48 protein-coding genes (2 of these 48 cut by a window edge) are annotated in these 57,671 nt (G+C 46.0%); 22 read left to right on the top strand and 26 right to left on the bottom strand.

The annotated features are described in order from the left end of the window. Positions 1-463: the 3' portion of a FecR family protein gene (locus AC1DP6_RS16750; RefSeq protein ID WP_477055855.1), read on the top strand. The gene continues 335 nt to the left of window position 1, outside the view; 463 of the gene's 798 nt are visible here — the last part of the coding sequence; its start codon lies off the left edge, out of view; the stop codon is at positions 461-463. A 92-nt stretch (positions 464-555) separates the two neighbouring features. Here AC1DP6_RS16750 and AC1DP6_RS16745 read toward each other — a convergent pair whose 3' ends face one another. Together AC1DP6_RS16745 and AC1DP6_RS16740 are read right to left on the bottom strand one after the other, a co-directional pair. Next, the gene (locus AC1DP6_RS16745; RefSeq protein ID WP_477055854.1) at positions 556-966 is read right to left on the bottom strand and encodes a hypothetical protein; all 411 of its coding nucleotides are present in this window, start codon (positions 964-966) and stop codon (positions 556-558) included. 99 nt (positions 967-1,065) lie between these two features. Continuing rightward, positions 1,066-2,277, bottom strand: coding sequence for an NAD(P)/FAD-dependent oxidoreductase (locus AC1DP6_RS16740; protein WP_477055853.1), 1,212 nt, complete (start codon positions 2,275-2,277; stop codon positions 1,066-1,068). A 65-nt stretch (positions 2,278-2,342) separates the two neighbouring features. Between AC1DP6_RS16740 and AC1DP6_RS16735 the strand changes: the two genes are divergently transcribed. Beyond that, a complete protein-coding gene (locus AC1DP6_RS16735) occupies positions 2,343-3,191 on the top strand; it encodes a dienelactone hydrolase family protein (protein WP_477055852.1) in 849 nt (282 codons plus the stop codon). A 109-nt stretch (positions 3,192-3,300) separates the two neighbouring features. On the opposite strand, the gene AC1DP6_RS16730 is transcribed toward AC1DP6_RS16735, so the two are convergent. The 15 genes from AC1DP6_RS16730 to AC1DP6_RS16660 form a co-directional block, all read right to left on the bottom strand. Further along, entirely contained in the window at positions 3,301-4,329 is a 1,029-nt protein-coding gene (locus AC1DP6_RS16730) for a sugar phosphate isomerase/epimerase family protein (RefSeq protein ID WP_477025952.1), read from the bottom strand. 84 nt (positions 4,330-4,413) lie between these two features. Next, positions 4,414-5,304: an SPL family radical SAM protein gene (locus AC1DP6_RS16725; RefSeq protein ID WP_477055851.1), complete on the bottom strand. Its 891-nt coding sequence runs from the start codon at positions 5,302-5,304 to the stop codon at positions 4,414-4,416. A 31-nt stretch (positions 5,305-5,335) separates the two neighbouring features. Beyond that, complete coding sequence (locus AC1DP6_RS16720) at positions 5,336-6,547, bottom strand: thioredoxin family protein (RefSeq protein WP_477055850.1); 1,212 nt, start codon at positions 6,545-6,547, stop codon at positions 5,336-5,338. 11 nt (positions 6,548-6,558) lie between these two features. After that, entirely contained in the window at positions 6,559-7,917 is a 1,359-nt protein-coding gene (locus AC1DP6_RS16715; protein ID WP_477055849.1) for a RagB/SusD family nutrient uptake outer membrane protein, read from the bottom strand. Positions 7,918-7,928: 11 nt separating this feature from the next. Further along, on the bottom strand, positions 7,929-11,264 hold the full coding sequence (locus AC1DP6_RS16710; RefSeq protein WP_477055848.1) for a TonB-dependent receptor: 3,336 nt from the start codon (positions 11,262-11,264) through the stop codon (positions 7,929-7,931). 39 nt (positions 11,265-11,303) lie between these two features. Beyond that, on the bottom strand, positions 11,304-12,284 hold the full coding sequence (locus AC1DP6_RS16705) for a FecR family protein (protein WP_477055847.1): 981 nt from the start codon (positions 12,282-12,284) through the stop codon (positions 11,304-11,306). A 135-nt stretch (positions 12,285-12,419) separates the two neighbouring features. Beyond that, a complete protein-coding gene (locus AC1DP6_RS16700) occupies positions 12,420-13,754 on the bottom strand; it encodes a RagB/SusD family nutrient uptake outer membrane protein (RefSeq protein ID WP_477055846.1) in 1,335 nt (444 codons plus the stop codon). Between the two features lie 14 nt (positions 13,755-13,768). Next, entirely contained in the window at positions 13,769-17,140 is a 3,372-nt protein-coding gene (locus tag AC1DP6_RS16695; protein ID WP_477055845.1) for a SusC/RagA family TonB-linked outer membrane protein, read from the bottom strand. A gap of 14 nt (positions 17,141-17,154) precedes the next feature. Further along, positions 17,155-19,782: a zinc-dependent metalloprotease gene (locus AC1DP6_RS16690; RefSeq protein WP_477055844.1), complete on the bottom strand. Its 2,628-nt coding sequence runs from the start codon at positions 19,780-19,782 to the stop codon at positions 17,155-17,157. Positions 19,783-20,261: 479 nt separating this feature from the next. Next, positions 20,262-20,852, bottom strand: coding sequence for an RNA polymerase sigma factor (locus tag AC1DP6_RS16685; protein WP_441577514.1), 591 nt, complete (start codon positions 20,850-20,852; stop codon positions 20,262-20,264). Between the two features lie 73 nt (positions 20,853-20,925). Next, positions 20,926-21,795: an alpha/beta fold hydrolase gene (locus tag AC1DP6_RS16680; RefSeq protein WP_477025961.1), complete on the bottom strand. Its 870-nt coding sequence runs from the start codon at positions 21,793-21,795 to the stop codon at positions 20,926-20,928. A gap of 38 nt (positions 21,796-21,833) precedes the next feature. Then, positions 21,834-22,424 carry a TetR/AcrR family transcriptional regulator gene (locus AC1DP6_RS16675; protein WP_477025962.1) on the bottom strand — a complete coding sequence of 197 codons (591 nt, stop codon included), beginning with the start codon at positions 22,422-22,424 and terminating at the stop codon, positions 21,834-21,836. Positions 22,425-22,475: 51 nt separating this feature from the next. Continuing rightward, positions 22,476-23,180 (bottom strand): LytR/AlgR family response regulator transcription factor, encoded by a 705-nt coding sequence (locus AC1DP6_RS16670; protein ID WP_477025963.1) that lies wholly within the window; start codon positions 23,178-23,180, stop codon positions 22,476-22,478. 32 nt (positions 23,181-23,212) lie between these two features. After that, on the bottom strand, positions 23,213-24,400 hold the full coding sequence (locus AC1DP6_RS16665; protein ID WP_477055843.1) for a DUF4407 domain-containing protein: 1,188 nt from the start codon (positions 24,398-24,400) through the stop codon (positions 23,213-23,215). Positions 24,401-24,404: 4 nt separating this feature from the next. Next, on the bottom strand, positions 24,405-25,916 hold the full coding sequence (locus tag AC1DP6_RS16660; RefSeq protein WP_477055842.1) for a sensor histidine kinase: 1,512 nt from the start codon (positions 25,914-25,916) through the stop codon (positions 24,405-24,407). A 138-nt stretch (positions 25,917-26,054) separates the two neighbouring features. Here AC1DP6_RS16660 and AC1DP6_RS16655 point away from each other — a divergent pair, with 138 nt between their 5' ends. Genes AC1DP6_RS16655 through AC1DP6_RS16645 form a run of 3 tightly spaced genes read left to right on the top strand, consistent with a single transcriptional unit; the run spans position 26,055 to position 28,904 of the window. Then, positions 26,055-26,465 carry a Dabb family protein gene (locus AC1DP6_RS16655; protein ID WP_477055841.1) on the top strand — a complete coding sequence of 137 codons (411 nt, stop codon included), beginning with the start codon at positions 26,055-26,057 and terminating at the stop codon, positions 26,463-26,465. A gap of 9 nt (positions 26,466-26,474) precedes the next feature. Continuing rightward, entirely contained in the window at positions 26,475-26,963 is a 489-nt protein-coding gene (locus tag AC1DP6_RS16650; RefSeq protein WP_477055840.1) for a DinB family protein, read from the top strand. Between the two features lie 9 nt (positions 26,964-26,972). After that, complete coding sequence (locus tag AC1DP6_RS16645) at positions 26,973-28,904, top strand: gamma-glutamyltransferase family protein (RefSeq protein WP_477055839.1); 1,932 nt, start codon at positions 26,973-26,975, stop codon at positions 28,902-28,904. A 113-nt stretch (positions 28,905-29,017) separates the two neighbouring features. Here AC1DP6_RS16645 and AC1DP6_RS16640 read toward each other — a convergent pair whose 3' ends face one another. Next, on the bottom strand, positions 29,018-29,725 hold the full coding sequence (locus tag AC1DP6_RS16640; protein ID WP_477055838.1) for a hypothetical protein: 708 nt from the start codon (positions 29,723-29,725) through the stop codon (positions 29,018-29,020). Between the two features lie 136 nt (positions 29,726-29,861). Here AC1DP6_RS16640 and AC1DP6_RS16635 point away from each other — a divergent pair, with 136 nt between their 5' ends. Further along, positions 29,862-30,935, top strand: a complete 1,074-nt coding sequence (locus tag AC1DP6_RS16635) for a saccharopine dehydrogenase family protein (RefSeq protein ID WP_477055837.1) — start codon at positions 29,862-29,864, stop codon at positions 30,933-30,935. A gap of 46 nt (positions 30,936-30,981) precedes the next feature. Here the strand turns inward: AC1DP6_RS16635 and AC1DP6_RS16630 are convergent, their stop codons facing one another. After that, positions 30,982-31,629, bottom strand: coding sequence for a hypothetical protein (locus tag AC1DP6_RS16630; RefSeq protein ID WP_477055836.1), 648 nt, complete (start codon positions 31,627-31,629; stop codon positions 30,982-30,984). Positions 31,630-31,720: 91 nt separating this feature from the next. Further along, positions 31,721-32,107: a winged helix-turn-helix transcriptional regulator gene (locus AC1DP6_RS16625; protein ID WP_477025972.1), complete on the bottom strand. Its 387-nt coding sequence runs from the start codon at positions 32,105-32,107 to the stop codon at positions 31,721-31,723. 138 nt (positions 32,108-32,245) lie between these two features. Between AC1DP6_RS16625 and AC1DP6_RS16620 the strand changes: the two genes are divergently transcribed. Further along, positions 32,246-32,572 carry an antibiotic biosynthesis monooxygenase family protein gene (locus AC1DP6_RS16620; protein ID WP_477055835.1) on the top strand — a complete coding sequence of 109 codons (327 nt, stop codon included), beginning with the start codon at positions 32,246-32,248 and terminating at the stop codon, positions 32,570-32,572. A 38-nt stretch (positions 32,573-32,610) separates the two neighbouring features. On the opposite strand, the gene AC1DP6_RS16615 is transcribed toward AC1DP6_RS16620, so the two are convergent. From AC1DP6_RS16615 to AC1DP6_RS16605, 3 genes are all read right to left on the bottom strand, one after another. Further along, positions 32,611-33,126: a hypothetical protein gene (locus AC1DP6_RS16615; protein WP_477055834.1), complete on the bottom strand. Its 516-nt coding sequence runs from the start codon at positions 33,124-33,126 to the stop codon at positions 32,611-32,613. Positions 33,127-33,136: 10 nt separating this feature from the next. Continuing rightward, a complete protein-coding gene (locus tag AC1DP6_RS16610) occupies positions 33,137-33,628 on the bottom strand; it encodes a DUF4240 domain-containing protein (RefSeq protein WP_477025975.1) in 492 nt (163 codons plus the stop codon). A 184-nt stretch (positions 33,629-33,812) separates the two neighbouring features. Then, positions 33,813-34,445 carry a hypothetical protein gene (locus tag AC1DP6_RS16605; RefSeq protein WP_477055833.1) on the bottom strand — a complete coding sequence of 211 codons (633 nt, stop codon included), beginning with the start codon at positions 34,443-34,445 and terminating at the stop codon, positions 33,813-33,815. 142 nt (positions 34,446-34,587) lie between these two features. Here AC1DP6_RS16605 and AC1DP6_RS16600 point away from each other — a divergent pair, with 142 nt between their 5' ends. From AC1DP6_RS16600 to AC1DP6_RS16580, 5 genes are all read left to right on the top strand, one after another. Next, positions 34,588-35,187 carry an RNA polymerase sigma factor gene (locus tag AC1DP6_RS16600; protein ID WP_477055832.1) on the top strand — a complete coding sequence of 200 codons (600 nt, stop codon included), beginning with the start codon at positions 34,588-34,590 and terminating at the stop codon, positions 35,185-35,187. Between the two features lie 91 nt (positions 35,188-35,278). Then, positions 35,279-36,454, top strand: coding sequence for a FecR family protein (locus tag AC1DP6_RS16595; RefSeq protein WP_477055831.1), 1,176 nt, complete (start codon positions 35,279-35,281; stop codon positions 36,452-36,454). Positions 36,455-36,707: 253 nt separating this feature from the next. Beyond that, positions 36,708-39,983 (top strand): SusC/RagA family TonB-linked outer membrane protein, encoded by a 3,276-nt coding sequence (locus tag AC1DP6_RS16590; RefSeq protein WP_477055830.1) that lies wholly within the window; start codon positions 36,708-36,710, stop codon positions 39,981-39,983. 27 nt (positions 39,984-40,010) lie between these two features. Next, entirely contained in the window at positions 40,011-41,654 is a 1,644-nt protein-coding gene (locus tag AC1DP6_RS16585) for a SusD/RagB family nutrient-binding outer membrane lipoprotein (RefSeq protein WP_477055829.1), read from the top strand. 166 nt (positions 41,655-41,820) lie between these two features. Further along, on the top strand, positions 41,821-42,783 hold the full coding sequence (locus AC1DP6_RS16580; RefSeq protein WP_477055828.1) for an endo-beta-N-acetylglucosaminidase H: 963 nt from the start codon (positions 41,821-41,823) through the stop codon (positions 42,781-42,783). 276 nt (positions 42,784-43,059) lie between these two features. On the opposite strand, the gene zwf is transcribed toward AC1DP6_RS16580, so the two are convergent. Next, positions 43,060-44,565 carry a glucose-6-phosphate dehydrogenase gene (gene zwf / locus AC1DP6_RS16575; RefSeq protein ID WP_477055827.1) on the bottom strand — a complete coding sequence of 502 codons (1,506 nt, stop codon included), beginning with the start codon at positions 44,563-44,565 and terminating at the stop codon, positions 43,060-43,062. Positions 44,566-44,721: 156 nt separating this feature from the next. Beyond that, a complete protein-coding gene (locus AC1DP6_RS16570; RefSeq protein ID WP_477055826.1) occupies positions 44,722-46,497 on the bottom strand; it encodes a glycoside hydrolase family 9 protein in 1,776 nt (591 codons plus the stop codon). Between the two features lie 159 nt (positions 46,498-46,656). Between AC1DP6_RS16570 and AC1DP6_RS16565 the strand changes: the two genes are divergently transcribed. From AC1DP6_RS16565 to AC1DP6_RS16545, 5 genes are all read left to right on the top strand, one after another. Continuing rightward, positions 46,657-47,259 carry a Crp/Fnr family transcriptional regulator gene (locus AC1DP6_RS16565; RefSeq protein WP_477055825.1) on the top strand — a complete coding sequence of 201 codons (603 nt, stop codon included), beginning with the start codon at positions 46,657-46,659 and terminating at the stop codon, positions 47,257-47,259. Positions 47,260-47,343: 84 nt separating this feature from the next. Next, positions 47,344-48,123 (top strand): sterol desaturase family protein, encoded by a 780-nt coding sequence (locus AC1DP6_RS16560; protein ID WP_477055824.1) that lies wholly within the window; start codon positions 47,344-47,346, stop codon positions 48,121-48,123. A gap of 233 nt (positions 48,124-48,356) precedes the next feature. Then, complete coding sequence (locus AC1DP6_RS16555; RefSeq protein ID WP_477055823.1) at positions 48,357-50,360, top strand: TonB-dependent receptor plug domain-containing protein; 2,004 nt, start codon at positions 48,357-48,359, stop codon at positions 50,358-50,360. Between the two features lie 4 nt (positions 50,361-50,364). Beyond that, the gene (locus AC1DP6_RS16550) at positions 50,365-51,438 is read left to right on the top strand and encodes a cytochrome-c peroxidase (RefSeq protein ID WP_477055822.1); all 1,074 of its coding nucleotides are present in this window, start codon (positions 50,365-50,367) and stop codon (positions 51,436-51,438) included. A 5-nt stretch (positions 51,439-51,443) separates the two neighbouring features. Beyond that, a complete protein-coding gene (locus AC1DP6_RS16545; protein ID WP_477055821.1) occupies positions 51,444-51,926 on the top strand; it encodes a molybdopterin-dependent oxidoreductase in 483 nt (160 codons plus the stop codon). A gap of 19 nt (positions 51,927-51,945) precedes the next feature. On the opposite strand, the gene AC1DP6_RS16540 is transcribed toward AC1DP6_RS16545, so the two are convergent. Beyond that, on the bottom strand, positions 51,946-52,281 hold the full coding sequence (locus AC1DP6_RS16540; RefSeq protein WP_477055820.1) for a winged helix-turn-helix domain-containing protein: 336 nt from the start codon (positions 52,279-52,281) through the stop codon (positions 51,946-51,948). Between the two features lie 125 nt (positions 52,282-52,406). On the opposite strand from AC1DP6_RS16540, the gene eat reads away from it, so the two are divergent. The 5 genes in view from eat to AC1DP6_RS16515 are tightly spaced (at most 10 nt apart) and all read left to right on the top strand, a layout consistent with a single transcriptional unit that may run on beyond the window. Then, positions 52,407-53,723, top strand: a complete 1,317-nt coding sequence (eat, locus tag AC1DP6_RS16535; RefSeq protein WP_477055819.1) for an ethanolamine permease — start codon at positions 52,407-52,409, stop codon at positions 53,721-53,723. Further along, complete coding sequence (locus AC1DP6_RS16530) at positions 53,720-55,078, top strand: glutamine synthetase family protein (protein WP_477055818.1); 1,359 nt, start codon at positions 53,720-53,722, stop codon at positions 55,076-55,078. The genes eat and AC1DP6_RS16530 overlap by 4 nt, the downstream gene beginning before the upstream one ends. A gap of 10 nt (positions 55,079-55,088) precedes the next feature. Next, positions 55,089-56,225 (top strand): iron-containing alcohol dehydrogenase, encoded by a 1,137-nt coding sequence (locus AC1DP6_RS16525; RefSeq protein ID WP_477055817.1) that lies wholly within the window; start codon positions 55,089-55,091, stop codon positions 56,223-56,225. Positions 56,226-56,227: 2 nt separating this feature from the next. Then, positions 56,228-56,938: a gamma-glutamyl-gamma-aminobutyrate hydrolase family protein gene (locus tag AC1DP6_RS16520; protein ID WP_477055816.1), complete on the top strand. Its 711-nt coding sequence runs from the start codon at positions 56,228-56,230 to the stop codon at positions 56,936-56,938. Continuing rightward, positions 56,935-57,671, top strand: partial view of an aldehyde dehydrogenase family protein gene (locus AC1DP6_RS16515; protein WP_477055815.1) — the 5' portion only. 628 nt of this gene lie beyond the right edge of the window; only the first 737 of its 1,365 coding nucleotides appear in the window; it begins with the start codon at positions 56,935-56,937; its stop codon lies off the right edge, out of view. The genes AC1DP6_RS16520 and AC1DP6_RS16515 overlap by 4 nt, the downstream gene beginning before the upstream one ends.

Here is a 57,671-nt window from a genome sequence, read left to right as displayed (position 1 = left end):
CAGTGATAAGTTGAGAGCAACCGTCTTAGGTACTTCTTTCAAAATGCGTTCTTTTGCCAGTCAACATGGCGCCACCGTATACCTGCTTACCGGGAAAATCCGGGTAGGAAAATCCTATCATTCCACTACCGATAACCAACCGGAAATACTGGAACGCGGACAAATGATCCTGGCCAATAATGAAATAGACCTGATGGAAAAAGAAACCTATCATCCGGAAGAACTGGAAACCTGGTTGTCAGATACGCTTCACGTTCAAAATGCCAATCCAATGACACTGAGCCGGGTATTGGAAGAATGGTTTGGTGTAGAAATAGAAATGAAGGGAGATGCCTCCAAATCGCCTGTGATCACAGACGCCCGCTTTTTTAATGCCACCCTGGAAGATGTATTGCGTAACCTGGGCGAACAACAACATTTCAAATATAAAATCACCAACAATAAAGCAGTGATTACATTTTAGTATATCCGTTAACGTTAGTTATACATTTTCACTGAAAAGACAAGCGGAACTCTCAGAAGCATTGGGAGTCCGCTTGTCTTTTCAGTTTTTGTCTAGTTGTTCTGAAAGATGATAACCCTGTTAAATTCTTCTATCTTCCGTATAATAAAAAGGCTATCGTTAAAATAGTCCATGTCATAATCCTCCTCCCCCCAGATCTCAAAACGACTGGTACTTTGCGCCAACCCCACTTTATCAAAGGCGGCCTCATTCCAGTCCAATGCCTGCTCTTCTGCCAGTTCCCTGGCTTCTACATTTACATGCGCATCGTTTGAAAACACGATATGAAAAGTGTAGTCGTCCTCAAAACGTACCGTGATTTCGTTCTCATTCATGCTGACTGTTGGCTGATTCTCGATCACCGGCTCTGAATAGAAGTCGGTTAAAGCGTTTTTCAGCGTGTCGATATTTGCGTTAGAGTCTGGCAGTATAAATGCCAGATAGGAATAAAAAGAATTTGCCATTCTATTTTAAATTTACAGACGGTCAATATGCAGATTGTAATATACAGCTGATTTTATAAACCTGCACGGATTTAATTATTATTAGTATATACGTTACCGTTAGTTTCTTATTTTTCTGTTGAAAGAAAAAATATCCGCATCGGGATTTTTCTTTCCCTGTATAAGATCTGTAATAATGTTGGCGGCGATCTGGCTGAAAGTGATGCCGTTGCCACCAAAGCCCAGTGCAAAGTAGGTATGCGGCATTGGTGCAAAAGTACCGATAAATGGCAACCCATCTTCCGTAGACCCGAAAGTACCGGACCACTTGAACTCCGGCCGAAAACGGAGTTCCGGAAATTTTTTATGCAGGTCTTTTTCCAGGGCCACCGCTTTGCGGTGAATCAGTTTATCCCGCCTGGTAGGGTTATAGAAAGGTTCGTCTCTCCCTCCTATCAGCACCCGGTGGTCGCTGGTAACGCGCATGTACAGATATGGAGATTTTGTTTCCCAGATCAGGCAGTCCTGGTACCATTGCTCCACGGCATGATTAGGTTCACTAACCACGGCATAGGTAGCATTCAGCGTCAGCAGGGGGAGCTTTATATATTGCAATACTTCGTAGCCGGTGGCAATCACCAGGTAACGGGCAGTAATCTGTTTCCCATATGCGGTTTTCAGTACCACACTCCGTGGACGGAATTCCATATCCACCACCGCAGTGCGGTCATATACCGCCCCACCGTGGTGGATATTATGCTGATGCAGCGCATGTGACAACAGGTAGGCATCGGTTTGTGCAGCCGTATGTGAGTAGATGGCCGCCGGTGCAGTAAAGCCCATCTTATCTGCTACCATGCCTTCGTCCCACCAGTCCATTTTCAGCCCCAGGGCTTTACGGGCCTGGTATTCTTTCGTTAGCCCCGCCACGTCTTTGCGATAAGAGGCCAGGTAAAGACTATGCTTCTTCTCAAAATGAGGAAACCGCAGGGTTTTACAAATACTTTCCAGTTCCCCGATAGATGCCGCACATAGTTCATATGCCCTGCTGGCGGCGGCCATGCCGACCTTTTCCTGCAGCCTATATAAAGGCGTATCAATTTCATACTGCAACAGGGAAGTGCTCGCGGCGGTGCTACCCAACCCGATTGTGCGGGCATCCACCACTACGGTAGATATACCTGCGCGTGTTAAAGCATAGGCGGCCAAAGCGCCGGAAATACCACCGCCTATTACTGCCACGTCTGTACGAATATCGGCTTCCAGCCATGGGTAATTGAATGGAAGGCCATTACGGATGAGTGAATAAGGGTAACCTGACTGAAGATCCATATCACTGATTTTACAAAACCTACACCAAAGAAATTCGTAACTTCTACTCACCAAAAATAACTGTTATGAAAAAACTGTCCTTCGTAACCGCATTACTATTTATGGCCGCGAGTGCTTTTGCACAAACAGCTCCCTGTTGTCATACAGACGCGGTAACGGAATTTRCCACCCTCGCCAACCGGGAAGATTTCCGCATGGCACATAAAGATCCGTTACCCTATACGTACCAGGGCACTACCGGTACCAATATCACGTTCAACACTACCGACGGCACACCTGCACATGGCTTCCTGTTTAAAGCCAAAACAGCTACCGATCAATACCTGCTGGTATACCAGGAGTGGTACGGATTGAACGACTACATCAAAAAGCAATCTGAAAAATTATATAATGACCTGGGAGGGAAAGTAAATGTGTTGGCGGTAGACATGTATGATCAGAAGGTAGCTACTAACCGCGAGGATGCGGCCAAATTAATGCAAGGAGCCACCAGGGAGCGGTTAGGCGCCATTATGCGGGGCGCTATCGCCTATGCCGGCAAATCAGCGAAAATAGCGGCTATTGGCTGGTGTTTTGGTGGAGGTATTGCACTGCAGTCGGGATTACTGGCAGGCACTCAAAATATTGGTGTGGTGATGTATTATGGCATGCCGGAAAAAGACGTGAATCAATTGCGCACTTTACAAGCTCCGGTGCTGGGTATCTTCGGTAATAAAGACAAAGGTATTACGCCCCAGGTAGTAGACGAATTTGAAAAAAATATGCAGGCTGCGGGAAAAACGTTAACGGTTAAACGTTATGATGCAGATCATGGTTTTGCCAACCCAAGTAATCCTATTTTTAACAGTGCTGCTACGGAGGATGCTTACATACATGCGTTGGCATTCCTTAAGAAAGCGTTTAGGGGGTTTTAGCTTTTAGCCATTAGCTTTTAGCTTTTAGCAAAATGCAGCGAAGGGAAACATATATACTATGTTCTTCGCTGCATTTTGCTAAAAGCTAATGGTTAAAAGCTAAAACCCTTTACATCGCTCCGCCTACTCTCAGCAACAGCTCTTTTGTTTTCTTAATCCCTTCTTCTTCAGATAATCTTTCACCTTCGTATTCAATGCCCATAAAGCCATTGAAACCGGCATCCTTTACAATCTTCAAAATGCGTGTATAGTCGATAGTCTTTTCATTACCGGCATCATCGAAGTCGTAGGTTTTAGCGCTCACGCCTTTGGCAAAAGGCATCAGCTCTGTTACGCCTTCGTAACGATCGTATTCTTCCAGGCAGGTAGTTTTAGCCCAGGCTTCCGGTGTGTTACTTTCCGGCTTGGTTCTTTTGATGCAGAAGTTACCAAGATCCGGCAATGTGCCACAGTTAGGCATGTTCACCGTTTTCATGATGCCACTCAGCCATTTGCCGTTGGAAGACATCCCGCCATGGTTTTCCACGATAACACCGATGTTATGTTCCTTGCCAAATGTGGCCAGTTTGGTTAATGATTCGGCTGCTGCTTTGGCTACTTCTTCCGGCGCACCTTCTCCGGCAGCATTTACACGGATGGAATGACAGCCCAGGAAGGCTGCTGCTTCTACCCATTTGTAATGATTTTCTACTGCCTGCAATCTTTTCTTCACCTCAAGATCTCCCATTTCTCCTTCCCCATCGCACATGATCAGCACACTGCGTACACCCAGGTCATCCGCGCGTTTTTTCATTTCGGCGAGGTATGACTGATCCTTTGCCTTGTCTTTGAAAAACTGGTTTACATATTCAATGCCCTGGATACCGAATTCATTTTTAGCGCGGGAAGCGAAGTCGAGGTGGTTCATTTTACCAGCAAACAATGCTTTGTGGAAAGACCATTCCGCCAACGATATTTTGAAGAAAAGTTCTTTGGCAGCGGCCTCGCCTGCTCCGGGAGCTGCGGAGCTGTCTTTCGTCCCTTCCCGGGTGGATTTTCCATTATTACAGGCAGCCAGTACAGCGGGTAACATACCGATTCCCATCGTGTATAATCCCATTTGACGCAGGAATTGTCTGCGGTTGTTTACATTACTCATATCCGTGGGTTTTAAAATTTGCTCTCCTAAAATATTGCTTTACAAGGGGGAAAGCAAGTTTCAACAGGTGAAATTTTGAAAGCCTTATATAAAAGGGATCTGAGCGGGTAATGCATAACGGGTGGCTTCTGCCRCTGCAGCTGCCTGTAATGCGCTGTTGTAGGCCGCCGGCACGCTGTTGTTATGTGCAAACAGTCGCTGATAATTGGTGAGGTGCTGCGGATAATATTGTGCTACAGCCTGTAATACGAGTTGCTTGCTATCGGCCTCGCCTTCGCCCCATAGTGTGATGGAAGCGGGGAAAACATAATGGGCACTGTGTTGCTGAAAAGCAGCGTACATGCGTGCCAGTTGTTCCGGCACATCTGTGATAAAAGGCAGCAGCGGCATTAAGCTCACGCCCGTCATAAATCCCGCATCGGCGCATGCCTGCATAGCCAGCAATCGTTTTGCAGGATCAGGTGCTCCTGGTTCAAACTGTTTACCGATTACCGGATCAATGGTGCTGAAAGAAAAAGTAATAAAAACCTTATGCTGATATTGGGCCATATCAGGGGGTAAAATGGCATTTTCGTTGATGCGCCGGAGTAAGTCCAGATCACGCAGTACGAGGGGAGATTTGGTGATGATATGCACCGGAAACCGGTATTCCAGCAGTAGCTCCAGGATGCCTCTGGTTAGTTGTTCTTTCTCTTCTATGGGTAGATACGCATCCGTAACAGAAGATAATACAACAAAACCCTGTTGCTGTTTGCGGGCCCTGGCAGCCAGTTGCCGGCGAAGGATGGCTAAAGCATTTTCCTTCACCGACAACTTCTCGGCCATGTTAATACCGTATTTGCTACCGCGTATATAACAGTACAAGCAGTTGAATGTACAACCACTGTACGGATTAATAGTATAATCGTCCAGAAACCACGGATCTCTTTTCTTTGTTTTATTCAGCAGTGACGTCACTGTAATATACCTGGGCATACTTAAAGCAATGTCACCGAAGGTCCGTATTTTATTTCATCTCTTTTATCTCATCCAGTTCTTTTTGTGCGATCTTCTGGATTTTAGAGGTTTCAAGTAATGATAGCTGGTAGGCTGCTTCTGCTGCTTCAAGCGCTTCCGGCTTATTGCCCAGCTCCTGGCATATTTTCGCGAGGGTGCCCTGGTTGCTATACTCCCGTGGAGCTATCACCGCAGCGCGTTTTGCCAGTTTGTAAGCTTGCTGCAGGAATTGTTTGTCACCGGCAGCCTGGTACTGACAACGACGGGCGAGGAAACTCAGGCCTGCATCGTCCGTTTGCATCACGCCAGCTAATCCTTTGTCTGTTACTTTTACAAAGTTTTTCACGTTGGCAGTAGTAAGGTAAAATTCTGCTTCCATCATCAGGGCCTTCTTTTGTAAGCCGGCATCTGTGGTGTTTAACCAGGGAGACAAACGGGCATAAAAAGCGGTGCTATCCTTTTTACGGATCAGGCCATATAGTGTAGTGCTCAGTAAACGCTCCTGCATTTTGTTCACTGCTGCTGCATCATACTTCTTCGTATATTCCTTTACGTGAGCGGTGAAATACTTACCAAGTTTTTCATTTTCATCCCAGGAAAAAGCCTGAATGGTTTGCCATCCCAGGGGAGTTTGCAGATCAGCATCCGTTAGCTGTGCGATCAGCATTTTACTCACCGTATCTGCTTTGTTGCGATCTGTTTTTTGTAACGCCAACGCATATGCCAGCAAATTCTCTTTGCTGCGGCGACCGCTATTAAAAGCCTTTTCCATGGAAGCCAGGGAACGAGCAGGGTCCAGGGCTTTCTTTCCTTCCTCTATAAACTCGGGTAACTCCATCCGGGAGGTAGCTTTATGCACCAGTTCACCTTTGCTGTTGATAAACAGATAGGTAGGAAACACCTGTACGTTGTAACGTTCCCGTAGTGCAGGTCCCTCTCCTTTTTCCATATCAATTTTGTAGTTGATAAATGTATCATTGTAATAGGTGGCAGCCGTATCATTTACGAATACATTCTTCTCCATCCACTTGCAGGGAGCGCACCAGCTGGTATAACAGTCAATGAACACGAGCTTACCAGTGCGGGCGCTTTCTTTTAATACATCCGCAAAAGCATCTTTACGAAATACAATGCCCGACTCATTTTGCTGGGCCTGTGTGGTAATGCACCAGCTGAGCGATAAACTCACCGATAGCACGCTTAACAAAAATATCTTCTTCATACATTCATTTATTAATATCCCTGATTCTGTACCACTACTTTACCGGATGCCTGAATAGATTTCAATGGAATAGGCAGGATATATCGTTGCTTACCCATAAAGGCCGGTTTAAATGTTTTAATATCCAGTTCGCCTCTATTGGCATATCTCACCAGATCATACCATTCTTCTCCGCTCTCCGCGCCGAGTTCATGGATCTTCTCTTCACGGATGGCATTCAGCAAACCGGCTTTATCGTTGATCGTTACATCCGGCATCTGTGCACGTTTACGTACTTTGTTCAGCGCAGCCCTGGCTTCATCCAGCGAACCACCGCTTCTCACAATTGCTTCTGCCTGTACCAGGTATAGTTCTGCCAACCGGATAAAATATTCTGTATCGGAGTTGGAAGGAGCACCATCTACCTGGCCGGCCATAAACTTACCGTTCCTCACGCGGGTACCTGTAACCCTGATAGCCATGGAATCCCGCAGATCGCCTTTCATAAATGCGATGTAATAAGCAGAAGGAACAAACCAGGTATTAAATGCATAGCACTTGTTATTGATGTTGGTGCCGGCATCATACGGGGTCTGGAAAATCACCTCTTTTGTATCTCTTATTTTTTTGGAGAAGATGGTCTTAAAAGTATCTTCCAGGTTACGCTGGCTGCTCGTGGTTACCAGTTTGGCCATAGCAGCGGCTTCCGCGTATCGTTGCTGATAGAGCAATACTTTTGATTTCAGTGCCCGTGCGGCTATTTTAGAAGCATAAAAGGTACTGGAAAACTCATTCGTTTCGAGTATTGCTTCATCCAGGTCTTTATTGATCTGGTCGTAGGTGGCACGCACACCGGAGCGGGGAATGGCTTCTGCATCCTTTACCGGATCCACACGCAACACCAATCCATAAGCAGAGGTAGTATCGTAAAATTCTCCGAACAAACGCAACAGGTAGAAGTTACTCATAGCACGCAGGAACTTCGCTTCTCCGATGATCCTCGTTTTACGTGGGTCACTGCCGCTAAGCGCTGTGGTTTTGGTAATAATATGATTGCTCATATTAATCATTTTGTAACCGCCGGTATACATACTTTCCAGCCAATAGTTACTGGTAGGAACATTATTGTCTGCAAAATCGAAACCATCCTGCGCCGGGTCCATGGTGAGTCCCATCAGACTGGCAGCCGCCGGCATGTAGTAGTTAAAGGCTAAACCGGTGCCGTTCAGAATACCATAAGTACCGTATAAAGCGCTTTGTGCTTTTTCTACGGAAGTAATCGCGTTAGCATCTTCCAGCTGGTTAACCGGTGATACATCGGTTACATTTACCAGCTTGCAGGAAGCGAATAAAAAAGAGGTGACTATCGTAGCAATAATATATTGTTTCATGATCTTTTCGTTTACAGATTAACGTTAATACCTGCGGTAAATGAACGGGTCAGCGGATAGATATTGGAATCATAGCCCTGCGCAAAATTGCCGGCGCCGGCAGGATTCACTTCCGGATCCAGCCCTTTATATGGCGTCAAAGTAAGCAGGTTGCTACCGGTCAGGAATACACGAATATTATTGATCCGAACGCGGTTCAGTGCTGGTGTATTAAAGAGGTAAGCGATCTGTAAATTTTTCAGTTTAAAGAAGCCGGCTTTCTCAATGAAGAAATCGGAGTCACGTCCGTTCTGATTGGGATCACCCGAGACCAGGCGGGGTAAATTTGCGCCCTTATTGGATTCCGACCAGGAGTTCGTTAAAATTTCCTTTGCATAGTTACTGGTATTGCTGGCAAATAATAGCATGTCTTTACGACCTTTATTATACAGGGAGTTACCAATGCTGAAATTGAAGAAAGCAGTGATTTCCCATTTGCCGATCCGCACAATGTTATTCCATCCACCGTAAAAATCAGGCTCTGATTTTCCGATGATGCCACGATCCTCATCTGTGATGCGGCCATCACCGTTTACATCCACAAATTTAAGATCGCCGGGAGCGGTTTTGGATGCCTGGTAAAAACCATCCGGGGCGGTTTTGTTGAGAGCATCAATTTCTGCCTGTGACTGGAAGATACCGGCTGTTTTAAATCCTTCCATATACCCCATGCTTCGCCCTTCAACCAGTACGCCGTTGAGGTCGAAGCCACCATTCAGTTTTTCTACGCGGCTACGTATACGCGTGATGTTTACATCAGTGATGTAGCTGAAATTTTTATGGCGGATTACATCGCTTCCGATCTGTACTTCCACGCCACGGTTGGAGAAGTCTCCCACGTTGTAATATTGTTGCGCCGCACCTGTTTCCATGGTAATGCTGCGATAGAGAATCATATCACGGGTATACTTTTTAAAGTACCCGATAGTACCTCTTAATTTTGCTTTAAACATGGAGAAGTCAACGGCAGCATCCAGTTGATTGGTAGACTCCCAGCGGATATCCGGATTGGGAACGTCGTTAACGATCATCCCGTTTTTCCTGTTGTAGAAACTACCGGACGTAAACAAGGTAGTATACTGGAAATCGGAGAAATTAGCACTACCGGTTTTGCCTATGGATACCCGCAGTTTCATGTCTTCCAGCCAGGAAGCTGATTTCATAAAACCAGCTTCCGTTAAACGATAGGCCAGTGCTGCAGATGGGAAGAATGCCCAGCGGTTGCCCGGAGAAAATTTAGTGGATTCATCTGCACGACCGGTGAAGGTGAAATAATATTTACCTGCGAAATTATAATTGGCACGCAGGAAATAAGATTGTAATCCGCTGATCGTACCGCCACTGCTCCAGGTATTGAGGATGCTGGCGCCACCTAAGTGGTTCAGTGATTCATCATCGGAAAAGTTATTGGATTTGATAGTGGCAAAATCACTTTTGCTCTGCTGAAATGACATCCCTGCTACCGTATTCAGATTGTGTTGGCCAAAGCTCTTCAGGTAAGAGAGGGTATTATCAAAAATGCGGGAAGAGCTGTTGTTGGAATAATCTTCCCTGGAGCCAGTCCGGTTGTTCCTGATTTCAAACACATCAGAAGAAGGGGTATAGTTCAGCATATCTCCCTTTATAATATTATAAGAGAGATCGGAACGCCATCTTAATCCTTTCACGATTTCAATTTCACCAAAAAATGACATCATCATATTCTGGCTTCTGTTACGGTTTCTACGGGCTAATTGTGCCACCGGATTGGACTGGGAGCTATCTGGTGTTGCACCATATCTGCCCAGACTATCATAAGCGGGAATATCAGGGCGGTAACGGATAATAGTATAATACCCGGTACCAGTAGTGCTTTCCATCATGGAGTAGTTCATGTTGGTACCTAGGCGTAAACGATCAAACAGGGTCGTTTCCAGGCGGCTTCTCAGGTTATAGCGTTTAAAGCCACTGTTTTTGATAACACCAGCCTGGTCTGTCACGCTACCGGAAACAGAGTACAGCGTATTACCATTATTGGAACCTCCGTTGATGTTCAGGTATACATTGTTAGTCATTGCTGTACGGGTGACCAGTCGCTGCCAGTCTGTGCTGGTGCCGGGATACAATATAGAATCTTTGGGGGTAGGTTTACCTCCATTTTTATAGGCAGTTTGTACTGTTTTCAGGTAGTCCGCGCCATTCAGCATATGATACCTTTTAGCAAAATTATCGGCAGAAGCGGTGTACCCAACGGAGATATCTGCTTTGGGACCGGAACGTCCGCGTTTGGTGGTGATAATCACTACACCGTTTGCCGCGCGGGAGCCATAGATGGCCGCAGCAGATGCATCTTTCAGGATGTCCATGCTTTCAATATCTTCCGGGTTGATACTAGCCAGTGGTGATATTTGTCTGTATACATCATCGGCATATTGCTTATTGCCCTGGCCATTACCTACTTCCACAGGCACACCATCAATCACGTACAGGGGTTCATTGTTACCATAGGCAGAAGTACCTCCGCGGATGCGGATATTGGCTACCGCACCTGGTGCGCCGGTAGACTTCACCGCATTCACACCAGCGGTCCGTCCGGCCAGTGCTGCATCGAAAGAAGTGGTATTCATTTTTTTCATATCATCTGTCTTGATGGATGATACAGAACCGGTGAGGTCTTTTTTATTAACCTGTCCGTAACCTACCACTACTACGCTGCCCAGTGTTCTGGCATCTTCTGCCAGTTGCACGTCCATAGTTTCGCCGGTGATTACCAATTCGCGCGACAGCATACCGATGGCGGAGAACACCAGTATATTTTTGTCGGCGGGTACCTTAATAGTGAACTCTCCTTTTTCATTGGTGGCGGTACCACGGGAAGTACCTTTTACCAGCACAGAAGCGCCGGGTACAGGGCCTTTTTCCTTCACGCTGTTGACCGTACCAGAAATGGTGCGCATGGCGGCATGTGCTGTATTTTCCGCTTTCACGAAAATAACGATACCATCGTTCATGCTACGGTATTGCAGATCGGTATTTTTCAACAGTTGATCCAGGATTTGGGTAATACCCGCGTCTCTGAAGTCGAGTGTATTAACAGAATACTTTTTTACATCACTTTCATTGTAAGAGATGTTGATAGCGCTTTTCGTCTGCAATTTCTTCAGGCAGGAAGCAATAGTTTCGTAGCTGAAAGCAATGGTTGTTTGCTTTTGCAGGTACGACTGTGCGTAGGCGCGCAGCTGTGTAGCTGAGCATAACAGCCCGCAGAGCAGCATTACTTTCACCCATTTTTGTTGGTAGATGTTGGTTGGTAAAAATCCATTGTTCATAAATAGTTGGTATTTAGTATGAATGGTAAGGCGCTATTATCAGCACGGCTTGCCGCTGATAATTATTTTCCCGTTATTAATGGTATAGGTGATCTTATCTATTATTTTTAGAAGGTCCAGTACTTTAGTGACAGGTTCTTTATCGTTAAAATGCAGGCTGTTGATACATTGCTTCATTTTATTATTCGTGAATACCACTTCATAGCCGTAGATATTTTCCAGTTTTACCGCCAGTTCTTCCAGGCTTACGTTGGTGAGGTAGATATCGCCGTTGCGCCAGCTGTTGGAGCGGGCGGCATTTACCAGCTGTGTGGAGAAAGAAGCTTTGTTGCTGTTATATACTATTTCCTGACCGGCGCCCAGGATTACATTACATTGATGCTCATCCAGCACCTGTACATTACCGGAAGTCACGGTTACTTTTTCCTGTGTCAGTTTCGTATAGGCGGCTACATTAAAAGAGGTGCCCAATACTTTTACAGCCAGGCTTTTTGTCTTAACAATAAAAGGGTGTGCAGCATCTTTGGCTACTTCAAAAAACACTTCTCCGTTGCGGACATTGAATTGGCGTTGTTGTACGAAGTCGGGGTTGTACTGCAGACTGGAGCCACTGTTGAGCCATACTACCGAACTATCCGGCAGCACCATTTTGAGTCGTTTTCCGGGCGGGCATTGGAGTGATACCCAGGCAACCGGTTTGGGTGCAGGCGGTTCAGGAGAAAGGAATTTTAATCCTATTAATAATAGCACTGCTGCGGCAGCCGGCCATGCGAAGCGCTGCCAGCGCGGGATACGTTTTATGATAGCTGCCGGTGGTGGAGTAGCTGATTGTCCGTATATAGCTGACAGTTGCTGCCAGGAATGCTGTTTCAAAACGGCCTGTTCTGCCGTTGACGGCATTTCTGCCGGCATGGTTTCCAGGCTCTGGTACCATTGCTGTAAAAACAATTCCTCTTCCTCGCTGAGGCCCTCCTGCAGTTGCTTTTGCAATAAAAAACGGATATACCGGTAGTTGAGCATAGTGGGTGGTTGATGAATTAAGTACAGGGAGTTATTTCCATCGTACCAGTGCTGGTAAAAAAATATTTTTCGGTAGAAAGTAAAATGCCGCGGGGTTTCCCCCACGGCATTTTAAAACAGGATGCAAAAACAACCTTATTCGTTTAATAACGGGTTGTTCGCGACGGCATCCATAGGAATACGTATCGTATAGCGGGGATCGCCAGCTTTCAGGGTATATGTTTTCCCTTTCAGCGTATGAACGATTTCCGGTTGTGTAGTTCTGCGGAGATCAAACCAGCGGTGTCCTTCAAAGGACAGCTCACGGAATCTTTCGTCGTAAATTTCCTGCAGCAGTGCATTGCCGGACAGGGTGGCCAGGCGGATCTGCTCTGTAGCATGGAATGCCGGTGTATGACGGCGCTGTGTTAACTGATTAATGTAGTTACGGGCCACATCCGGCTGATTCAGCTGTGCTGCTGCTTCAGCGGCGATGAGGTACATTTCCGCTGTGCGGAAAGACTGCCGGTAGCTGTTACTGTTAACAACTTTAGCAATGGTATTTTTGCCTTTGCTATCTTTTCCATAAAATATTTTCGGGCGTAAGTCGCCGGTAGTATTGTACAGAGCAAAGAGTTTATCGGATACGTAGGCGGTTTGTATTGTTATCACATTAAAATTTTGCTCGTACGCCTGTATCGTTTCAATGGAATTGTACAACGTTGGCAATGCATTGCTGTTGTTGAAGTCTACCAGTGCATTCTTTTTTTCCAGCGCGGCTTTGGCTGCATTGAAAGCTTTATCCCACTGATGCGTATATAAATAGATCCGCGCTGCCATGGCCCATGCAGCTGTTTTGCTGAACCTGTAAGATTGTGACATCTCAAAATCATCCACATTTACCAGCGCCAATCCTTGTTCCAGATCTGCCAATATCTGTGTATATACTTCCTTTACCGTATTACGACGGGCCACTTTTTCCATGTCTACTTCCGTAATCAATGGAACCGCTTTATCGGTAGCGGCGGTAGTTTCATTATACGCATTGCCAAACAGATTTACCAGGTTAAAATAGGTATAGGCACGCATGAGATGAGCTTCTCCGATCAGCTGATCTTTCTGTGCCTGGCTACCACCTGTGGCAGCAGGTGCTGCTTCAATGATATGGTTGGCGTAGAAAATCTTCTGGTACTTACTTTGCCAATTATAAGTCTGCCCCTTGGTGGGACCATTTTCATCCCACAAAAAGTTGTTACTGATAACATCCACATCCCGGCTGCGGGTTTCATTGACGGTGATTTCATCACCGCGGTAGGAAGATAATCCTTTATCCAGCTCAGCTAACAGGTAGGCTGCATCCAGCTCTTTTTTAAAGTCCGCCACTGTTGTGGGGATCACCGAACCTACCGGTACAATATCCAGGTACTTTTTACAGGATGACATTGCAGCCATCGTTAATACCAGCCCGGTGGCATATATTATTTTACGCATCTTGCTTCCGTATTTTAGAATGAGGCATTAAGGCCGATAGTGAATGTTTTAGGAATAGGTTGTGCATAGATATTCCCCATGGTTTCCGGATCCAGGTAGCCATCGTAGTTTTTAGCAAACACGAATGGGTTCCGGGCTTCCGCAGTAATCTTCAGTCCTTTCATCCGGATTTTGTTGCCTACTGCTTCCGGCAGGCGATAGCCCAGCGTGATATTACGCACCCTTACATAACCACCATCTCTAATCCATAAACCGAGGGCATTGTATTGGTACATCTTGTCTTCCAGCCAATGTCCCAACAACTTCAGCTCAGGATCAGTGGCGGCCGTGTTGCCAAATAACGCCGGGTATTTACCATTTGGATTTGCTACGGTCCAGCGATCCAGGATAGCGGTACTGCTATTGGTTCCGCGGTTATAGGTACTTGGACTATAAGGAGCCTGCACCTTTACTTTTTGTCCGAGGTTAAACATTAACCCGATGGACAGGTCAAATCTTTTATACGTAAAGTTATTATTCAAACCACCTGTGTACAGTGGTTCGCTGGTACCCATATTGGTGAATAAATTACGGATCTGATCGTTGGTAAGATTGCTGTAAGGGAATAAGCCTCCCAGCTCAGGATCACCGGCAAAATCGTCCTGCAATTGCATCAGTTCCGACAGTGATTCTGTTTTACCCTTATAATTCACCATGATCATTCCATGCTCATTCAATCCTGCATATGGGAGCCCCCAGATAGTGCCGACAGCACTACCTTCCCTGGAAGGGTAATCGGAATTGTCCGGCAGTGATTCACGCAGAATAGTATTCTTGTTATAGGAGAAATTGAAGTCGGTAGACCAACGGAAGTCCTTACGGGTAATATTACGGGTGCTGATACTTGCTTCTATGCCACTGTTGCGCATTTCTGCCCAGTTTACATTCATGGTCATGAAGCCCGTTTCCTGCGGTAATGCCCGCGCATTGATCAGGTCTTTACCATGACGATCATAATAATCTACCGTCACATTTATTCTGTTCTTCAGCACTGCAAAATCAATCCCAATATTTTTGTTAATAGTTTTCTCCCATCTCAGCTTGGCATTGGGCGGATTCAGCACCTGGATGATCTGCAATGGATCACCGGGGAGAATAGGCACATTGATATATTTACCCACTACAAACGGAGAAGTGTTTTTGTCGATATTTCCCTGTAAACCATAGGAAGCGCGTACATTCAACATATCGAGGAAACGTACATTCTTCATAAATGGTTCTTCCATCACACGCCATAATCCACTTACGGACCATAACGGCAGGTATTTGTATTTCGGATCTACCCCAAACAGGTCGGAACCATCAAATCGGATACTTCCTCCCAGCGTGTAGCGGTTGTTGTACGTATAACTACCGGTACCAAAGAACGATACGAAGGCATTTTCCACGTACAGATTCTTGTCTCTGTACAGGACGCTAACTTCATTATCATTCATGTATTTTGGCGGTAACGTAGTCAATGTTTGCGGATCATAACCATACCCCACTTTGGTCACCATTTTATCTTTTATCCTTCTCACCTCATTACCACCCATCACATTGAATTCATGCTTTTTATTCACTGTAAAACTGTACTCAGCGAGTGTTTTCAGCGTGTACTGCTGCATGCTTTGCTGCCCGTTATTGATGATACCTCCTTTGGGTAAGAAGGTTGATTTTTTACCAGTTGCCGGATCAAAGCGTACGGCCTGATCCGCCTGTTGTCTTACAAAATAAGTATTCTCCAGGGCTATCTGTTCCGTAGTAGCATTCTCTGTCTGTATACCCAGCTGGGAGCTGATATGCAGGCGGGGAATCACTTCGTAATCCAGCTTAAAATTGGTATTAACAGCCTGGGTCTTCACGTTATTGCTGGTATTGGCGCGTTCTTCCAGCACATTAAAATCAAGGACATTATCATCTCCCACAATATTCTTATCGTACACATAATTTCCGTCTTTATCGGTCACCTGTGTATACGGATTGGCCAGCCTGGAATAATTCACCGGGTTGGTGTTACCGGAACGGTTGGTCAGAAAAGAATTTTGTGACCGTTGATTCGCGAAGATGCCTGCAGAGAATTTTAATTTATCTGTCAGGTCGTAATCTGTTTTCAGGGTGATGTTATAACGTTGTGCACCAGTACCAATGGTCACGCCTTTTTCATCGTAATAACCGCCGCTGAAATAGTAGGAAACTCTTTCACCGCCACCAGAGGCATTTACACTGTGTTCCTGTGTGAAAGCACTGCGGAATATCTGGTCTTTCCAGTTAGTGTTAATTCCTCTCAAAGCATTTATTTCATTGCGGGCATTGGCGTTGATACCATCAAATCCTTTAGTAGACAATTCTTCCGGTGTTACACCATATTTGCTCAAAATGCGGGATACCTCACCATTGTCTGGCCGGTAGGTAAAATCGGAGGTAAAAAGATCCAGTTCCAGGTTTACTTTCTGGTCACTGTTCATCAGGTTAAGACGATCCAGATCCGGCTTTTGCGTGAAGGTAAAATTGTTGCGATAGTTTACAGATATGCGTTCATTTCTCTTACCTGATTTAGTAGTAATCACAATCACACCATTTGCTGCGCGCGCCCCGTAAATAGCGGTAGCTGCTGCATCTTTCAACACCGTGATGCTCTCAATGTCCCCCGGGCTATAACCGGCAATAGAAGAGGTATACAGCTGATCGATGGCTTTAGCATCTTCCAGTTTAGGCAAATTAGTTCCTTCTACCGGTAACCCGTCAATCACCCACAATGGGTCCTGGGTGCCTTGTAATGAAGATGTACCACGGATACGAATCTTGGCAGCCTGCCCTGGAGCACCGGAAAGGCTGGTGATAGCCACACCGGACAATTGTCCCTGCAGCATTTGCTCTACGCTCATCACGCCACCGATCTCTATTTTATCCATGTTGATTTTATCCACTGCGCCGGTAGACCTGTTTTTCCGGATATTCTGATAACCGGTGAATACAAATTCATTCAGATTTTTACCGGAGGTAGCTAACGTAATGTGGTAGTTGTTGCTGCCGGTAATAGATACCAGTCGTGTTTCATACCCCATATAATTCACCGTCAGTTGTTTCACTTTCAGGGAATCCGGGAGGTTCAGGGAAAACTCCCCTTTCTCGTTGGTAATAGCACCGATGCTGATATTTTCTATGATGTTATCGGTACCGGTAGTAGTACCAATTGTTTTGTTGCTGGCATAAATGGAAACGCCGATGAGGGCTTCTCCGGAAACAGCATCCACTACTTTCCCCTTAATAATACGCGGGCTGTTTTGTGCCTGCGCCCACCATGGGGAAAGACAGACTGCCAGAAACAGGCATAGTGTCTTTAGTAAAAATGAACCTTTTTTCATGTAGCGATAGGTGATTATTTATTATTTAAAGCCTGGTTGATACGAATAATAAGATCGTTGTAATGATCTGCGGTGGCCCTGTCTGCGTTGTTCTTTTTGCTATTGAGCAATTGCAGCAGGCGGCTCAGTTCTCCACGTTTTGCACTTACCGCATCGGATACACGATTAACGGCGAAGTACATCATATTACGGGAGGCGCGTTCTTCCTTCAGCGATGGCTGAGAGGAGAAGGTGCAGAAATTTTCCATTGCTGCCGGCAGATCTTCCGTTTGTAATTTCTTCACGTCGGTGCGAACCACAGATTTGTCGATGCTTATAATCAGCGCATCCACAAAGCCTTTCTGGCTGTTACGTTCGTAGATGTCGAGTGCCTGTCCGCGTAAAGTTTTGGCGAAAATACCCTGGTGCATATCGCTCATCAGGTCTGACACGGTATACGCTGTTTTGCCGTTGGCTGCTTCATTTTCGAGCATGCGGGATAAGCGTTCATCGCGGAGCAGATCATAGTACACATATGATTGCAGGCTTTTGGCATATACCAGTGCGCCATATTCTATGTTACCAATAGGGCTTTCCTTGATAGGATAGCTTTTGGTATAGATATCATTTCTGAATAACCATGCCGGTGTGTTAAAGACTTCTGCTACCAGGTAATGCACGGCAGCCTGTTGCTTTTTCTTTTCCACATGTTCGTAGGTATTTTGTTTCTGACCATATACGGTAGGTGTAATGTAGATACCACCTACATTAGCCAGTACGTGATAGGCGTATTGATTCCACTGGCCGATAGCGCTGTTCAGCATTTTGCCGGCTTCATCGTAGTTGTCTCCTTCTTCACGGGTCCAGCTTAAAATCTGTGGTACAATGCGTTTCAGGTTCTGCAGGCCATATTGGCTGGCTTTCACTGCATCGTTGCCAAGGTCTTCTATCTGGGAGCGTGGATCGATGGCATCGCGGATGTCCTGTTGTTCGCCGAAAGCGTACATGCGGTCATTTTCGTGTGCCCGTAACTGTTTGTTGAGTGCAGGTAATTCTTCGTGCGGCGTTTTGCTGCCGGTATACTGATAGGCCCAGCCGATAGCGAATTTATCGTATACGCCGATGGCTGGTGTGATTTGAGTAACGTTATCGCCGGGCTGTGCCACGTAGTTAAAGCGGGCATAATCCATGATAGATGGCGCGGTACCGCCCATGCGTGCGGTAAAGGCAGGAGAGCGCAGGGAGTCTACCTCAAAAGCGTAGGAGCTGCCCATGTTATGTTGCAGGCCGAGGGTATGTCCTACCTCATGGCTGGAAACAAAGCGGATGGCGTGTCCCATCAGCGAATCGCTGAAGTGGTTGCTGCGGGCGCGCGGATCGATGGCGCCGGTTTGGATGCGTACCCAGGAATGCAGGGTGCTCATGACGTTGTGCCACCAGATGATGTCTGCTTCCAGGATTTCACCGGAGCGGGGATCTATCACTGAGGGGCCCATGGCATTGGCTTTAGCAGAAGCGGCGTATGTTACCACAGAATAGCGGGCATCGTCTGCATCAAAGTCCGGATCATTTAGAGGTGCATCTTTGGCGATGATGGCATTTTTGAAACCGGCGGCTTCAAAAGCTTTCTGCCAGTCTTCAATCCCTGCTTTGATGTAGGGGCGCCATTTTGCCGGTGTGCTGGCATCTATGTAATAGATAATGGGCTTCAGTGGTTCTACCAGTTCGCCGTTCCGGTAGCGTTGTAAGTCTTCCGGTTTAGGTTCCAGGCGCCAGCGGGTAATCAGTTCCCGTTCTTCCAGTTTATGTTGTTCATCGCTGAAATACCAGCGGGGCGTAGTAAAGAGCCCTACTCTCCTGTCTGCGAAGCGGGGCGTCATAGGATGCTCGCTTAGCAGTACCAGGTTGGTAGTGGTTTCTATAGATACTTCTACACCGGTAATTTTTGCCGTGAGTTCTGATTTGGCAACGATGTTATCTTCAAATGTTTTGATGGCACGGATGCGGGAAAGGTCTTTGATAGGAGAACTACCCATTCCGATGGCATCAAATACATTGTTGATGCTATTATTAGAGCCATCAAATATTTTCGACACATTTACCACAAAGGCGGTGGTATCTGCATTATAGGTTTCTATTTTAAAGTATTCTATGACAGAAGGGATAAAGTTATCCGCCACGGATTGTGCGATAGCGTTATTGGCAGGAACTTCCAGGAAAGGGTTTTGTTTACGCAGGAAGATTTTATTGAGCATGGTATCTCTCTCAAAGGAGATGACCATGTTGGCATAGTTCATTCCTTTGTTAACGCCGGCATCATTGAGTTGCTCCGGTACTTTGGAGAGTTTATTTACAACGAGGATTTGTCTGCCTAACAGTTTCAGGGGAATTTCGAAGAAGTACTCGTTTTTTACGCGGTGTACTTTAAACAGTCCATCTTTAGAAACGGCATCGGCGGTAATCACCTCTTTGTAAGGTTTCAGGCCTTTGGTATCGGGTTTCTTTTTAGTGGCAGTATCTGCTGCTGCCACGGGTGCTTTTTTACCAAACAGCCAGCTGCCTTTTTTCTTTGACTGGGCCGAAGCTTCCAGAGAAAGAAGACATTGTGCCGAAAGGGCTACACATGGGAGTAACCATAACAGTTTCCTGTAACTTGCGTGCATAGTTGGAGCGTTATTGTGATGTATACTAAATACTACATACGGGGCAACAATTATCCGGACACGTTGCTGGTATAAAAGAGGGCGTCCGTTTGCGGGAAGCAGCCGCATAGGAATCCTACAGGGGAATGACCCCAACAGTTAAGCCCAGCAAGGGCCGGGCTACAAAGGACAATGTGTGCTATCTAAGAGATCGTGCAGGTTTAAATAAATACAGACACAGGCAAAATCTTCACAAGCAATTTTGTTTCCGCGTGTTTAACATTTTTTTAACCACGGGATGCAAAGCTATTGAAAACTATTTACAGAAAAATATGTAATAGGGCTTTTTTAAATAAAAGTGATAAGCGGTAACATCCCAGGAGGCCACTGACCGATATTTCAGGCAATAATATTTTTTGAACCAGGTATAACGGCAACGCATACACTGTATGGCAATTTTAATTCGCAGCCCATACTTTCCTTTATTTATGACAAAAAATTTACTTACCAGTGAGAATGGAAATGATGATCACCAGCAGTGTAGGATCTACTTTACGGCGCAGGTGTTCGCGCATTTTTTCGGTAGCGCGGTGTAGTTGATTTTTCACGGTTTGTACCGACAGGGAAAGGTGTTCGGCTATTTCGGCCGGTGATAATTGTTCTTCTCTGTTTAGCAGAAATATTTCCTGCATGCGTGGTGGCAACTGTGCGATGGCGTCATTGACTATATATTGCAGTTCCTTGAGCGTTAGTTGCTGTGCCGCATTATTGTGGGCGAAAGTGGCCTGCCATTGTGTTTCTACAATGTATCGCAGTTTTACTTCATTGCGGGCATATAAGTTAAAGATGCGGTTGCGGAGTATTACCTGCAGGTAGGGCAACAAGGATTCCCGTGGCTGTAACTGCGTACGCTGATCCCACACGGTTACAAACACCTCCTGTACTATATCACGGGCTTCCTCAGCATCCTGCAGTCTTTTAAAGGCGATATTAAAGAGCGGATCCCAATACCTCTGGTATATGAGCCGGAACGCCTCTAAAGGTTGCGAATGCACCAGAACAACCAGTTCTTTGTCTGTCATACCATGCATATCACCAGCGAATTAACGGGAAGCGTGCAAGATATGATAAACCGGCCGGATTTTTAATTTTATTTATCTAGTACTAGGCCGCCAGGAAGGTGAGTATCCCTGCCAGCACTGCCTCATGGCGCATAATCCGGAAGTGACCATCGCCAGTGATCCGGAGCGACTGTATGGCCGGATACAGTTGCAGATAATCATCTATCTCTGTGGATTTAGCCAGGGTATCGGTGGTATCATACGCAATCCATATACTACCGGCTTTGATGCCGTTGATATAGCGGTGCAGGTCCATTTCGGAGAGATCTTCCCGCAGGCGTTGACGGATCAGCGTCATCAGTTTAGGCATCACCACGGGGTGAATCCGGAACAGGCGCAACGCTTCATCGAAAAATACGGGGGCACTCAGTGCAGCGCCTAAGAGTACCAGTTTGGGTACGCTCACGTCTTTGCGGGAAAGCGTGAGTGCGGCGTTTAATGCACCAAAGGAATGGCCTACAATGGCATGCAGCTCCCCTTCCTGTTTCATCACCTGTTCCAGTACGTGCATCCACTGTACCAGGTTGGTACGTTTGCCACCAGAATGGCCATGTGCCGGTGCATCGTAGGTGACTACCTGGTAGCCGTTGGCCAGCAACGCCGTAATGAGTTGTTTAAAGTGGAAAGGGCTGCCTCCCCAGCCATGCAGTAATAGCACTTTGGGACCGGTATTTCCCCAGCGATAGGTGGTGATTTGCAAAGGGGTGTCGTCAAAAGGATAACTGCTGACCTGCAGCGGCTGACGTATGGCTTCGTCCCGGAGCTGTTCATGTGTGGCACGCAGCTTTCCCGCCGGTGGCGTGCAGTATAAACGGTAAAATAACCTGGCAGTTACGCCTGGAAAAGGACGACTCATCATGGAGAGCATAGTACCTGCCATCCGCAGTGATAATGGTAAAACCTGGTGTTGCATATTTTAGACCGATTGGTTTATTTTTAACAATAAAAAAATCAAAGCATATGTTGTTTCATTTCTTCCCTTAAAGCGTCCAGTATTACCAGCATTTGTTTGTTATGCCCCAGCACACTACTCACCAGGATAGCTCCTTCCAGCATCGTAAACATGCGGACGGCGAACTGTTTTTCGTCCCAGTCAGGTTTAAATTCTCCGTTATCCTTCCCGTACTGCACCATTTTTGCAATGCGCGACTCATAATATAAAATGAGTTCACTTACTTTCTTTTTCAGGCCGGGATTGGTATCATCTGCTTCCACGCCGAAATTGAGCATAGGACAGCCGCCTGCCACCCGCTGGTTTTTCGGAAACGTGGCATAGTAGTCGAAGAGGGCTTCAAATTTTCCAACCGAAGTGCTGGCGGTGGCGGTAATTTTCATCAGTTGCTGCCGTTCGGCTTCTGCGATGTAGTCAAACACTTCCATCACAATTTCCTCTTTAGAGGTAAAATTGCCATACACGCCGCCTTTAGCCAACCTGGTTGCTTTCAGAATATCACTGATAGAAGTGCCCGCCACCCCTTTTCTATTGAAAATAGGCGCCGCTTGTTCAATGATAAATTGTCTCGTTCTTTCTGCTTTTCCCATGGCATCACCAAATTAGACCAATTGGTCCAATTCAGCAAAAAAAAGTTGGGTTTACAGGTTCAGGATACGTTCGATTGCCGGCGCATAAGCAGCACCAATGGGAATAGGGATGTTTTTGATGTAAAGAGAACTCCGGTCGGCCCGCTCTATTTTATTATTGGCTACAATATAGGAGCGGTGCACCCGTGTAAAAGAAGCAATGGGTAACAGGTCAACAGCTTCCTGCATAGATAAACGGGAAATCAGTTTGCGGTCAGTGAGAATAAAATTGACATAATTACCGGCGCTTTCCAGGTAAAGGATATCATCTAGTACAATACGGAATTGTTCATACCCGCTTTTCACAAAAATGTAATCCGGCTGGTCCTTATTTACCGGCGTACCATTTTGTTGTTTCAGCTGCAACAGGTTATTGGCTTTATTGCAGGCCTTCATAAAACGTATGAGGGAAAAGGGTTTCAGCAGGTAGTCGATCGCATCCAGTTCAAAACTTTTCACCGCATGTTCTGAATAGGCAGTAGTAAAGACAGTCATTGGTGGATAGGGCAGACTGGACAAAAAGTCCAGTCCTGAAATATCCGGCATTTTGATATCGAGAAAAAGCAGGTCTACTTTTTCTTTGCTCAAAAAATCGATGGCATCAAAAGCATTGGTAAAAAATCCTTTCATTTCCAGAAAGGGTACCATGGCGGCATGGTTTTTAATAACAGCCAGCGCCACCGGTTCATCATCTATAGCAATAGCAGTCAGCTTCATATGGCTATTTTACGTATTAGCAAGATAGGGATTTACATAATTTTCCCGAGTAACAATTTTTTAGCCTGTTGCCAGAGATGCTGGTACTGGCTATGTTCCCGGTTACGCCACTCTTTTACCAGGGCTTCGGCCTGTTCTTTCCGGATATCCCGGGTCGCTTCAAACAGGTGATCTACTGTTTCCTTATCAGCCTGCAGTGCGGCAGCCTGATAGTGTTCCTGTAGTTCCTTCCCGGCTTCTGTTTCCAGTTGCGCGGACGCTACTCCCTGTGCAGTAGCGGCAGCCAGCTTCTCATCATATTCTCCTTTGGGCATCAGGATTTTGCTGAGCAGGGGCATTACTTCAATGAGGGTGATAATAAATACAATCAACCGGTAACGTTGTTTTACCGGTGGATGTGTTTCTGTCAGTTCATGCAGTGCTTCAATCTGCGCCAGGAATCCGTTGGTCAGCGTGCTCAGATAAACCGTTTCTTTGAGGCTATCCACACTGTGCATTTTCGCTATCTGTGCCTGCAGTTGTTGCTGTTGCGGCTCCCAGGTCCGCTGTAATGTTTGTAGTTCCTCTTCTGATTTGAGGTAGGCCGACTTCTTCACCCGGGCAATATCCGACTCCCCTATTCTGCCGGAGCCACCGGTACCATCTGTTTCTTTGATATAGCCGTCTTTGTATACTTTCAGCTCTGCCGCTTTCTGCGCCAGTTGTGCCTTACCCTGGTCTATGGATTGCTGCAGAGTAGCCAGCTGTCCGGCGTTGAGCTTCACCAGTTGTTCCCGGTAAGCATCGAGCTTGGTTTGTTTACTCAGTTCCAACTGTGCATCAATGTCTTTCTTAAATAACATTAATACAACGGGTTGCGATATAAACAAACCTATAGTAACGGCAAGGACTAAACGAAAAATAACCGGCATTACTTTAATGTTCCCATTGGTGCGTGACATGGCAGCAATAAGCGTACGGTCAATGGATAAAATAGCGAAGCCAAAAAACAGGGCCAGCCCGGCTACTACCATGTCATCATTCACGATAGTAGAAAAGAAATACCCCCAGGCCAGGGTGGCAAACATCCAGGTAACGAGTACTGATATTCCAATGATGCGGTATCTTTCTTTTTCCGTTCTGCAATCCTTTAATATATCCGCATCCGCAGCGGCCAGCCACCATAAAAAGCGGGTCATGCCATCCGGCGCGGGTGCGGTGATTTCTTCTTCTTTCTTCATCTTCTTATTTATTAACATCGATGGTAAGGTGGATAAAAAATTCCGTAGCGGTTTGACGGATACTTAATTCATGTAGTTGTGGATATAATAACGCTAATCTTTCTTTTACATTGTTCAAACCTATTCCCATTCCTTCACGTTCCGGATCATTTTCCGGACGGGGGTGCACACTGTTATACACATCAAAGAAAATTTGTTCTGCCGTGCAGCTCAGGGAAATCACGATACGGGAGCGGTGCCTTAAACTAATCCCGTGTTTAAACGCATTTTCCACAAAGGGGATCAGCAACATAGGCGCTATTTCATGCTGGCACTGGCTTTCATCTATATTTACTTCTATTAAAATATCAGGAGATGATAATACGCGCAGCCGTTGCAAAGCAATATAGTTCTGTAAATAGGCGACTTCCTTATCCAGTGGTATCTTTTCCTGGTGATTGTCGTGCAGCATAAAGCGCATCATATCACCCAGTTTCTGAATACCTTCGCTGGTACGGGCAGCTTGTTCCTGCAATGCAGTACCATACAGGGTATTGAGGGCATTGAATAAAAAGTGCGGATTGATCTGGGAGCGTAAAAAGTCCAGGTCAGCAGCAGAACGGCCCAAGGCCTTTTTGAGGGTGACCACTGTTTGCTGGTGCTTTTTGCCGGACCTGGACAAAAACCAGCAAAGCGGCGTTACCAACATCACCGATATCCACGCACCGATTAACCCTATTGCTGCAAACCATTGTCCATCCCGGTGACCCAGCGCCCTTGTTATTAAAGCCATCAGCACGTTACAACTGATAATGGCAATAGCGATATCCCTTATCAGCAGCGTTTTGTTATGGTGCGTTTCCATAAAAGCGGGAAACACGCGGTAACGCAAAATGAAGAAGACCGCAATCTGGGAGGGACCAAAGAAGAGTATCATCAGTGCCATATCCCTGGAATCGCCGAAAGACAGGCAGAACAGCACCACAAATAAGCTGCTGGCCCAGAAGATTTCCGTCATCATCTGCCGGAAAGCCATGTCTGTATTGAACCGGGTATACAGCATCTCATAAAATGCTTTTTTGAGAAAATAGTATACCACATACGTAAGGGAAGAAAAAACCGTGGTAATAAAGGCTGACTTCACAAAATGCATATGCGCCCCCCTTACCGTATCATATACCCCAAACAGGTAACCATTGTAATAAGAGTTACACACGATGGCGATTAAGAAATACAATACCACCAAAGGCAACAGCAGCAGCACCCCTCCTATCCAGCGCTCCTTCTCCAGGAATTCCGGGACGATGACAAAATTCACCAACAGAAAAGACACATAGGTCATGGCCATCTGTCCCATAACAGGCAACAAAAAATGGATGTAGTAGTCGAACACCTGGTGATACCTGACGAACTTCGTTCCATAGGTATCCTGCAGCTCAAAAACGTTGTATATCAGGCTGGGATACAACACTGAAAACAAGAGCAACAAAAAAATACCGGTGACGATGCCGAATTCAATTTTCCGAAATTGATTCATAAGGGAGCAATATTTACAGCAATATTAGGAATTGCAGCTTTGCACCTGCGCAAAATGGGATGAAAGTACCTGAATACGGTATGAAAGCTATAATAAATCGCAGATCTTTATTATTTTCAACGCCTCAACAGGCCAATTATGAGCACTTCAAACAGACGTACATTTTTAGGAACCGCCGCAGCGCTGGCCGCAGGTACTGCCGCTGCAGCAGCAATCCCCGCTTCAAATATGGAAAAAAAATACCCGATCGTACATCATGTGTTCTTCTGGCTGAAGAACCCGGATTCTATTGAAGACCGTGATAAGCTGATAGCCGGTGTAAAAACCCTGGTTAAGATCGAAACCGTGCGTGACCTGCGTGTAGGCGTGGTAGCGAGTACAGAAAAACGTGAAGTAGTGGACACCAGCTGGGCAGTATCTGAGCTTATCTTTTTCAGTGACCTCGCCGGGCAGGCTACCTACCAGGACCATCCTATCCACCTGGAGTTTATCAAAAACTGCAGTCACCTGTGGGAGAAAGTAGTGGTATATGATGCAGTAGCAGTATAAACAATCACTATGGCCACTGAATACTGGATGAGCGGGCCGGTAGATAATATACCGGCATTACTCCAACCCGTAGCCCACGCATTATTGCAGGCTAACCTGGAAGTAAATGATTTAATGCAGGATTTCCCGGAAGCGCGATTGTGGGAAAGACCCGCAGGCGTAGCATCTCCGGGCTTTCACCTCCAGCATATCAGCGGTGTACTCGACCGGTTGCTGACTTACGCCCGCGCGGAATCGCTCACACAGGAGCAACTGACCTACCTCAGCGAGGAAGGGAAGCCAGGTAAACGCTTACAGGAATTACTGGATCTTTTCAATACGCAAACGCACAAAGCGCTGATGCAATTATCTGTTACACCGGAAGATACCCTCACTGATTTCCGGGGTGTAGGCAGAAAACAACTACCGAGTACCGTACTCGGACTATTATTTCATGCAGCAGAGCATACGATGCGACATACCGGACAACTGCTGGTGACGGTGAAAATAATACTTTAAATTAGCCCTATGAAACGCTTACTTTTTCTCTCACTGATTTCCGGTATTTTCTCCGGGATACAAGCCCAGCAAACACAGAAACCTCCTTTGCATGGTAAAAACTGGATGGCCGTTACCGGCAAACCATTGGCTGCCACCGCCGGCGCCATGATCTTCCAGAAAAACGGTAACGCCGTTGATGCCGCCTGCGCAATGCTGGCTGCTACCTGCACCATGTGGGATGTATTAAGCTGGGGCGGTGAAACACAAGCCCTCATCTATAATCCTAAAACCGGGAAAGTTATTGCCATCAACGCTCTGGGCGTAGCACCTACTGGCGCTACCCCTGCTTTTTATAAAGGCAAAGGCTATGATTTTCCACCTGAATACGGTCCACTCGCCGCCGTAACACCCGGAACCGCCGGAGGACTTTGTTACATGCTGGCGGAATATGGTACCCTCAGTTTAAAGGAAGTACTGGCACCCGCCATAGAAATGGCTGCCGGCTATCCGATAGAAGCACAAACCGCTAACAGTATAGAACGCGGTAAAAAATATATTAAAGAATGGCCTTACAGTAAAGCCGTTTTCCTCACCCATCCCGGTGAAAAAAGAGAGGCACCTGAAGCCGGTGAAATTTTTGTGCAAAAAGACCTGCTCGCCACGCTCACCAAAATGGTGGAAGTAGAACAGGCGGCACTACATAATCACAAAAGCCGCAAAGAAGCTATCATGGCAGCCTATGACCGTTTTTACAAAGGTGATATTGCCAAAGAATTTGTACGCGGCTGCCAGGAACAGGGTGGATTAATTACCATGGAAGACCTGGCAAAATGGAAGCCGGTAGAAGAAGAACCACTGCACGTAAATTACAAAGGCATAGAAGTATATAAACTCCAGGAATGGACACAGGGTCCGATGTTGCTGCAAAGCCTCAATATCCTGGAAAACTTTGACCTGAAAGCCATGGGATATAATTCTACCAGCTATATCCATACGCTTTATCAAACGATGAACCTCACCTTTGCCGATCGTGATTTTTATTACGGTGATCCGGCTTTTAACACCCATCCTGCTATTAAAGGATTGTTGAGTAAAGACTATGCAAAGGCGAGAGCCAAACAAATTAATCTTACGCAAAACGATGCTGCTGCGGGTCCTGGTGACCCTTATCCTTATATGGGCAAAACCAATCCCTACCTGCATTTCCTGCAGGAACGCCAGCAGCTCACAGACACAACCAGCGGACGTAAGCCAGGTGGTTTTGTACCTAAACATGACGCCACTATGTTTTTACCAGCTGCTGATCTGAATCATTTATATGCTGATAACACCACCGACAGCGCTTATATGGACCGGCTCTGGAGAGGCACTACCAGTGTGGAAGCTGCCGACAAAGATGGATGGGTAGTATCTATTACACCCAGCGGTGGCTGGCTGCCCGCCTGCATTGCCGGTAAAACCGGTATAGGGATGAGTCAGCGGGCACAAAGCTTTGTTCTGGATTCTGCTCTCTGCCCTTTCAATGTGATTGCACCGGGTAAACGGCCAAGGGTGACGCTCACGCCGTCTATGGCATTAAAAGAAGGAAAACCTTTTCTTTGCTTTGGTGTGCAGGGTGGTGATACGCAGGATCAAAACCTGTTACAGTTTTTCCTGAACGTGGTAGAGTTTGGGATGACGGTACAACAGGCCACAGAAGCCGCCAACATTAATACCAACCAGTTGTGGTTATCGCTGGGTGGTACTACAATAAAAGACAGAGAGCCCCGTCCGGGAAGTATCCTTCTCAACAATAATACAACGGAGAAAACGCGTAACGCCCTGGAGCAGATGGGTTATCATCTTAGCTTTGGAGAGCGTACCAGCGGGCCGGTAAATGCAATTTATATCGATCGGGTACATGGCAGCTTATGGGGCGGCAGCAGTAATCACGGAGAAGATTACGGGATAGGGTGGTAGTAGTGAAAGAATTACGAATTATGAATTACGAATTACGGATTTGTGGGTAGATCATAGCGATTGATCTCCTCACAAATCCGTAATTCGTAATTCGTAATTCTCTTTTCTTATAGTTAATCTCTGCTCCATACTTCATGAATAGGTGCTCCTTTGGAACTGAGGCCGCTATGATCCCAGTCTTTGCCGATTACTTTCCCTTTAAAGGAAAGCACGGCGCCTACCCGTGAACTGTCGCGGGAGAAGAATTCTATTTTTTCTGTGTAAGTACCATTTTCAAAAGTATAGGTACCGCCACCCGAGCCAAAAAACTCGCCTGAGTCGAGATTGATGGCTATCCATTGGAAGCGGGTGCCTGTCAGAATTTTAAATGTTTGTCTGGGTCCGTTGGGAATGGGATTCATTTTCCCCTCATTTTCCCGTGCGGTGATCTGCCAGTTGCCGGCCAGCGCGCCAGTGCCATCATCCAATCGGGTCCACTCTTGTTTACCACCGCCGGCAGTGCCGGTTACCAGGTGCTCATTTTCCATTCCCACTGGTATATCTGCACTTTTTCCTGCCTGTGAAGGATTGGCTGTATTATAATAAACAGTCACCGTCACCAGGTTTCCGTCCGCCGTGCCGGCATCTTTCCAGGTGCCTCCATAACTGGCAACAAAGTTTTTCGCGTCATAATCAGTCACGGTAAACCAGGTAGGTGTAATCAGTAATACACTGGTTACTTCGCCGGATACCGATTTCCAGGCCCCTACTGACGGGTTTTGTGCTTTCACTATGCCAACAAAAGAAAGGAATAACGTGAAAAATATCAGGTGTCTTTTCATAACATAGTTTTTTGCTCTATAAGATAATGTATCAACAGGAGAAAGGAAAGCTTTTTCCTGCCGCCTGCGCATGAAAATTAGCAGTTATTTCTTTAGGATCAGTGCGTTTACATCGCGTTTCTTCGTACTTTCCAGCATGCAACAAAATTCTTTCCTGCTCTATGGCGCCAATGGATATACTGGTGAACTGATTGCCAGATATGCTGCTCAGTATCAACTTCAGCCTGTTCTTGCAGGCAGAAATGAAGCGGCGTTGCGTGCACTGGCATCCCGGCTGCAGTTACCCTACAAGGTAATTTCGCTGGAAGATACTGCTGCATTAGTGCAGGCATTGAAAGAAGTAAAATTTGTGATCCATGCCGCCGGACCATTCCACTTAACGGCACAACCCATGGTAGAAGCCTGTATACAGGCAGGTGCACATTACCTGGATATCAACGGAGACATTACTGTTTTTGAAATGCTGCAACAATACGATCAGGCAGCTAAAAACGCGGGTATTATGGTTTTACCTGGTGCCGGCTTTGATGTGGTGCCTACAGACTGTATAGCGGTGTTATTAAAAACATTATTGCCTGATGCCAGTGATCTGAAACTTGCCTTTGCTACCACCGGCGGCGGTGTGTCGCACGGCACAGCGATGTCCATGGCGTATAAATTAGGCGAAGGTGGTGCAGTGAGAAGAGCGGGGCGGATAGTGCGCACAGCGCTTGGTCATCATGGACGGTGGATAGACCTTGGGCCTAAAAAACTTTTCACCATGAGTATTCCCTGGGGAGATGTGGCCACCGCATATTTCAGTACCGGTATTCCCAATATTACCGCTTACACCGGGATCCCGTTAAATGTATATCGTTTACTGAAATTGCAGGGTTTATTTAACTGGTTGTTACGCACAACTATTGTCAGGAATTTTATTAAAAAGAAAATCGGTCAACGGCCTTCTGGTCCTACAGATGAAATGCGCAGCCACGCTTACAGCCTGGTATGGGGCGAGGTATACAATACTGCCGGCCGAAAAGCCACTGTGAGATTAAAGAGTCCGGATGGATACACGCTTACGATGTACAGCTGTTTGCTGATGGCACAAAAAATCTGTAACGGTGAGTGGAAGGCGGGATATCAAACACCCGGCACCGCCTATGGTGCGGAGTTTGTGATGGAAATACCGGGTGTAGAACGGGAAATTTTGATGGCGAATCATGCTTAATTACCGGCGTTATACCCATATATAGCGCTGCTGTATCGTAGGTCATCTACCGATAATAGTTATCATGAAATTTTCGTGCCTGTTCCAGAGAAAAGGAATCAGTGATTAAACTATCCAAGTCATGAATTGCTGTGCTCACGCCATTCAACTGAAAATCAGAAGGAGGCTCTTTCCAGGAAATCTTTTTCAATGAACTAATGAACGCTTTTTTCTGTGAAGGAAGGAATGGTGTGTTCTTCTGTGACTGCTGCAACTCATATTCCGCATAGGCCTCAATCCGCCAGTACATATGTCCGAAATAGGTTCCTCCAAGTGCCTTAAAGGCTTCAAGACTATTCACTGCACGCATGATCTTAATAAGCCTGATTCTTGCTTCCTGCAATGATGCTATTCCATTTTGCTGACGAAGGAAATAAGCGTAAAAACGGTAAAATTCGTCCTGTCCGGCCTCTGAGGAAAATCGTGATGAAGCAAAAGTACTGCTATCGGGAGGAGGATAAACGGATAACCCGAATGCCGGTTGTTCTTTACGCAGGGTATCCAGGTATCCGGCAGTTACAAATATGGTGTCGTTTGCATCCGGTTCATAGATCACAGGTGCAATGGCTACTAAAGATTCCCAGGGCACCGGCCGCTGAGATACCCACGCCTGGCAACCGAAGATGAATAGGAGACAACAAATGTATCTTGTCATAAGTAAGTTAAAGATACCTTTTCCCTCAATAAGAGGATGATCATATGTCACGCGATGACCTGCAATTACCAACACGCTGTACTATCCCCGCCTACTTATATAAATGCTGATCCTGTACATAATCGATGCCATTTGTTTTTAAATAGGCAATTCCCCATTCACTTGTAAACTCATACAATGGCGCCAGGCTTTTTCCGGCAGCGGCTAAAGCGTATTCTACTCTATAGGGCTTTTTTGACAGCACCTTTTTTTCGATGAGCAGGTCTCTTTCCAGTTCTTTCAATTGCTGGCTGAGCATTTTTTCGGAAACACCCGGGAGGTTATCCCTGATTTCCGCATAACTTTTTTTGTCGAAGTGATGAAGCTGGGAAAGGATGAGCAGTTTCCATTTGCCTCCAATAAAACCCAGGGTAACATCCACCGGGCAGGTATATACTTTATTGTTGAGTGTGATCATGAGCAGGTCGTGAAATGACACTACAAGTTAACAAGTTTTAGTGTTCCCACCCTACTTTTTGGTAAGGTATTTCCGGGCCAAAAGCAGGACCCTACATTTGTATTCACAGGGAAGATGTATTATTCCCATCTCACAAAAAAATGCAAAAACTTAACAACGATGAGTGCGAACAAAAATTACACAGTAGAAATTATCAGGTACAACATCCAGGAAAACGAGCGACAAAATTTTGAAACGGCCTACCTGGCTGCAGGTAAGCTGTTGCAGGCTTCACCTTATTGTCTTGCTTACGAGGTAATACATGGAATAGAAGAACCTCAACATTACATTGTTACTATTCATTGGACATCCAAAGAGGATCATATGAATGGGTTTCGTAAGGAGGCGGAATTCCCTCCTTTCTTTGAGCTGGTAAAACCGTTTTACAATAGTATTGAAGAAATGAAACACTACGAGGTAACCAGCAATCAATGGCAGCGGTCATAAATATTACGGGGGCATGATGCAGGGAAATCCTATTGCCCTTATGCGTCTTCCAGCGCACGTTTCATAATATTCAGATAACCTATATGCTGTTCTGCATAGGACAAGCTTTCCGATAACAAAGCCCAGGCAATTTGTCGTTCTAAAGCAATGCTGATAATGGGTTTCGTTTCCGCATCCATTACACCTTCATCTACCAGTTGACCAAATCCCGTGGCGATGACAGCTGCGTCCAGTGCAAAAATAGAATGCCGGTAATCATATGCCGGATCTTCTATTAAATGCTTCATCAAATCCCTGTCGAGCAGGTCCTCATTGTATGCGTTGATGTCCATTTTCCCAACCGTTTCCATCACCCATTTCAAGCAGTCTATTATCGGGGCATCCGGGTTGGTTTTACGCCAAAGCCGAAATTTCACTAATGCCTGTTCCCCTTCATCGGAGCCAAAAGGGGCCAGTCCATCTAAGTCATCCCAGAAAAAATCTTCCGGAATCAATTCGATAGCCCGTGGATGTGCATGATCTTTATCAATACCATATATTTCCTCTTCGTCCATATATTTTATTTTATTCATTTTCCCACCCCCTCGCGTTTGAACAGGTTTCGGTACAATGCACAGTAAATCTTTCAAATTCTTCGCCAAATAATTCCTTATATACCATATACCCAATAAAACCTACAATCTCTGCTTCCGCATCGCAGGTGGCCTTGGATGGATTTTCCTCTATCATTTCATAATATGCCCTGCCCATCCCTACAATAAAACATCTGCAATAAAGAAACCCATCATCAGAGCCATCAGTATATCTATGAATATCTTCCCGGTCTATCCGGAATAACATTTCTTCCATGATATGATTAAAGGCAGTCAGTTCTTCCTTATTCAGTCCCAGCAACAAATCCCTGATATTATTGGTAACAGGACCATATACCTCACCAGTCAGATCCTCTATCAATGCAGCATCGTTGGTTTTCAACGCAGTGTTCCGCATTTCAAGTAAAGCAGGCGAGGCTGCCCAGGCATCTTCGATAATATGCCAGAATTTGAATTCATTCATAAGGTAGCAGTTAGTATTATGAGTGTAAGATATGCATACAAAACGCAGTGTAAATGCGTAGTGATTAAACGCGTACTATTGGGAAATATTTACAAACCAGGCCGATACTGCGGCTACAATAGCACCCACATCTGCTTTGTAAAAACCGGCCGCATTCATACACCCGCATTCTACAATGTAAAAGTCATCCCCACACAAACATATATCCATCACAAAAACAGCATGTGGTGTATATTCCAGGCAACGACTTTCTGCAAAAGCAATGACCTCTGTCGGACATCCGGCTCCATTCGTACTGTATATTATAAGGGACAGACACAACAATAGGTGTGTCCGGAGTTAAGTTGGTGTTTTCCACCATCTTCAGCTGATCATACCAGGTTTTAATTGCTGCAAACGATTTTGTTTCTCCGGAAAAGGATTTGCTGTCATCATCAGGGCGGATGAAAAATAACTGATCCGGCGCCTCTTCCCTGCTCATCAGTGCCGCAAAAGTGGTGACTTCTGCACCATAGTTCAGCATATGTTTCCCCCACCTGTTGAAATAATTTTCGATAGAAAAACGTGCTTCGTCAAAAAACAATCCGGGTTGTAATTGCTTATCCGCAGCTACCAGACTACAAAGTGTGGTAGATCCGTAAAAAATGCTTCGATGGCCGCTATCGAAAACCGGCAACGAGGACGAAAAAGGAATGATATCAATTCCCTGGAAACTTACCCCCACTGCTTCACAGGATAGTTGTAAACTTTCCAGGTCTGTTTTACTGGTCAGGTTTCTCTGAACAACCCATTGTATTCCCGGATAGAGGCTTGACATGTGCTGAAATTACATAATTATTTTCTTAATTTAAAAACCGCCGCCTGCCATATCTGCCTATATAAATTATTTTATTATTAATTTCGGGTCCCCTAAATTTACTTTGTTTATAGATTTAGTAAGGGCACATAAACCACCAACTTTGTCAAATTTCTCCTTACCAGATGAACATGAGCTACTGGAACAGGTTGCCACCGGCGACGGGGACGCCTATACCATTTTGTTCCGGCATTACAGTCAGCAGGTGTTTGATGTAGCCATGCTTTACCTGAAGGATAATAGTCTGGCCAGGGAAATTGTGCAGGAGGTATTTATGAAGATCTGGCTGAAAAGAGCAGACATGCACCAGGTAAAGAATTTCAAAGACTATCTCTTTATCCTTACCCGCAATCATATCTATGATGGCTTTAAAAAACAGCTGGTACGACTGAAAGTCTATGATCTGCTTGGAAAAAACCAGCCTGCCACCCAAAACGATACGGATCACCTCTTACTGCAACGGGAATACGATGCTATTCTCGACAAAGCCGTATCCGGACTCCCGCCGGAACGCAAAAAAGTATATTTAGCCAGAAAACAGGGCTGGAGCAATGAAGAGATCTCCCTGCAACTGAATATTTCCGTACATACCGTTAAAAAGCAAATGAGCCTGGCGATGCACGCAGTACGCGCTTTTGTTAAAGCCCGGATTCAGAATGATATTCTCCCGCTGCTGCTGATTATCCTCACTTTACGCAAGTAATTTACCTATCGAAAAAAATATTTTTCCTCAGGATACTCCTTTTTTATTTGTCGCTCGTCTTTACTCACATCAACCTTCCTAAACTTTGTATATGTCCACGATGGAAGTGCAGTTACTGCTTGAAAAATATAAGCATGGCCGGATCAGCCAGGAGGAGCTGCAGCGTTTAAAAACGCTGGTGGCGACCAACGATTATGAGCCGGAAATCAAAGCAGATATCCTGTCTGCCTTATATGGGCAGGTACCTGATAGTGGCTGGCAAAAGGAAGATGAAGCCGCTATTCTCCAACATATTTTACAATCCACACCAGTAAAAACAACCGGCAGGATCAGGATCCTGCAATATGCTGCCGCAGCGGCACTGCTGGGCGCCATGTTTTTTGCAGGCAACCATTATTTAAAACGGTCCGCACCGGTGGCCCCTATCGCCGCTACCACCGCCGCTCCACTTGCACCAGGCAGCAATAAAGCCATGCTGGTACTCGCAGATGGCAAAACAATCCCGCTGGACAGCGCCAACATTGGTGCGCTGGCAAAGCAGGGCAACACCAGCATTATGAATACCCAGCAAGGCCTCGCCTATAAAGCAGAAGGCATCCCCGCCGAGGTGGTATACAATACGGTAGTCACTCCCCGAGGAGGACAATACCAGCTGACCCTCTCCGATGGCAGTAAAGTATGGCTGAATGCCGCCAGCAGCATCCGTTTCCCCACTGCTTTTACCGGAAAAGAAAGACTGGTAGAGATAACTGGAGAAGGTTATTTCCAGATTGCCGCCAATGCGCAACAGCCTTTCCGGGTGAAAGTGAAAGGCACTCCGGACATGGAAGTGAATGTATTAGGCACCAGCTTCAATATCATGGCCTATCCGGATGAACAAACCATTACCACTACCCTGGAAGATGGCGCCGTACAACTGGTACATGGCAGCAGTAAAAGTTTGCTGAAACCCGGATTCGGGGGCAGCCTGTCTACCGGCGATAAAGATTTTGTCATTGAAAAAGCGGACCTGGAACAAACACTGGCCTGGAAAGAAGGCAAATTCCGTTTCCGCAATACCAGCATACAAACCATCATGCGCCAGATGGCCAGATGGTACAATATAGAAGTTACCTACCAGGGTGACCTCTCTGATGTACGTTTAACAGGGATCATTTCCCGGAGAGAGAATGCCTCCTCCTTATTCAAAATTTTATCAACAACGAAACGCGTTCACTTTGATATTAACGACAACCGGATCCTGGTAAGGCCATACGATCCACAGTAACAGCTAGCTATTTGTCCACTTATGAATTCATCATTTTAAAATTATTGTAAGTTATGAAGACGTGAATAATTCCACTACCGGTTGTAAAAAAACCGGAAGCACTGCAATGCTCCCGGCGATAGATGGCAACCCAACTCCCTGAATCATTTAGAAAATTGAATTATTAAGCCAACAACACAAAAGTATGGAACTACTTGGTACCTTCAAAGTCCCCTGTAAAGGAGGGCGTATGCAAAGAAAATTACTGTTAATTATGCGATTAACTGCAATACTGACACTAGTATTCACCCTTCAACTGAGCGCTAAAACATACTCTCAGTCTGTTACCATCAAAGGAAAGCACCTCCCGCTTTACGATGTGTTTAACAGCATTAGCCGCCAGACGGGTTATGAATTTATCTATGATGAAAAGTTACTGGAGAAGGCAGCTCCCGTAAATCTGAATATGAACCAGGCCTCCCTTACAGAAGTCCTGAATGCCTGTCTGAATACCAAATTGTTTAACTACAACATTGTAGATAAAACGATTGTCATCAGCCCCAAAGTAAAAGCCGTGGAGCTTGTTGCAGTACAGCCTATACAAGGTAAGGTAACAGATGCCAAAGGAGCGCCACTCATCGGCGTGTCTATCCAGATAAAAGGCACCACGAAGGGCACAATGACCAATGCAGAAGGAGGTTTCTCCATAGCCGCCAATCCGGGCGATGTGTTGATCATCAGCTTCATTGGATATGAAAGCAAGCAGATAACAGTGGGTAATGATACCAATATCCAGGTAGCACTGGCTATCCAGGATAGTCAGCTGGGTGCTGTAGTAGTAACGGCCCTGGGTATTAAAAGATCGGATAAATCTATTACTTATTCCACCCAGCAACTGGATGGACTGGAACTGACCAAAGCGAAAGACCCTAACCTGGTAAATACCCTGAACGGTAAAGTAGCAGGTTTAACTATCTCTTCCAGCGGTTCCGGCGTAGGTGGTTCTGCCAAAGTAATCCTCCGTGGTAATAAATCAGGCCTTGGAAGCAACCAGGCGTTGTATGTGATTGATGGGGTGCCCATGAACAATACCCTTACCAATCAGCCTACCAGCGTATATGGTGGTAACCTGGCCTACGATGGCGGTGATCCGATCTCTAATCTGAACCCGGAAGACATTGAAAATATTTCTGTGTTGAAAGGTGCTTCCGCCGCAGCCCTGTATGGCAGCCAGGGCGCCAATGGTGTGATCATTGTTACTACTAAAAGTGGTAAAGCGGGTCGCACCCTGATTAATTTCTCTTCCGGCTTCAATATTACGCAGGCAGCGTACAAACCTGAATTCCAGGACCATTACGGTTCCACCAGTCAGGGAGCTGCACAAAGCTGGGGAAACAAGATCACCAGCGCTCCCAATAACCTCTCTCCCTTTTTCCAAAATGGCACCAACTTTACCAACGCCATCAGCTTGTCTTCCGGTTCCGAGAAAATGCAAACTTATTTCTCTTACGCCAACACGTCTGCCAAAGGTATTGAAGCGGGCAATAAACTGGGACGTCATAACCTGGATTTCAAAGAAACAGGGCATTTCCTGAATGATAAACTAACTGCTTCGGCAGATATAAACTATATGACGCAGAAGATTGATAATACACCGCTTTCCGGCTTGTACTACAATCCTCTCACCGGTTTATATCTTTTCCCACGCGGCCAGGATATCAGACCATACAAAGACCAGTTTGAAAAACCAGATCCTTCCAGGAACTTTCTGAATGTGCAAAACTGGCCTTTTGACGAAGATGTGCAGCAGAATCCGTGGTGGATCCTTAACCGCAATACCAACAGTCTTACCCGCAACAGGATACTGGCGAATGCTAATCTGAAATACGATATCAATTCCTGGTTGAATGTACAGGCAAGAGGAAGCATTGACCGGATCGCCGATGTATACGAGCAGAAGATATATGCCAGTTCACAAAAAGCGGTAGCGCCTGCGAATGGTTTGTATAATTACAACAACAGCACTACTACGCAGCAATATGGTGATCTGATCGCCAACTTCAACATTCCTGTAAACGATTTCAAAATTACAGGTGTTGTAGGTGGTAGCATCCGCGATGTAAAGACTACTGGCGTTTTCCTGAACTCAGGACAGGATGGTTTGTATATACCAAATGTTTTCACTGTTCAGAATATTAAAACACTCAATGGCCGTAATTCCGGCACGCAACTGGAAAATCACGGACAATGGCAATCTGTTTTTGCCAGCGCCAACATCTCCTATAAAGAGTGGTTATTCCTGGATCTGACCGCGCGTAACGACTGGGCCTCCAACCTGGCGTTTACACCACAGATGTCTTACTTCTATCCTTCTGCAGGTTTGAATGTATTGCTGAGTCAACTGGTAAAATTACCGGAGCAGATTACCTATGCTAAAATACGTGGCTCCTACGCGATAGTAGGTAACTCCCCTTTGGTTTACCAGAGTAACCCCGCACCTAATACATTGGGTACTGGTGGTACTCCCATTGTCAGTATAGCAGAACCTTTCCGTTCACTGAAACCGGAAAAAACAAAATCACTGGAATTAGGTACTGAATGGCGCTTTTTTGACAGCAGGCTGAGTATAGATCTCACCTACTATAAAACGAATACAACCAATCAAACCCTACAAATTAAATCACCGACTGCTACCTTCTTTGATACCTATTTTATTAATGCAGGTAACATACAAAACCAGGGCGTGGAAGCAGTATTACGTTATGATGTATTACGTCATACCAAATTGCAATGGAACACAGGAATCAACTTTGCTACCAATGACAATAAAATCATAGAATTGTCGCCATTGTCAGACCGTTTCACTTTAAGCGGTGCTTCCGGTGCCAACTATGCTTCCCAATTTAAAGTAGGTGGTTCCTTTGGTGATATTTACGGAACTGTGTTAAAGCATGATGACCAAGGTCGTGTGATGATTGATGCAAGCGGCAAGCCTATTAAGCAGGGCGGAGATATGGTGTATCTGGGCAATGCCAATACCAAATGGCAGTTAGGATGGAATAACAATTTTGTGTTTAACAATTTCACTTTGTCATTCCTGATCGATGGTAAATTTGGTGGTAAAGTGATGTCCGTTACCCAGGCGATGATGGACTACTATGGTGTTTCAAAAATCAGTGGTGACGCACGTGATAACGGCGGCGTTCAGGTGAATGGAGTAGATCCGACGGGTAAAGCAGTGACCACCGTGAAAGCACAGGACTGGTATTCTGTTGTTGGTGGCAGAGAAGGTGTTTCAGCAGAATATTTATACAGTGCTACTACCGTAAGATTAAGAGAAGCATCATTGGGTTATACCGTACCGGTAGCCAACTCATTCCTGAAAACACTGAAGTTTTCGCTGACTGGTCGTAACCTGTTTTATTTCTCCAAGAAAGCGCCATTTGATCCTGAGCAAACCATGTCTACTGCAAATGGACTGGGAGGTGTAGATGTGTTTATGTTGCCAGCTACCCGTAGTTATGGTCTTACATTAAATGCTTCTTTCTAAAATCATTCACGCAAAAACTGACAAAAGATGAAATTTCCAAATAAAATGCATGGCTACAAATCCCGTTTATGGGTAGCAGTAGCATTGCTGGTGGCTGGCCTGAGTGCATGTACAAAAAACTTTGAAAGATACAATACCAACAATACCGGTATAACGGAAGATCAACTGGCCGCGGATTTTAACAACCTGGGCTTATATCTGAAGTCTGCCCAGATGTCTATTTACAATTTCTCCGGTGGTGGAGATCCGAACTCTTACCAGGTGCAGCAAAACCTGAATGCTGACTGTTTTTCCGGTTATTTAATGTCACCCAATCCTTTTGGTGGCAATACCAATATGAACTACGGGCTGGTGAGTGGCTGGAATGAAGAAGCTTATAAAGTAGGTTATCTGAATATCATGTCACCTATTGCCCGCCTCCGGAAAACAGGTATTGAAAAAACTTACCCGGCCGTATGGGCAGTAGCGCAAATTGTACAGGTGACAGGTATGAGCCGGGTAACAGATATCTATGGTCCTATTCCGTATAGCCATGCCGGTGAGTCCGGTACTGCTGCTTACGACAGCCAACAGGATATTTACAAACGTTTCTTCCTGGAGCTGGATAGTGCCAGCAAAGCATTGCGCACCCAGATCAGCAGTGGTACTACACTGCCATTTAATTTTGGGAGCTTCGACCTGGTATATGGCGGCAACTTTACACAATGGCTGCGGTTTGCCAATTCACTTCGTTTGCGTCTGGCCATGCACATCTCCAATGTTGATAAAACAACGGCAAAAACAGAAGGTGAAAAAGCACTGGATCCTGCGAATGGCGGCGTGCTGGCGGATAATGCCGATAACATGACCGTAAAGGTGACCGGTGATTTCACCAATCCACTGGTATTTGTTGCCCAGAACTGGGCAGATACCCGTGTCAGCGCCACCCTCCAGTGCTTCCTGACCGGCTTCAATGATCCGCGTGTAGGTAAGTATATGGATAAATCAACCGATCCTGCTTTTCCACCACGGTACATTGGTATCCGTATGGGCAGCATTACCGGTGCTAACGATAAAAAAGATTATGTTGGCTATTCTTCTATTAATACCAATGATGGCACCACACCATCTTTTAATTTAAAAACACCAGTACAGTTAATGACTGCCGCGGAAGTATATTTCCTGCGGGCAGAAGCCGCGCTTAACAGCTGGGCCAATGCCGGCGGAACAGCCCAACAATTGTATGAACAAGGTGTGAATATGTCTATGGCGCAGTGGAAAGTGGACCCGGCAGGTTATCTTAACAATGATAGCAGCCGTCCTGCCCCTTCTGTAGATCCCAAAAAGGTAGGAGATACCATTGTCAACCCATCTGTCATCACTATCAAATGGAATAATGGTGTAAACGAGAACATACAACGTGAACGCATTGCCACGCAGAAATGGCTGGCCATGTTCCCTGAAGGACAGGAAGCCTGGACTGAATTCCGCCGGACCGGTTATCCTAAATTATTCAAGGTGATTCATAACAATAGTGGTGGTACCATTTCTTCGGATGTACAAATCAGAAGATTGCCTTATCCACAAAATGAATACAACACCAATCCCGGCACCGTAGCAAAAGGTGTGCAACTGCTGGGAGGTAGCGGAGATAATGGCGGTACCCGTCTCTGGTGGGATACCAGTAAATAAAATAATATCAAATTCTCCGGTGGCTGGCTACTTCGTCAGCCACCGGTTGTATATCATTCAACGTTAGCCTGAGCAGAGCCTCCAACATACCTGTCGTTAGACCCGTTAGCCTGGAAACCCATAACCAAAACTGAACCCGGATTATTTAAACATCTAAAATGTTGTTATGAAAACAAAATTCCACTCCTGGCGGCTGATAGCCGCAGGTACCGCCACTGCTGTAACCCTACTCTTCGCAGTTGCCTGTAAGAAAGAAAATCAAAAAAGTGTTGCCCCTGCTGATGCAAAAAATGACGGCAGAAAAGTCAGCACAGAATCTGTCACCAAAGCCGGTGGCAAGTCTGTTTGCTACGTAGAAGTAAACAGTAACAGTTTACTGAACACCGGCAAATATACCTTAACGACCGGTGGGCAACAACTGTTTGATATTGCGATCATCTTTGCCGCCAACATTAATTACAATACCACTACCCATAAGGCGGTGTTATACAACAATCCCAATGTTTCTAATGTGCTGGCTAATAAGGCGACGCAAATAGTGCCGTTACAAAACAAAGGCATGAAAGTATTGCTGTCTATTCTTGGCAATCACCAGGGCGCCGGCTTCTGCAATTTTACCAGCAGAACTTCTGCCCATGCTTTTGCACAACAGCTCAGTGACACGGTGACGTATTATGGTCTCGATGGAATTGATTTTGATGATGAGTATGCCGATTACGGCAACAATGGCACCACACAGCCCAACGACAGTTCTTTCGTGATGCTGGTAGATGAACTGCGGAAAATAATGCCTTCCAAAATCATCTCTTTCTACTACTATGGTCCGGCTGCTTCCCGCTTATCCTGGGGCGGTAAAAAAGTAGGTGATTTTGCCAATTATAGCTGGAATGCTATTTATGGCTCTTATGCTGTACCCAACGTAGCAGGACTGACGAAGAGTCAATTAGGCCCTGCCGCAGTAGATATACAAAGCACCAGTCAGAGTACTGCCAACTCCCTGGCTACGCAGACAAAAAACAACGGCTATGGTGTGTACTTATGGTATAACCTCACCAGTACAGACAAGCATACCTATTTCTCCGGCGTATCCAATATACTGTATGGCAGCAGTGTAACGTATACTCCGTAAATACGGAAGTGCATAAACGAAAAAAGCCGTTTCCGATATGGAAACGGCTTTTCCTACTTCATTACTACTTCTCGTATACTTCTCCGGTACTTAGGATTCGTCTATCTATTACATTCCCCCTATACTTCTATTACTGTTCCACGGCACTCTTACTACTGTTACATTACTCTTTTACTACACTGTTACTACACTCTTACTACTCTTTCACCGCACTATGAGCTTTATAATCATTCCAATTCCCTCGTAACACACTGTCAATCAACCTGATTCATGCGTTTACTTTATGCTTTCTTCCCTTGCAGACAACCGGAACCAATCCTTTGCATAAGGCTTCAGTAAAGCCGTGGCAGCGGTGGGTCCCCAGGTACCTGCTTTATACAAATGCAGCTCTTTTGCGGGATACTTCTTCCAGGTATCTACAATGGGCATTACTACTTTCCAGGCAGCTTCTACCTGATCGGCACGCATAAACAAAGTAGGGTTACCATCCAGCACATCCAGCAACAATGCTTCGTATGCTTCGGGAATTGTTTCGGTGTAAGATTCCTGGTAAGTGAAATCCATTTCTACCGGTTTCAGTTTCATTTTTAAACCGGGGACTTTACTTTCAAACAACAAACTTATTTCCAGTTCTGGTTGGATACTGATGATAAGCCTGTTTGGTGTAAGGTCATCTTTAAAAATTTTATGGGGAGAATCTTTAAACTGTACTACGATGACGGATGACTGTACCGGCATGGATTTACCCGTACGTAAAAAGAAAGGTACTCCTTTCCATCTGTCGTTGTCAATAAATAAACGTGCGGCCACAAAGGTTTCTGTATTGGAGGCAGATTGCACATGCTCTTCTTTACGATAAGGCAGGCGTGGGGTTCCATGTACGTTACCGGCGGTATACTGTCCGCGGATCACGTTTTTAAGCACCTGCGCCGGTGTATATTGACGGATGGCTTTCAATACTTTTACTTTGGCATCGCGGATCAGTTCTGATTTATAAAACTCCGGGGAGTCCATAGCTACGATACACATTAACTGCAGCAAGTGATTCTGTATCATATCACGTAAAGCGCCAGCGCCGTCATAATAACCGCCGCGTTTGCCTACGCCCACCTCTTCCGCCACACTGATTTGTATATGATCAATATATTTTTTATTCCATAGTGGTTCAAATACATAGTTGGCAAAGCGGAACGCCATGATATTCTGTACCGCTTCTTTACCCAGGTAATGATCTATGCGATAGATCTGTTTTTCAGCAAACCGTTTCGTTAAAAAGCGATTGAGTTTTTTGGCGGTATCCAGGTCGGTACCGAAAGGCTTTTCTACTACGATGCGGTCGAGGGCATCGCGGTTGCAGAGGGTATGTTTATATAGGCCATCTGCAATGATTTCGATAAAGCGGGGTGCCACGGCGAAATAAAAGATCCGGGTACTGTTCTTTTTCTGCTTTTTGTCAAAAGCATCCAGCTTTCCTTTCAGGCCGGTGTAGGTTTCTGTTTTCAGGAAATCGCCCTGCAGATAGTGAATGTTTTCAGCAAATCCTTCCCATTCTTTTTCATCGGCCTTTCCGTTCCTGCTAAACTCGTTGATACCTGCCAGCAGGTCAAGTTTAAAGGCGGCTTCATCTTCTGCCAGGAAGTCCACACAATAGATGGTAAATACAGGCGGAAGGTGCTTGTCTGTATACAAATTATAAAGAGCCGGAATCAGTTTTCTTTTTGTCAGATCCCCTTTGGCGCCGAAGATGGTGATAGCGGCGGGGATTATTTTTCCAGGTTTCATCTAAGCATCGGTTTATAGTGCTGTAATTTAAGCATCAATTCCCGGAATATGGCAATACAATTTTGCCGGCGACGGGTATCACCACCTCAACCGGCACTGACTGGGAAGATAGCATCCCGCGCTATAACTATTTTTTTTTACAATATGAACCAATCATCAACGTTTACGGACATATCCGGCGGGAACCTTTAATGCTTCTATGGCATTGACCAGGTACACCATGGGAGCATTCCAGTTGATCGCAATTTCGTTGGAAGCATAGGCCTGGTCGTGGTCAATATAAGCGGTTTCCGGCGCTGTAAATTCGTACCGGACTTTATCCTGCATACCCGGATTAGGTCCTGCTACGAGCAAGCCAGGTACCGGGTCCGTTATTCCATCTGCTACGGAAGGGCGATGGTGCGGATGCATAGGCGACTGTGTACCTGTTCCGGTTAAAAAAGAATAGTGGGTAGCATTGCGGCCCAGTAAATAATCCAGGTTAGTCAGTGCACCATCTATATACTTCCTGTCACGGGTAAGCCTATACGCATTCAGCAACAGAACGCCTTCGTTGGCAGCCACGGAATTACTACCCCATATAAAATCGCGGGCAGTTTGTCCCATAACCGTCCGGAAGGCACTGCTGCCGGCCTTTTCTATATAAGCGTTGGCCAGTTCCAATACGCGTGTACGCATGAGCGTTACTGTGGCACTGGTATTGGCCGGTAAATCTTTACTGCGTAAAAATGAATAATACCCCAACATGCCTACTTCTGCCCAGTCGGGCAATTTTACTTTATCGCTCATATGCTGCTGCACCATTTCAAAGTATTGGGGATCGCGGGTGGTGAGATATAGTTCCGCTGYCGCCCATAACCATTCATCGCTAAAATATCTATCCCCATAAGGACCTGTGGTGACGGCCGGTGCATATATTTTATTGAGCTTATCCTGGTCATATGCCAGCGCAGGAAACTGTTTGGCCCAGGCCCATGCTTTGGCCGCGGCCTTGCTGCAACTATCTGCCAACTGCGGGGTAAACGGTTTCAATACCCGTGCGGCCTGTGCTGCCACGGCCGCAAAGTCCAGCGTGGCAGCGGTACCTTTTGCCACTACATAGCGCGGTGCTTTGGTAACACCCGGCATCACCATGCCATCAAAGACCGCATTGGTGCATTTGTTATACACCCCGCCATCGGCAGGGTCCTGCATGGTCAGCATCCAGCGGAGATTGTACATCACCTCATTCAGGATGTCCGGTATGGCATCACTGCTTTCCGGGATAGTCGTTTTCAGTTGTTTAAAGTAATCAGGATAGTCCTCATAGGCGGAGAGCAAGGTCCCCATGGTGATTCCGGAATTAACGATGTATTTGTTATAATCACCTGCATCATACCAGCCACCTGGTGTGCCGATTACAGTTCCCGCAGGGCGTGACGGACTGGCGGCGCCAACATGCACCAACACCTGCGTATCCGGATGCCCGGCCGGCCGATGCCATTTGCCGGCGAAACGCTCTTCCAGTGGCATGTCGGAACGTTGATAATAATATCCTTTCAGACTGGCTATACCAACAGCATGGTGTATCTCGTTGCCAATAATAAAATTCCGGGAATCTCCCAAAGAGGTGGAATTCATCGGTCGTACACCGGATACATATATGCGATAGCTTCCGGGTGTGGTCAACGCTGAAAAGTCGGCGATCCTTGTTTTGGTGGCAGACCAGGCAGATGTTTTCTCTTCACTTAACATACCCCGGAAAACAGTATCCCGTTCCTTAATAATATAAAAATGCGGGTCTGAAACAGGCGCCGTCACCACCGCCACTTTCTGTGCATAGGGATAAAACCCTGACTGATTTAACTGGATGGTAGTAACGATTTGTTGCGCATGCCCGGAGAGTGCCGCCAATAATAGCAGAAAAGGGAGTGCCGCTTTATTTTTTAACATGGAATTTTATTTTAAAACAGACTGTTAATATAATCGATTTTCCAGCATTATTCCGGGCAATTTCCATCTCCCCGAAACATACCCGTAAAAACATACCAGGCAGCAGTTTCGGGGAATTAAACTTACATTAGCAACTGGTTATTCCGGCAGTCAATTTATATGAGTACATCAAAAACAACCTTACAACAGCTATTATTTGAGTTATCAGGGGTATTGCCTGCTGACACTACCGCATTGTTTGCCATGACCCGGATGATAAAGCTGGAGGCCAATGAGATATACATCCGCGAAGGAGATACAGAAAGACGCCTGGCATACATTGAACAAGGCATCATGCGGGCATATATCATCAAGGATAACGGTGACGAGGCTACGTTGTTTCTACGCTGGGAACATCAGTTCATTGCTTCGCACGACACCATTATAAACCGGCAGCCCTCCCGCTTCATTTACCGCGCGCTGGAGCCTACCACCCTGTTGGAAATGGATTATGATGTTCTGGAAGAAGTATTAAAAACACATCCTGAATATGAGCCTTTGCGAAACTTTTTCCTGATGCGCATGTTATCTGAATCCCTGAAGATGATGGAATCCTTTGTAACGTTATCTCCGGAGGAGCGTTACCGTGCCTTGCTGACAGAACGTTTCGACCTGGTAAACCGGGTACCTGATAAATATATTGCTTCCATGCTGGGCATTACGCCTGTATCACTCAGCCGCATCAGAAAGCGTATGCATACCAAAGGGAAGGGTGGAAATTAACCTTTGTTAAGACCGGAAGTTATCCTTTGTTAACCACATCTGCCCCACTCCTGCGCTAATTTTGGGACATAAAACTCATGGTTTATGGACACGATAGTGACGGCTGCAGGTAAAATTTTCGTTCTTTCCGCGCTCAGGTATTTTGCACTGGCAGGTATTCCTTTCGCATTATTTTACCTGTTGATGCCCAACAAACTTAACCGTTTTAAGATACAGCAGAAACTGGCTTCCAAAAAGGATTTCCTCCGGGAAATATGGTACTCCATGCAAAGCACCCTGGTATTTACCATCATTACTATTGTATTGTTATTCACACCGCTGCGGCAGTATACGATGATTTATAGTCGGCTGTCAGATTTTCCGATGTGGTATATAGGTGTGAGTGTGGTGTTGAGTCTTATTGTACACGATACCTATTTCTACTGGATGCATCGGATCATGCATCATAAAAAATTGTTTAAGCTCACGCATGTAGTGCATCATGAAAGTACCAACCCCTCTCCATGGACTTCTTATAGTTTTCATTTTGCCGAAGCTATTGTCGAAGGTGGTGTGCTGGTGGTGATTGCCTGCCTGATGCCATTGCATCCGCTGTCTATATTGCTATTTACGATCAGCGGATTTATCATTAATGTATATGGACACCTGGGCTATGAAATTATGCCCCGCTGGTTCCGCCATTCCTGGGCATTTGAGGTATTCAATACTTCCGTACACCATAACCTGCATCATAAAAAGTTCAGGGGCAACTATGGTCTTTACTTCCGGGTATGGGACCGGACCATGGGTACAGAGCATCCTGATTATGTAAAAGAATTTGACCGCTTACAGGCCGCCCGCTTTGGTAAGCCGGTGAGCGCATGAGCAATAAATAGCGATGCAACTATCCGGCAATTCCGGGTAGTTGCCGTTTAATAATTCCACATCATTGACTTTTCCCCATTTTCTCCCTATCATTGTACCCAATTCCTATCATACACCCTGACGCTTCATTTTTTTCAAGCTTCCCTTTTCGGTCCCCGTGTTCATGTAATAGCAGCAGCGGAAAGCATTTGTTCATCGTTATTCAAAAAAATGAATAACGCTAAAGCAGGTACATGCAAAAAGTATTGATGACCGCCATTCTCCTGATGGGTGGTATTGCACAAGTCGGCGCACAGTCTAAACAAGACAGCAGCAGCAAAGTATTTTCCCTGGGGGAAGTGGTGGCCTACGGCAGCCGGCACGATTCTGTCGGCACTATCAGCATGGAGCAAATCCGACAGTTTCATCGCCTGAATGTAGCCACCGCTTTGAATCTCCTGCCCGGCATCAGCCAGTCCAACGTAGGCCCCCGCAATGAATCCATGATCTACCTACGGGGATTTGATCTCCGTCAAACACCCGTTTTTATTGATGGGGTGCCGGTATACGTACCTTATGACGGTTATGTAGACCTGGCCAGGTTTACTACTTTTAATCTCTCTAAGATAGTAGTGGAAAAAGGAGGCGCCTCCGTATTATATGGTCCTAACACCATGGGCGGTGTTATTAATCTCATCTCCTCAAAACCCGTACATGCACTGGAAATAAATGCCTCCGCCGGATGGCTGACTGGTGGGCACGAAGAAGCCATCAACATCGGTAGCCGCATGAAAAAATTCTACCTGCAGGGCGATCTGTCCCGCTATCAGCGTGATTACTATCATCTCTCCAATGACTTCAAATCTTCCAAAACAGAAGATGGTAATAAAAGAGACAACTCCTATAATAACGACTGGCGTTATGGATTCAAACTGGGCTATACCCCTAATGAAAAAAACGAACTGGCCATCGGCTACTCTCACCAGGAAGGGTCCAAGGGATCGCCGGTATATACGGGAACGGATACACTGAATTCACAGTATAAAAGTCCGCGTTACTGGCAATGGCCCAAGTGGAATAAAGAAAGTATTTACTTCCTTTCCAATAGCAGTCTGAGTGCAAAGAGCAACCTGAAAACAAGATTGTTCTATGATCGCTTTGTGAACCTGCTAAAAAGTTTTGATGATGCAACTTACAGCACACAAAAAAAACCTTATGCTTTCAGCAGTTACTACAACGACTATACGCTTGGTGGCAATATTGAATACGGACAAGTGTTATCTGCTGCCAATAACTTAAAAGCAGCGGTGCATTTTAAGCAGGATGTACACCGGGAACACAACGAAGGTGAACCGGAAAGAAAAGTAGCTGATAATAATTTTTCTGCCGGCATCACCGACCAGCATGCCTTTGATCAACACTGGACGTTGCAGGGCGGCACAGCTTTTAATTATCGTCAAAGCCTGGAAGCACAGAATTATAACAGTCAGACGAAAACGATTACTGACTTCCCTTCCAATAACAGCCACGCCGTAAACGCACAGGCGAAGTTAATGTATGCCTTTATCACCGGGCGTATGCTCACCTTTTCGGTGGATCGGATGACACGTTTTGCCACCATCAAAGACCGCTATTCTTATAAGCTGGGCACCGCAATACCCAATCCTGATCTGCAACCGGAAAACACCTTAAATTTTGCTTTGCAGTATACCGATACGCGGATTAAAAATGTGAGCCTGGATGGTTCCATATTTTGCAACCGCATTCAGAACGTGATTCAGAATGTGAATAATGTGGTGTATGATACGACAAAGCGTCAATGGCTATCACAGTCGCAGAACAAGGGTAAAGCGGTGTACTATGGCGCAGAAGCGGCTATCACCTGGAATGTATCAACTGATTTTACAGCGGGATTGAATTATACTTATATCAAACGGAAAAACATCGATAATCCAAACATTCATTTTACAGATGTACCGGAGCACAAAGCGATAGGCTGGTTGCAGTACAATATTTCACGCTTCGGCTTTTTATTGAACGGGGAGTATGATTCCGACCGTTACAGCAGCAGTTATGGCACTACTGCACCGGGATTTTTCCTGTTGCATGGTAGTGCGTTGATAAAAGTAACCAACTGGTTAAAAGTGCAGGGTGGGGTGAACAACATTTTTGATAAAAATTATATGCTCACAGAAGGTTATCCTGAGCAGGGAAGGAATTATTTTGCCAGGGTGCTTTTCAATTATTCCTATTTTTAGGGAGATGAATACACGCTGGCTACTTATTTTGCTGGGACTTGCTGCACTTCCTTTCCTGGGCAGCAGGATGGCTTTTGTGACCGAGCCATATACTCCCGTATACCCGGCCTATTTTGGTAACAGAACAAATATCCCGGCAGATAATCTCCTTACCCGCGAAGGCGTTTATTTAGGGCGGCGGTTGTTTTATGAAACACAGCTTTCTGCCGGCAATAAAATTTCCTGTGGCAGTTGTCACCAGCAAAAGCTGGCCTTTACAGATGGTAAGGCTTTCAGCACCGGCGTGGATAGTATCCGGACAGACCGCAGTGCCATGTCGCTGGCCAACCTGTTATGGGTGAGGAACTTTTTCTGGGATGGCAGGGCGGGCAGCCTGGAGCAACAGGCCCTGACGCCGCTGACGGCTCCACATGAAATGGGACAGTCGCTGGAACAATCGGCCGAAAAATTACGCCATACGAAGGGATATCCGGCCCTTTTTCGTGCCGCCTTTGGTGTGGACAGCCTCACCGGCGATCAGATCGTAAAAGCCCTGTCGCAATTCGAAAGAACGCTGATATCAGCTAATGCTCCATACGACCGGTACCTGGAAGGGAAATATCAACCAGCTGCTGCTGCCCTGAGAGGGATGCAACTATTTATGTCTGCTCCAGCGCCGGAAAGAAATATCCGGGGCGCCAACTGCGGGCATTGTCATGGTAGCCCTAAGCTATATATGGAGCTGTTTCATAACAACGGGCTGGATAGTCTCCCGCCGGATGCCGGCAGAGAAAAGCTGACCGGCCAGGCTGCAGACAGGGGCCGGTTTCGGGTACCAACTCTTCGCAACATCGCCTTAACCGCACCTTATATGCATGATGGGCGTTTTCAAACGCTGGAACAGGTACTGGATCATTATAGTGAGCATATTATCAGCAGCCCTTCCCTGAGTCCGGTGCTACGTAATACCTCCAACGCCATGGGCGGCAATTCGCTTCAGCTTAGTAATAGTGAAAAGAAAGATATCATTGCCTTTTTACACCTGCTGACAGATTCAACATTTATCAACAATCCACAATTTTCAAATCCTTTTAATTAATCAGCATGACCTATAAACACGTTGCTTTTTTTGTAACTACCATTCTTCTTTCTGCTGTGGTACGGGCACAGTCTATTTCCGTAGAAGGGGAAGTAGCACATCCTTTAAAGCTGAGTGCAGCAGATATCACCGCGATGAAAAAAGTGGAAGTGGTGGCAGCAGACCGGGATGGGCAAACCCATCATTACTCCGGTGTGCCGGTATATGAAATCCTGCAACAGGCGGGTGTTACATTAGGACCGCAATTACGCGGTGAAAATATGTCCAAGTACCTGCTGGTAAAATCCGGCGATGGGTATGAAGTATTATTTTCCCTGCCAGAACTGGACAGCACTTTTACTAACCGGGTGATTATATTAGCTGATAAAATGGATGGGAATCCGCTCCCTGCAGGGAAAGGGCCTTTTCGTATAGTGGTGCCCGGTGAAAAGAAACCTGCCCGCTGGATCTGGGAGGTAACGACCATGACTGTACGATTTGCAAAATAAGACGATCGCTATGTGGAAATTATTTATTCATCCTGGCCACGGCGGTGGTCAGGAACTCCTGGAAAGCGTGGTTCAGTTCATGAAATAACCGGATGGCTTGCTCCCCTTCCCTTGTCAGCAAAGCGCCACCTCCATTTTTCCCTCCTCTTTCAAATATCACCAGCGGCTGGCTGGTCCGCTTATTCATCTGATCTACAAAATCCCAGGCCTGCCGATAGGAAATCTTCATGGCCGTTGCCGCCTTCCTCAATGAACCCAGCTCGCTGATTTTTTCCAGCAACTCAATTCTACCATAACCCAGAAAAGGGCCCTGTTCCGTTTCAATCCATATCCGCCCGTTTGCAATCAGTTTCATGTTGTATTGTGTGGGTATGCGCCTAAAGATAGACGACCCTGTCTTAAAATTCTCCATCAAAATACTTACTGAAATAATATTTTATTTTATGTTATATTACGGTACACACAATCGAGATCTTTCTAATGACACAAAACAAGGGCTTAAAGAAAACACTGACTCCCTTTATGCTGTGGGGGCTTGGAGTAGGATACGTTATTTCAGGTATGTACTTTGGTTGGAATCTTGGACTTGAAAAAGGTGGCACCGGAGGTATGGCCATTGCCACCCTTGTGATCATGGTGATGTATGTAACCTTTACATTCAGTTATGCCGAACTGGCCTGCGCGATCCCCAAAGCAGGCGGCGTATTTGATTATGCCAACAGGGCCATGGGCAAAAATGTCGGCTTTATTGCGGGCATTGCCCAGGTAGTTGAATTTATATTGGCGCCTCCCGCCATTGCCTTCGCCATCGGCGCTTATTTCAATGCATTTTTTCCACAGGTCCCCGTATTAGTCAGTGCCATTGCCATCTATTTTGTGTTTACGGCATTGAACGTATATGGTGTAAAAGCGGCGGCTTCGTTCGAAGTGATTGTCACCATTTTTGCCGTAGGAGAGTTACTGCTATTTTCGGGACTGTCGCTGCCGAAATTCCAGGTAGTGAATCTTACCAACAACGCCTTCCCGAACGGATGGGGCGGCGCCTTTGCCGCTATCCCTTTTGCCATCTGGTTTTTCCTGGGCATCGAAGGCATTGCCAACGTAGCCGAAGAAACAAAAAATCCGCAGCGGGATATCAGCAAAGGTTTTGGATGGGCCATCCTCACCCTTGCCATATTATGTATACTCATATTTGTGGCGGCCACCGGTATTGCCGGCTGGGAAGCCATTGTATATAAAAACGGTATCAGCGGAGAAACCTCCGACTCTCCCCTGCCATTGGCGCTGGCCAAAATAACCGGCGCCAACCACCTCATGTATCACCTGCTGATTACAGTAGGCTTATTTGGGCTGGTGGCCTCCTTTCACGGACTTATCCTCGCAGCAGGGCGATCTACCTACGAAATGGGCAGGGTGCATAATTTGCCGTCGTTGCTGGGCAAAATATCTCCCCGTTTTCATACCCCCGCCAATGCGTTGATTGGTAACATGGTAATTGGTATTTTAGCGTTACTTTCCGGTAAAACATCCGAGATTATTATCGTATCGGTTTTTGGTGCACTCACGCTTTATATCATTTCTATGGTGTCAATTATCATATTGAGAAAACGGGAACCAGAATTACCAAGGCCATTCAAAGTGGCTTTCTACCCGGTATTCCCGGTGATCTCGCTGGTCATTGCCACCGTATCTATCATTGCCATGTTCCTCTACAATCCTTTGCTGGGGGCCATCTATTTTTCCATATTGGCCATTGCCTTTTTGTTGTACAAAATATTTAAACCCGCCAATACATGACTACATCAGAAATATTAGCGTACGTAAAACAACACCCCTCCGGTAAAGTAAAAGTAGCGGTGACAGATATCGATGGCGTATTGAGAGGTAAATACATTGCGGCAGAGAAGTTTGCCTCCGTAGTAGAAAACAGACTCGCGTTCTGCGACGTGACCTTTGGCTGGGACATGAGCGACGTGGTGTATGATAATGTGAAGTTCACCGGCTGGCATACCGGCTACCCCGATGCACATGTGAAAATAGATCTCAGCACCTTCCGTAAAATTCCCTGGGAAAATGATGTTCCTTTTTTCCTGGGAGATTTTGTGCAGGAAGATAATACCGCCACCTATACCTGTCCGAGACAGCTGTTGCGCAAGGTGATGGCAGACGCCACAGAAAGCGGCTTTGTGCCTTATTTTTCGCAGGAATTTGAGTGGTTCAACTTTACAGAAACACCGGATACCGCGCATCAGAAGCAATTCCGGGACCTTACCCCGTTAACACCAGGTATGTTTGGATACTCCATTTTACGGAGTGCATTGAAGAACGAGTACATGAGCAGCCTGTTTGAACAACTGGTAAAATTTGACATACCGATAGAAGGTTTACATACCGAAACCGGACCAGGCGTATATGAAGCGGCCATTAAATACGCTACCATATTACAGGCAGCCGATCAGGCCGTGCTGTTTAAAACGGCCGTAAAAGAGATTGCCTATAAGCATGGAGTAATGGCTACTTTCATGGCCAAGATCAATGAAAACCTGCCCGGCTGCAGCGGACATGTACACCAGAGCTTATGGGATAAGGATAGTAAACACAATTTATTTTATGAGGAGAAAGATGCCCATAAAATGAGTGCACTGATGAAAAGCTATATAGCCGGGCAGTTGCACTGCTTACCGCAGATACTCCCCATGATCGCACCTACTATCAACAGCTATAAACGCCTCGTAGAAGGGGCCTGGGCACCTACTACGCTCACCTGGGGCATCGACAACAGAACGGTGGCCTTAAGAGCATTACCAGGCAATATAAAAGCCACCCGCCTGGAAACAAGGGTGGTAGGCTCAGATACCAATCCGTACCTGGCATTGGCCGCTTGTCTCGCTGCTGGCCTGTATGGCATCAGAAACAACCTGACCCTGAAAAAAGAAGCCACCATCGGCAATGGGTACAAAGACACCTCAAATGGTGTATTACCTCAGAACCTTCATATTGCTACACAGCAAATGAAGGAGTCGGCGCTGGCGAAAGAATTATTCGGGGCCTCCTTCGTAGAACATTTTACGTTAACGCGGGAGTGGGAATGGAAACAATACGCGAAAGCAGTCACCGACTGGGAATTGAAAAGATATTTCGAAATCATCTAAGCATCAGCATATGGCATTTCAGTACAATTTTCCAACGACCATCCGTTTTGGCGCAGGCGCGATCAAAGAACTGCCTGCCTATTTACAAGAGAACGGACTCAAACGACCCATGATCGTCACAGATCCTACAGTAGCAAGTCTCTCCTTTTTCAAAGGCATTGTGGCAGACCTGCATGCACACCAGTTTTCGGTAGAAGTATTCAGTGACATTCATAAAAATCCGGTCAAGAGCGATGTATATAAAGGCACGGAACTATGGGATGAAACTAATCGCGACAGCATCATCGGCATAGGTGGCGGCGCCGCGATAGATGTAGCCAGGGCCATTGTGCTACGGGTAAATCACCGCGAAGACCTCTTTAAATACGATGACCTCATTGGTGGCGACATCTATGTAACCAATGATGTTCCGCATTTCATCACCGTTCCCACTACCGCCGGCACCGGTAGCGAAGTAGGCAGAAGCGCCATCATTGCGGATGATGAAACCCACCAGAAAAAAATACTCTTCTCGCCCAAACTCATGGCGAAAATAGTGTTCGCCGATCCGGAGCTGACGATGGAATTACCGCCCTTTATCACAGCAGCTACCGGCATGGATGCACTCACACATAATATGGAAGCATTCCTCGCAAAAAATCCCCATCCGCTATGTGATGGCATTGCGCTGGAAGGTATCTATCTCATCAATAAATCACTGATAAAAGCCACCAATCGCCCGGATATCGAAAGCAGGAGTAATATGCTGATGGCCTCTATGATGGGCGCCATCGCATTTCAGAAAGGACTGGGTGTGGTACATTCCCTGGCCCATCCCCTGTCGTCCCTGCTGGATACCCATCACGGACTGGCCAATGCTGTTAATATTCCATACGGGATGCAGTTTAATATTGCCGGATTCGAAGACAAATTCCGCCGCATCGCCAGAACACTGGAGCTGAAAGAAGAAACCGGCGAAGCCGTGGTGCAGTACCTGTTTGAGCTGAATTCAGAAGTCAACATTCCCCATCATCTCCGGGAAATCGGCGTGAAAGAAGCACATATCGAAACACTGGCAGACCTGGCCCTGGCCGACTTTGCCCATCCTAATAATCCTAAACCGGTGTCCAGGGAAGACTTCAAACAGTTGTACCTAAATGCGCTATAGACATGAAGAAAAAGATAGGGATCAGTCTTACAGAAGCCAGTGCTCCCAATTATGAAAACTGGTTTACGCCTGCTGACCTGGGTGATGACCTGGAACTGGTGATACTCTCCTACCTCCGCAACAACGTAGAAGACATTTCCACCTGTGATGGATTTGTATTAACAGGTGGGGTGGATGTATTACCATCTTATTATGGTGGTGCAGAAAATTATCCGCACCAGCCAGCTCATTTTCTGCCGGAAAGAGATGCGTTTGAAAAAGTGATCTACGAATATTCACAACAACAGCGCATTCCCGTACTGGGCATTTGCAGAGGGTTACAATACATCAATATCCTGGAAGGTGGGAAAGTGTATGAAGACATAGGAGAAGCGGCCAATAGAATACATAAAAAAGGTGAGGTGGATAAAATACACGAGGTCCATATCCGGAAAGACACGCTGCTTCATACGATCACAGAAGTGGAAGCGGGCCAGGTAAACAGTGCACATCACCAGGCCATTCATCCGGAGCATCTGGGCCATAACCTGATGGTGAGTGCTACTTCCGGCGACAACATCATTGAAGGCATTGAATTCGAAGATAAAACAGGTAAAGCGTTTATGCTTTGCGTACAATGGCATCCGGAAAGAATGCCTGAAAAGGAGGTGAATCCCCTCTCTCAAAAAATCAAAACACAATTTATTCAAGCAGTAAGAAACCATCAAAAATGAAGATCATAAATCCGGCTACAGGCGCAACTATTAAAACTATCCGGGATGACATGGATACGARGCTGATAGACAAGTATATGTTCCTCCGGTTGGGACAGGAATACTGGGTAAAGGTGAGCCTGGCTGACCGCATAAAAATCATTGAAAAGTTTAGTTTGTTGCTGGAAAAAAACATTGAAAAACTGGCTGCCATACTTACGTCTGAAACGGGGAAGCCATTGCAACAGGCCCGCAATGAAATTAATGGCGCCAGAACACGCATACAATGGATGCTGGAGAATGCAGAAAAATACCTGGCAGATGAATGGGTCACCAATACCGATACACTCAAGGAAAAAATATCCTACGAGCCACTGGGCGTTATCTGTAATATTTCTGCCTGGAATTATCCTTATCTCGTAGGCGTAAATGTGTTTATCCCCGCGTTGTTAGCCGGCAATGCCGTATTATACAAACCTTCTGAATACGCCACGCTGACAGCCATTGAAATAGATAACTTACTGAAGAAAGCGGGCGTGGAGGAAAATGCCTTCAAAGTTGGTATCGGCGGCAAATATGCAGGTGAACATCTGTTGGGTTTAAGATTTGATGGCTTCTTTTTTACCGGCTCCTATAAAACCGGCAAATACATCTATGAAAAAGTAGCGAAGAAAATGGTGCCTTGCCAGCTGGAACTGGGCGGCAAAGATCCACTCTACGTGGCAGACGACATCACCGACATTGCCGCGGTAGC

This window comes from Chitinophaga sp. 01L420, assembly GCF_056399985.1.
Note: the sequence above shows the minus strand (reverse complement) of the source record. Positions and strands in the feature narration are given on the sequence as shown.

Bases quoted from the DNA above. Each gene is read 5' to 3' on its own strand.
- AC1DP6_RS16630 (WP_477055836.1), bottom strand. From the start codon at position 31,629: ATGACAAGATACATTTGTTGTCTCCTATTCATCTTCGGTTGCCAGGCG.
- AC1DP6_RS16645 (WP_477055839.1), top strand. From the start codon at position 26,973: ATGAAACGCTTACTTTTTCTCTCACTGATTTCCGGTATTTTCTCCGGG.
- AC1DP6_RS16720 (WP_477055850.1), bottom strand. From the start codon at position 6,547: ATGAAGAAGATATTTTTGTTAAGCGTGCTATCGGTGAGTTTATCGCTC.
- AC1DP6_RS16520 (WP_477055816.1), top strand. From the start codon at position 56,228: ATGAAGAAAAAGATAGGGATCAGTCTTACAGAAGCCAGTGCTCCCAAT.
- AC1DP6_RS16670 (WP_477025963.1), bottom strand. From the start codon at position 23,180: ATGAAGCTGACTGCTATTGCTATAGATGATGAACCGGTGGCGCTGGCT.
- AC1DP6_RS16580 (WP_477055828.1), top strand. From the start codon at position 41,821: ATGAAAACAAAATTCCACTCCTGGCGGCTGATAGCCGCAGGTACCGCC.
- AC1DP6_RS16615 (WP_477055834.1), bottom strand. From the start codon at position 33,126: ATGGACGAAGAGGAAATATATGGTATTGATAAAGATCATGCACATCCA.
- AC1DP6_RS16675 (WP_477025962.1), bottom strand. From the start codon at position 22,424: ATGGGAAAAGCAGAAAGAACGAGACAATTTATCATTGAACAAGCGGCG.
- AC1DP6_RS16610 (WP_477025975.1), bottom strand. From the start codon at position 33,628: ATGAATGAATTCAAATTCTGGCATATTATCGAAGATGCCTGGGCAGCC.
- AC1DP6_RS16685 (WP_441577514.1), bottom strand. From the start codon at position 20,852: ATGCATGGTATGACAGACAAAGAACTGGTTGTTCTGGTGCATTCGCAA.
- AC1DP6_RS16650 (WP_477055840.1), top strand. From the start codon at position 26,475: ATGGCCACTGAATACTGGATGAGCGGGCCGGTAGATAATATACCGGCA.
- AC1DP6_RS16565 (WP_477055825.1), top strand. From the start codon at position 46,657: ATGAGTACATCAAAAACAACCTTACAACAGCTATTATTTGAGTTATCA.
- AC1DP6_RS16590 (WP_477055830.1), top strand. From the start codon at position 36,708: ATGCGATTAACTGCAATACTGACACTAGTATTCACCCTTCAACTGAGC.
- AC1DP6_RS16635 (WP_477055837.1), top strand. From the start codon at position 29,862: ATGCAACAAAATTCTTTCCTGCTCTATGGCGCCAATGGATATACTGGT.
- AC1DP6_RS16595 (WP_477055831.1), top strand. From the start codon at position 35,279: ATGTCCACGATGGAAGTGCAGTTACTGCTTGAAAAATATAAGCATGGC.
- AC1DP6_RS16585 (WP_477055829.1), top strand. From the start codon at position 40,011: ATGAAATTTCCAAATAAAATGCATGGCTACAAATCCCGTTTATGGGTA.
- AC1DP6_RS16745 (WP_477055854.1), bottom strand. From the start codon at position 966: ATGGCAAATTCTTTTTATTCCTATCTGGCATTTATACTGCCAGACTCT.
- AC1DP6_RS16740 (WP_477055853.1), bottom strand. From the start codon at position 2,277: ATGGATCTTCAGTCAGGTTACCCTTATTCACTCATCCGTAATGGCCTT.
- AC1DP6_RS16530 (WP_477055818.1), top strand. From the start codon at position 53,720: ATGACTACATCAGAAATATTAGCGTACGTAAAACAACACCCCTCCGGT.
- AC1DP6_RS16550 (WP_477055822.1), top strand. From the start codon at position 50,365: ATGAATACACGCTGGCTACTTATTTTGCTGGGACTTGCTGCACTTCCT.
- zwf (WP_477055827.1), bottom strand. From the start codon at position 44,565: ATGAAACCTGGAAAAATAATCCCCGCCGCTATCACCATCTTCGGCGCC.
- AC1DP6_RS16640 (WP_477055838.1), bottom strand. From the start codon at position 29,725: ATGAAAAGACACCTGATATTTTTCACGTTATTCCTTTCTTTTGTTGGC.
- eat (WP_477055819.1), top strand. From the start codon at position 52,407: ATGACACAAAACAAGGGCTTAAAGAAAACACTGACTCCCTTTATGCTG.
- AC1DP6_RS16665 (WP_477055843.1), bottom strand. From the start codon at position 24,400: ATGAAGAAAGAAGAAGAAATCACCGCACCCGCGCCGGATGGCATGACC.
- AC1DP6_RS16715 (WP_477055849.1), bottom strand. From the start codon at position 7,917: ATGAAACAATATATTATTGCTACGATAGTCACCTCTTTTTTATTCGCT.
- AC1DP6_RS16655 (WP_477055841.1), top strand. From the start codon at position 26,055: ATGAGCACTTCAAACAGACGTACATTTTTAGGAACCGCCGCAGCGCTG.
- AC1DP6_RS16525 (WP_477055817.1), top strand. From the start codon at position 55,089: ATGGCATTTCAGTACAATTTTCCAACGACCATCCGTTTTGGCGCAGGC.
- AC1DP6_RS16560 (WP_477055824.1), top strand. From the start codon at position 47,344: ATGGACACGATAGTGACGGCTGCAGGTAAAATTTTCGTTCTTTCCGCG.
- AC1DP6_RS16730 (WP_477025952.1), bottom strand. From the start codon at position 4,329: ATGAGTAATGTAAACAACCGCAGACAATTCCTGCGTCAAATGGGATTA.
- AC1DP6_RS16680 (WP_477025961.1), bottom strand. From the start codon at position 21,795: ATGCAACACCAGGTTTTACCATTATCACTGCGGATGGCAGGTACTATG.
- AC1DP6_RS16605 (WP_477055833.1), bottom strand. From the start codon at position 34,445: ATGTCAAGCCTCTATCCGGGAATACAATGGGTTGTTCAGAGAAACCTG.
- AC1DP6_RS16710 (WP_477055848.1), bottom strand. From the start codon at position 11,264: ATGAACAATGGATTTTTACCAACCAACATCTACCAACAAAAATGGGTG.
- AC1DP6_RS16690 (WP_477055844.1), bottom strand. From the start codon at position 19,782: ATGCACGCAAGTTACAGGAAACTGTTATGGTTACTCCCATGTGTAGCC.
- AC1DP6_RS16695 (WP_477055845.1), bottom strand. From the start codon at position 17,140: ATGAAAAAAGGTTCATTTTTACTAAAGACACTATGCCTGTTTCTGGCA.
- AC1DP6_RS16660 (WP_477055842.1), bottom strand. From the start codon at position 25,916: ATGAATCAATTTCGGAAAATTGAATTCGGCATCGTCACCGGTATTTTT.
- AC1DP6_RS16555 (WP_477055823.1), top strand. From the start codon at position 48,357: ATGCAAAAAGTATTGATGACCGCCATTCTCCTGATGGGTGGTATTGCA.
- AC1DP6_RS16700 (WP_477055846.1), bottom strand. From the start codon at position 13,754: ATGCGTAAAATAATATATGCCACCGGGCTGGTATTAACGATGGCTGCA.
- AC1DP6_RS16705 (WP_477055847.1), bottom strand. From the start codon at position 12,284: ATGCTCAACTACCGGTATATCCGTTTTTTATTGCAAAAGCAACTGCAG.
- AC1DP6_RS16620 (WP_477055835.1), top strand. From the start codon at position 32,246: ATGAGTGCGAACAAAAATTACACAGTAGAAATTATCAGGTACAACATC.
- AC1DP6_RS16545 (WP_477055821.1), top strand. From the start codon at position 51,444: ATGACCTATAAACACGTTGCTTTTTTTGTAACTACCATTCTTCTTTCT.
- AC1DP6_RS16540 (WP_477055820.1), bottom strand. From the start codon at position 52,281: ATGAAACTGATTGCAAACGGGCGGATATGGATTGAAACGGAACAGGGC.